This window comes from Kitasatospora sp. NPDC048545, from assembly GCF_040651155.1.
Taxonomy (GTDB): Bacteria; Actinomycetota; Actinomycetes; order Streptomycetales; family Streptomycetaceae; genus Kitasatospora.
Genome location: NZ_JBEZIQ010000040.1, coordinates 55,078 through 96,123, shown reverse-complemented (window position 1 = coordinate 96,123; position 41,046 = coordinate 55,078). Strand labels below are relative to the sequence as shown.

Annotated in this window: 38 protein-coding genes and 1 pseudogene (1 of these 39 only partly in view); 13 read left to right on the top strand and 26 right to left on the bottom strand. The window is 73.7% G+C overall.

The genetic code is table 11. From position 1 onward, the window contains the following. Positions 1-471: pseudogene (locus AB0D10_RS31455) on the top strand (Na+/H+ antiporter); the annotation flags it as partial. A gap of 73 nt (positions 472-544) precedes the next feature. Here the strand turns inward: AB0D10_RS31455 and AB0D10_RS31450 are convergent. Continuing rightward, positions 545-1,099 carry a hypothetical protein gene (locus tag AB0D10_RS31450; protein ID WP_360262353.1) on the bottom strand — a complete coding sequence of 185 codons (555 nt, stop codon included), beginning with the start codon at positions 1,097-1,099 and terminating at the stop codon, positions 545-547. Positions 1,100-1,185: 86 nt separating this feature from the next. On the opposite strand from AB0D10_RS31450, the gene AB0D10_RS31445 reads away from it, so the two are divergent. After that, positions 1,186-2,190, top strand: coding sequence for a magnesium and cobalt transport protein CorA (locus AB0D10_RS31445; protein ID WP_360262352.1), 1,005 nt, complete (start codon positions 1,186-1,188; stop codon positions 2,188-2,190). Between the two features lie 42 nt (positions 2,191-2,232). Here the strand turns inward: AB0D10_RS31445 and AB0D10_RS31440 are convergent, their stop codons facing one another. From AB0D10_RS31440 to AB0D10_RS31420, 5 genes are all read right to left on the bottom strand, one after another. Continuing rightward, a complete protein-coding gene (locus tag AB0D10_RS31440) occupies positions 2,233-2,454 on the bottom strand; it encodes a response regulator (RefSeq protein ID WP_360262351.1) in 222 nt (73 codons plus the stop codon). Positions 2,455-2,525: 71 nt separating this feature from the next. Next, complete coding sequence (gene pflA, locus AB0D10_RS31435) at positions 2,526-3,275, bottom strand: pyruvate formate-lyase-activating protein (protein ID WP_360262350.1); 750 nt, start codon at positions 3,273-3,275, stop codon at positions 2,526-2,528. An 84-nt stretch (positions 3,276-3,359) separates the two neighbouring features. Continuing rightward, positions 3,360-5,624 carry a formate C-acetyltransferase gene (gene pflB / locus AB0D10_RS31430; protein WP_360262349.1) on the bottom strand — a complete coding sequence of 755 codons (2,265 nt, stop codon included), beginning with the start codon at positions 5,622-5,624 and terminating at the stop codon, positions 3,360-3,362. 12 nt (positions 5,625-5,636) lie between these two features. Beyond that, the gene (gene adhE / locus AB0D10_RS31425) at positions 5,637-8,303 is read right to left on the bottom strand and encodes a bifunctional acetaldehyde-CoA/alcohol dehydrogenase (RefSeq protein WP_360262348.1); all 2,667 of its coding nucleotides are present in this window, start codon (positions 8,301-8,303) and stop codon (positions 5,637-5,639) included. 180 nt (positions 8,304-8,483) lie between these two features. After that, positions 8,484-9,362 (bottom strand): universal stress protein, encoded by an 879-nt coding sequence (locus AB0D10_RS31420; RefSeq protein ID WP_360262347.1) that lies wholly within the window; start codon positions 9,360-9,362, stop codon positions 8,484-8,486. Positions 9,363-9,563: 201 nt separating this feature from the next. Here AB0D10_RS31420 and AB0D10_RS31415 point away from each other — a divergent pair, with 201 nt between their 5' ends. Further along, positions 9,564-11,261, top strand: a complete 1,698-nt coding sequence (locus AB0D10_RS31415; RefSeq protein ID WP_360262355.1) for a GAF domain-containing protein — start codon at positions 9,564-9,566, stop codon at positions 11,259-11,261. A gap of 57 nt (positions 11,262-11,318) precedes the next feature. Here AB0D10_RS31415 and AB0D10_RS31410 read toward each other — a convergent pair whose 3' ends face one another. From AB0D10_RS31410 to AB0D10_RS31395, 4 genes are all read right to left on the bottom strand, one after another. After that, a complete protein-coding gene (locus tag AB0D10_RS31410; RefSeq protein ID WP_360262346.1) occupies positions 11,319-11,702 on the bottom strand; it encodes a pyridoxamine 5'-phosphate oxidase family protein in 384 nt (127 codons plus the stop codon). 100 nt (positions 11,703-11,802) lie between these two features. Beyond that, positions 11,803-12,504 (bottom strand): response regulator transcription factor, encoded by a 702-nt coding sequence (locus AB0D10_RS31405; protein ID WP_360262345.1) that lies wholly within the window; start codon positions 12,502-12,504, stop codon positions 11,803-11,805. A gap of 419 nt (positions 12,505-12,923) precedes the next feature. Beyond that, positions 12,924-13,571: a DUF3592 domain-containing protein gene (locus tag AB0D10_RS31400; protein ID WP_360262344.1), complete on the bottom strand. Its 648-nt coding sequence runs from the start codon at positions 13,569-13,571 to the stop codon at positions 12,924-12,926. Positions 13,572-13,624: 53 nt separating this feature from the next. Further along, positions 13,625-14,503: a universal stress protein gene (locus tag AB0D10_RS31395; RefSeq protein WP_360262343.1), complete on the bottom strand. Its 879-nt coding sequence runs from the start codon at positions 14,501-14,503 to the stop codon at positions 13,625-13,627. A 379-nt stretch (positions 14,504-14,882) separates the two neighbouring features. Between AB0D10_RS31395 and AB0D10_RS31390 the strand changes: the two genes are divergently transcribed. From AB0D10_RS31390 to AB0D10_RS31370, 5 genes are read left to right on the top strand one after another with little or no spacing between them, the layout of a single operon-like run. Next, the gene (locus AB0D10_RS31390; protein ID WP_360262342.1) at positions 14,883-16,406 is read left to right on the top strand and encodes an amino acid permease; all 1,524 of its coding nucleotides are present in this window, start codon (positions 14,883-14,885) and stop codon (positions 16,404-16,406) included. Between the two features lie 18 nt (positions 16,407-16,424). Then, positions 16,425-17,648 carry an arginine deiminase gene (locus tag AB0D10_RS31385; RefSeq protein ID WP_360262341.1) on the top strand — a complete coding sequence of 408 codons (1,224 nt, stop codon included), beginning with the start codon at positions 16,425-16,427 and terminating at the stop codon, positions 17,646-17,648. Between the two features lie 24 nt (positions 17,649-17,672). Next, positions 17,673-18,677: an ornithine carbamoyltransferase gene (argF, locus tag AB0D10_RS31380; protein WP_360262340.1), complete on the top strand. Its 1,005-nt coding sequence runs from the start codon at positions 17,673-17,675 to the stop codon at positions 18,675-18,677. 2 nt (positions 18,678-18,679) lie between these two features. Beyond that, a complete protein-coding gene (locus AB0D10_RS31375) occupies positions 18,680-19,675 on the top strand; it encodes a carbamate kinase (RefSeq protein WP_360262339.1) in 996 nt (331 codons plus the stop codon). Positions 19,676-19,702: 27 nt separating this feature from the next. After that, positions 19,703-20,044 (top strand): sigma 54 modulation/S30EA ribosomal C-terminal domain-containing protein, encoded by a 342-nt coding sequence (locus AB0D10_RS31370; protein ID WP_360262338.1) that lies wholly within the window; start codon positions 19,703-19,705, stop codon positions 20,042-20,044. A 277-nt stretch (positions 20,045-20,321) separates the two neighbouring features. Here the strand turns inward: AB0D10_RS31370 and AB0D10_RS31365 are convergent, their stop codons facing one another. The 4 genes from AB0D10_RS31365 to AB0D10_RS31350 form a co-directional block, all read right to left on the bottom strand. Then, entirely contained in the window at positions 20,322-22,313 is a 1,992-nt protein-coding gene (locus AB0D10_RS31365) for a beta-N-acetylglucosaminidase domain-containing protein (RefSeq protein WP_360262337.1), read from the bottom strand. After that, complete coding sequence (locus AB0D10_RS31360; protein WP_360262336.1) at positions 22,310-22,735, bottom strand: hypothetical protein; 426 nt, start codon at positions 22,733-22,735, stop codon at positions 22,310-22,312. The genes AB0D10_RS31365 and AB0D10_RS31360 overlap by 4 nt, the downstream gene beginning before the upstream one ends. Positions 22,736-23,163: 428 nt before the next feature. After that, a complete protein-coding gene (locus tag AB0D10_RS31355) occupies positions 23,164-23,601 on the bottom strand; it encodes a hypothetical protein (protein WP_360262335.1) in 438 nt (145 codons plus the stop codon). 269 nt (positions 23,602-23,870) lie between these two features. Continuing rightward, positions 23,871-24,248, bottom strand: a complete 378-nt coding sequence (locus AB0D10_RS31350) for a helix-turn-helix domain-containing protein (RefSeq protein WP_360262334.1) — start codon at positions 24,246-24,248, stop codon at positions 23,871-23,873. A gap of 129 nt (positions 24,249-24,377) precedes the next feature. Between AB0D10_RS31350 and AB0D10_RS31345 the strand changes: the two genes are divergently transcribed. Beyond that, on the top strand, positions 24,378-25,166 hold the full coding sequence (locus AB0D10_RS31345; protein WP_360262333.1) for a glycine betaine ABC transporter substrate-binding protein: 789 nt from the start codon (positions 24,378-24,380) through the stop codon (positions 25,164-25,166). Positions 25,167-25,210: 44 nt separating this feature from the next. Continuing rightward, complete coding sequence (locus AB0D10_RS31340) at positions 25,211-26,242, top strand: zinc-binding alcohol dehydrogenase family protein (protein WP_360262332.1); 1,032 nt, start codon at positions 25,211-25,213, stop codon at positions 26,240-26,242. Positions 26,243-26,757: 515 nt separating this feature from the next. Here the strand turns inward: AB0D10_RS31340 and AB0D10_RS31335 are convergent. Genes AB0D10_RS31335 through AB0D10_RS31325 form a run of 3 tightly spaced genes read right to left on the bottom strand, consistent with a single transcriptional unit; the run spans position 26,758 to position 30,109 of the window. Further along, entirely contained in the window at positions 26,758-27,945 is a 1,188-nt protein-coding gene (locus AB0D10_RS31335; RefSeq protein WP_360262331.1) for an ABC transporter permease, read from the bottom strand. Continuing rightward, entirely contained in the window at positions 27,942-29,111 is a 1,170-nt protein-coding gene (locus AB0D10_RS31330) for an ABC transporter permease (RefSeq protein ID WP_360262330.1), read from the bottom strand. The genes AB0D10_RS31335 and AB0D10_RS31330 overlap by 4 nt, the downstream gene beginning before the upstream one ends. 5 nt (positions 29,112-29,116) lie before the next feature. Further along, on the bottom strand, positions 29,117-30,109 hold the full coding sequence (locus AB0D10_RS31325) for an ABC transporter ATP-binding protein (RefSeq protein ID WP_360262329.1): 993 nt from the start codon (positions 30,107-30,109) through the stop codon (positions 29,117-29,119). 381 nt (positions 30,110-30,490) lie between these two features. On the opposite strand from AB0D10_RS31325, the gene AB0D10_RS31320 reads away from it, so the two are divergent. Beyond that, positions 30,491-30,928 (top strand): DoxX family protein, encoded by a 438-nt coding sequence (locus AB0D10_RS31320; RefSeq protein ID WP_360262328.1) that lies wholly within the window; start codon positions 30,491-30,493, stop codon positions 30,926-30,928. A gap of 167 nt (positions 30,929-31,095) precedes the next feature. Here the strand turns inward: AB0D10_RS31320 and AB0D10_RS31315 are convergent, their stop codons facing one another. The 8 genes from AB0D10_RS31315 to AB0D10_RS31280 form a co-directional block, all read right to left on the bottom strand. Then, positions 31,096-31,830, bottom strand: a complete 735-nt coding sequence (locus AB0D10_RS31315) for a hypothetical protein (RefSeq protein WP_360262327.1) — start codon at positions 31,828-31,830, stop codon at positions 31,096-31,098. Between the two features lie 113 nt (positions 31,831-31,943). Continuing rightward, complete coding sequence (locus AB0D10_RS31310) at positions 31,944-32,177, bottom strand: ferredoxin (protein WP_360262326.1); 234 nt, start codon at positions 32,175-32,177, stop codon at positions 31,944-31,946. Next, positions 32,168-33,508 carry an NADH-ubiquinone oxidoreductase-F iron-sulfur binding region domain-containing protein gene (locus AB0D10_RS31305; protein WP_360262325.1) on the bottom strand — a complete coding sequence of 447 codons (1,341 nt, stop codon included), beginning with the start codon at positions 33,506-33,508 and terminating at the stop codon, positions 32,168-32,170. Before AB0D10_RS31305 ends, AB0D10_RS31310 begins: the two co-directional genes overlap by 10 nt. Beyond that, positions 33,505-34,275 (bottom strand): ferric reductase, encoded by a 771-nt coding sequence (locus AB0D10_RS31300; RefSeq protein ID WP_360262324.1) that lies wholly within the window; start codon positions 34,273-34,275, stop codon positions 33,505-33,507. Before AB0D10_RS31300 ends, AB0D10_RS31305 begins: the two co-directional genes overlap by 4 nt. Beyond that, complete coding sequence (locus AB0D10_RS31295) at positions 34,272-35,240, bottom strand: FAD:protein FMN transferase (RefSeq protein WP_360262323.1); 969 nt, start codon at positions 35,238-35,240, stop codon at positions 34,272-34,274. The genes AB0D10_RS31300 and AB0D10_RS31295 overlap by 4 nt, the downstream gene beginning before the upstream one ends. After that, positions 35,237-35,527: a hypothetical protein gene (locus AB0D10_RS31290; protein WP_360262322.1), complete on the bottom strand. Its 291-nt coding sequence runs from the start codon at positions 35,525-35,527 to the stop codon at positions 35,237-35,239. Before AB0D10_RS31290 ends, AB0D10_RS31295 begins: the two co-directional genes overlap by 4 nt. 245 nt (positions 35,528-35,772) lie before the next feature. Continuing rightward, the gene (locus tag AB0D10_RS31285; RefSeq protein ID WP_360262321.1) at positions 35,773-37,164 is read right to left on the bottom strand and encodes a HAMP domain-containing sensor histidine kinase; all 1,392 of its coding nucleotides are present in this window, start codon (positions 37,162-37,164) and stop codon (positions 35,773-35,775) included. Positions 37,165-37,170: 6 nt separating this feature from the next. After that, entirely contained in the window at positions 37,171-37,845 is a 675-nt protein-coding gene (locus AB0D10_RS31280) for a response regulator transcription factor (RefSeq protein WP_360262320.1), read from the bottom strand. Between the two features lie 471 nt (positions 37,846-38,316). On the opposite strand from AB0D10_RS31280, the gene AB0D10_RS31275 reads away from it, so the two are divergent. Together AB0D10_RS31275 and AB0D10_RS31270 are read left to right on the top strand one after the other, a co-directional pair. Next, a complete protein-coding gene (locus AB0D10_RS31275; RefSeq protein ID WP_360262319.1) occupies positions 38,317-39,141 on the top strand; it encodes a hypothetical protein in 825 nt (274 codons plus the stop codon). Next, a complete protein-coding gene (locus AB0D10_RS31270) occupies positions 39,138-40,622 on the top strand; it encodes an NADH-ubiquinone oxidoreductase-F iron-sulfur binding region domain-containing protein (RefSeq protein ID WP_360262318.1) in 1,485 nt (494 codons plus the stop codon). Before AB0D10_RS31275 ends, AB0D10_RS31270 begins: the two co-directional genes overlap by 4 nt. Positions 40,623-40,775: 153 nt before the next feature. On the opposite strand, the gene AB0D10_RS31265 is transcribed toward AB0D10_RS31270, so the two are convergent. After that, a protein-coding gene (locus AB0D10_RS31265; RefSeq protein ID WP_360262317.1) for a dsRBD fold-containing protein crosses the window boundary here: on the bottom strand, positions 40,776-41,046 show its 3' portion. Its footprint extends 8 nt past the window's final position; the window shows 271 of its 279 coding nt (coding positions 9-279); its start codon lies off the right edge, out of view; the stop codon is at positions 40,776-40,778.

Here is a 41,046-nt window from a genome sequence, read left to right as displayed (position 1 = left end):
CTGCTCGCCGACGACGGAACCAAGCTCACCGGACGGCCCCTGGTCCTGGTGCTCACCACCGCCGTCGTCGTGTTCACCCTCGTCGTCCAGGGCCTGACCCTCGCCGCCGTCGTCAACCGCTCCGGCCTCGCCCTCGAACCCGAGCACACCGCCCGCGAGGAGGACGACGCCCGCGACACCCTCAACCGCGCCGCCCTCGACCACGTCGACCACCTCACCGAACTGGAGGCCGTACCGGACACCGCCCTCGACCGGGTGCGTCGCGCCCTCACCGCCCGCCTCGACCGCACCCCGGAGGCCCCAGACGGCACCACCGCCGACGCCGCCTACCGCCAGCTGCGCCGCGAGGTCATCGCCGTCCAGAGCACCGAACTGCACCGCCTCTACGACGAGCACCGCATCAGCGACACCACCCGCCGCCGCCTCCAGCACGACCTCGACCGGGAGGAAGCCGCCCTCGGCACATCCTGAAGGCCGGCCCGGCCACTCGATGAGGTCGGCGGCCCGGGGAGGCGGCGGAGCCACCTCGCACCGAGCCGGAAGCTCAGCGGCCGGGGCGGGCACGGGGACGAGGTGCGCGAGCGCACCGGAGCACGAGGAGGTCGATCACCACGTTGCAGCCGACGAAGGTCAGCAGCCCAGCGGGGGAGTCGGCTTCGCCGCGGAGCTTGGGGGCGACCCACCCGGCCGGGTCCACCCGGACGGTGATCACGTCGTTGACCGTGAACCGGTGGGAGTCCGGCTCGAAGGCTCCGCCGGGAAGGGGAGCGCCGGTCTCCGCCGAGAGGACGGTGTACGTCCAGGTCTTGGAACCGTGGCTCGACCGTTCGACCTTCACGTCGACCACCTTGGCGGTCACGTTCCGGCCCGAACTCAGCACCAGATTGTCCCAGGCGTCGACCCCCGCCAGGTAGGCGATGAGCCCGACGAGGGCGATCAGAAATTCCCAACCGCCCAGTTCCTTCTCGAACCTGGGATTGCTGTCGGCATCGTGGAGCCGCACGAGCCCGCCGATCACCAGCACGGGATACAGGATCCCCAGGCAGACCGCGAGGACCGTGCTGACGTACACGTCCACCGCGATGACGCCGACGATCACGCCCGTCGAGACGCGCGTGCGTCTCGCCGTGCGGCACCCGGTAGGTTGGCGGGTCGTCGACGGTGGGTTCCGGAGGGTGGTGGGTGATGGTCTCGCGAGCGGTGGTGGACTGCGCGCTGTACGAGGACGGTCGGCGGCTGCCGGGGCCGGTCGATCCGTCGGACGTGCTGGAGCGGATCGGTGCGAAGGACGGCCGGTTCGTGTGGATCGGTTTGTTCGAGCCGACCGCGGAGCAGTTCGCCGAGATAGCGGCGGCGTTCGGGTTGCACCCGCTGGCGGAGGAGGACGCGGTTCGCGCGCACCAGCGGCCGAAGCTGGAGCGGTACGGGGACACGCTGTTCCTGGTGCTGAAGACGATCACCTACGTCGAGCACGAGAAGGTGACGGCGACGAGTGAGATCGTGGACACCGGGGAGATCATGGTGTTCGCGGGCCCGGGGTTCGCGATCGTGGTGCGGCACGGCAGTGCCAAGGCGTTGGCCGGGGTGCGCCGCGACCTGGAGGCCACACCGGAGCTGCTGGCGCTGGGGCCAGGGGCGGTGCTGCACGCGGTGGCGGACCACGTGGTGGACGGCTACCTGGAGGCGGCGGACTCCTTCGAGCGGGACGTGGAGGAGCTGGAGGCCGCGGTGTTCTCGGCCGAGCGGACCGACGACTCCGCGCGGATATACCAGCTCAAGCGCGAGCTGCTGGAGTTCAAGCGGGCGGTCTCGCCGCTGACGCTCCCGCTGCAGCGGTTGTCGGAGGGGCCGCTGCCGCAGGTGCCGGCCGAGATGGCCGCCTACCTGCGGGACGCGGCGGACCACCACACACAGGCGAAGGAGCGGATCCTGGCCCTGGACGAACTGGTGTCCAGCATCCTGGACGCGAGCATGGCCAGGTTGTCCATGCAGCAGAACACGGACATGCGCCGGATCAGCGCCTGGGCGGCGCTGGCGGCAGTGCCCACCATGGTGGCGGGTGTCTACGGCATGAACTTCGACTACATGCCGGAGCTGCACTGGAGGTTCGGCTACCCGGTGGCGGTGGCTTTCACCGTCGTCGTCTGCGTGTTCATCTTCCGGGCGTTCCGCCGCAACGACTGGCTGTGAGCCGTCGAGGACCCGAACCGTGACGCTCCGCGGCCGGCACACCTACACCTCGACTACTCGGCGGCACACCTCGACCCCGTCCGGATCGGGCAGGCCCAGGTCGAGCAGGACCACGTCCGGCTGCGGCGTGACGGCGAGGGCCGCCCGGCCCGTTTCCACGGTCTGCGCCGCGTACCCGGCCCGCTGCAGGCCCCTGACCGGCAGCCGGGCGATCCCCGCGTCGTCCTCGACCACCAGGACCCGTACTGCCGCCGTGTTGTGCATGGCCCCGAGCCTGGAAGGGCGTGCACAGGTCCGACCGCGATCCGGGACCTGCCGGGGTGCCCATCCGGGTTTCAGACGGTGTGCAGGCCCTGTGCGGTGAAGATCGCCCGGGCCTCCGTGATCTGCTCCGGCGAGGGCACCGGGGTGTCGGCGAGGGGGAAGTCGAGCCCGAGGGCGCGCCACTTGGCGGCGCCGAGTCTGTGGAAGGGCAGGACGTCGACCCGGGTGACGTTGCCGAGTGAGGCGGCGAAGGTGGCGATGCCCCCGATGTTCGAGGTGGGGTCGGTCAGGTTCGGCACGAGGACGAACCGCAGCCAGACCTCCTTGCCCAGGTCGGCCAGGCGGCGGGCGAAGTCGAGCGTGGGGCCGAGCCGCTGTCCCGTCAGGTGCCGGTAGAGGGCGCGGTCCCAGGACTTGATGTCGAGCAGGACGAGGTCGGTGTCGGCGAGCAGGGCGCCGTCGGCGCGGGCGCCGAGGAAGCCTGAGGTGTCCAACGCGGTGTGCAGTCCGAGTTCGTGCCTGAACCGGTGCAGCAGCTCGCCGGTGAGGGCGGGTTGGAGGAGCGGCTCGCCGCCGCTGACGGTGGCGCCGCCGCCGGAGGCACGGATGAAGTCGGTGTACTTGGCGGCCTCGCGCACGATCTCCTCGGCCGAGCGGGGGCGGCCGTGGCGCATGGAGCGGGTGTCGGGGTTGTGACAGTACAGGCAGCGCAGCGGGCAGCCGGCCAGGAAGGTGACGAAGCGGGTGCCGGGGCCGTCCACTCCGGTGGACAGGTCCCAGGAGTGCAGCATGCCGGTGACCGGTTGCGGGGCGGCGGCCATGGAGGTGTGCTCCTTCTGCGGGGCGGCGCGGTGCCGGCGCCGGTGGTCGGGGAGGGCGTCGGCACCGCGTGCGGGTGGGCGCTGCTACAGGGCGTCGTGGAAGGTACGGCCGATCACGTCGAGCTGCTGTTCGCGGGTGAGGCGGACGAAGTTGACCGCGTAGCCGCTGACCCGGATGGTCAGCTGGGGGTACTTCTCCGGGTGGTCCATGGCGTCGAGGAGGGTGTCCCGGTCGAGGACGTTGACGTTCATGTGGAAGCCGTGGCAGCTGGTGTAGCCGTCCAGCACCCCGACCAGGTTGCGCACCCGTTCCTCGGGGGTGCGGCCGAGCGCGTCCGGGGTGACGGTGTTGGTGAGTGAGATGCCGTCCTCGGCGTGCTCGTACGGGAGCTTCGCGACCGACAGCGCCGCGGCCACGTAGCCGTGGACGTCGCGCCCGTTCATCGGGTTGGCACCGGGTGAGAACGGCTCGCCCGCTCGCCGTCCGTCCGGGGTGTTGCCGGTCTTCTTGCCGTAGACCACGTTGGAGGTGATGGTCAGGACGGACTGGGTGTGCTCGGCGCCCCGATAGGCGGGGTGCTTGCGCACCTTCGCCATGAACTCCTCGACCAGCCGGACCGCGATCGCGTCCGCCCGGTCGTCGTTGTTGCCGTACGCCGGGTAGTCGCCGTCGACCAGGTAGTCGGTGACCAGGCCGGTCTCGTCCCGCACCGGGGTGACCTCGGCGTACTTGATGGCCGACAGCGAGTCGGCGGCGACCGCGAGGCCGGCGATCCCGCAGGCCATGGTGCGCCGGACGTCCCGGTCGTGCAGGGCCATTTCGAGCCGCTCGTAGGCGTACTTGTCGTGCATGTAGTGGATGACGTCGAGTGCGTGGACGTACGTCCCGGCGAGCCAGTCCAACTGCTCGTCGAAGCGGGCCGTCACCTCGTCGTAGTCGAGGACGTCCCCGCCGACGGGGGCTGTGGCCGGGCCGACCTGGAGGCCGGACCGCTCGTCCCGGCCGCCGTTGATCGCGTAGAGCAGGGTCTTGGCGAGGTTGACCCGGGCGCCGAAGAACTGCATCTGCTTTCCGACCTCCATCGCGGAGACGCAGCAGGCGATGGCGGTGTCGTCGCCGAAGCGGGGACGCGTCAGCTCGTCGGACTCGTACTGGACCGAGGAGGTGTCGATGGACACCCGGGCGCAGAACTCCTTGAAACCCCGCGGGAGCTGAGGGGACCAGAGGACCGTCATGTTCGGTTCGGGGGCCGGGCCCAGGTTGTAGAGGGTCTGCAGGTAGCGGAAGGAGGTGCGGGTGACGAGGGTGCGGCCGTCGGTGCCCATGCCGCCGATGGACTCGGTGACCCAGGTCGGGTCCCCGGAGAACAACTCGTCGTACTCGGGGGTGCGCAGGAAGCGGACGATCCGCAGCTTGATGACGAAGTCGTCCACCAGTTCCTGGGCCTGCTGTTCGTCGAGGAGCCCGGCCGCGAGGTCGCGCTGGAGGTAGACATCGAGGAAGGTCGAGGTGCGGCCGAGCGACATGGCCGCGCCGTTCTGCTCCTTGACCGCGGCCAGGTAGGCGAAGTAGAGCCACTGGACCGCCTCACGGGCGGTGGCGGCCGGGCCCGAGATGTCCTGCCCGTAGGCCGAGGCCATCTCCTTGAGCTCCTCCAGGGCCCGTACCTGTTCGGCGAGTTCCTCGCGCTGCCGGATGGTCTCCTCCAGCCGCGCCGGATCGGTGGGTGCGGCGTCCAGCCCGGCCTTCTCGGCTCGCTTGGCCGCGACCAGCCGGTCCACGCCGTAGAGGGGGACCCGGCGGTAGTCGCCGATGATCCGGCCGCGCCCGTAGGCGTCCGGAAGGCCGGTGATGACGCCGGCCTTGCGGGCCGCGAGGATCTCGGGCGTGTAGGCGTCGAACACGCCGTCGTTGTGGGTCCTGCGGTACCGGGTGAAGACCTTCTCCAGCTCCGGATCGACCGGGTAGCCGTAGGTCCGCAGCGCGCCCGCCACCATGCGCCAGCCGCCGTACGGCATGATCGCCCGCTTCAGCGGGGCGTCGGTCTGCAGGCCGACGATCAGCTCCCTCTCCCGGTCGATGTATCCGGGTGCGTGCGCGGTGATGCCGGCCGGGATGTCGTACGCGACGTCGTACACGCCTCTGGCGCGCTCCTCGGGGAAGAGGGCGGTGATCTGCCGCCACACCTCGGTGGTCCGCTCGGTCGGGCCGGCCAGGAAGGCGGCGTCGCCCTCGTACGGGGTGTAGTTGTGCTGGATGAAGTCGCGGACGTCGACGGTGTCCCGCCATGGTCCGTTCCGGAAGCCGTTCCAGGCGATGGCGGTCCGCTCGTGCTGCGAGGCGGTCATCTCCGTGTCCTCTCAGGCCTGGTCGCCGTAGTAGGCCCGGCGCATCAGCTGCTGCATGTCGGCGAGCATCGGCATCCGGGGGTTGGCGGGGGCGCACTGGTCCTCGTAGGCGTTCATGGCCTGCTGGGGGAGGGCCGCCAGGAAGGCGGCCTCGTCGACTCCGGCCGCCTTGAAGGAGCGCGGGATGCCGGCCCGGTCCCGCAGGTCCTCGACCGCCGCGGCGAGGGACTCGACGCCCTGTTCGGGGGTGTCGGCCGGCAGGCCGAGCATCCGGGCGATCGCCTGGTAGCGCTCGGGGGCGGTGTAGCTCCCGTACTTGGGCCAGCCGGTGACCTTGGCCGGGGCGGAGCCGTTCCAGCGGATCACGTGCGGCAGCAGCAGGGCGTTGGTGCGGCCGTGGGCGACGTGGAAGGTCGCACCGAGGGTGTGGGCCATGGCGTGGACGGCGCCGAGGAAGGCGGAGCCGAAGGCCATTCCGGCGATCGTGCCGGCGTTGTGCATCCGCTCGCGGGCGACGGGGTCGGCCGGCCCGTTCAGCACCGCGCGCTCCAGGTTGTCGAAGATCAGCCGGATGCCCTGGAGCGCGAGTCCGTCGGTGAAGTCGTTGGCGTAGACGGACACGTAGGTCTCGATGCAGTGGGTGAGCGCGTCGAAGCCGGTGTCCGCGGTCACGTGCTTCGGCAGGCCGGTGGTCAGCGCCGGGTCCACGATGGCCACGCTCGGGGTGAGCGCGTAGTCCGCGAGCGGGTACTTCTGGCCGGTGGCGGTGTCGGTGATCACCGCGAAGGGCGTGACCTCGCTCCCGGTGCCCGAGGTGGTCGGGATGCACACCAGCTTCGCCTTCTCACCGAGGTCGGGGAAGGTGAAGGCGCGCTTGCGGATGTCGAAGAACTTCTCCTTCAGGTCCGCGAACTCGACCTCCGGGTGCTCGTACATCAGCCACATCACCTTGGCCGCGTCCATCGGCGAGCCGCCGCCCAGTGCGACGATGGTGTCCGGCTCGAACTCGCGCATCAGGGCGGCGCCCTTGCGTACGGTGTCGATGCTCGGATTGGGCTCGACGTCGTCGACCACCCTCACCTCGACCGGGTCGTGGCGGCGGTCGAGCACGCCCCGGATCCGCTCCAGATGGCCGATGTCCACCATGGTCCGGTCGGTCACGACGACGATGCGGTGCGCACGGGGCATACTCGCCAGGTACTTGACCGAGTTGCGCTCGAAGAAGATCTTCGGCGGAACCTTGAACCACTGCATGTTGGTGTTGCGCCGCCCGATCCGCTTGATGTTGACGAGGTTCAGCGCCGAGACGTTCCCGGACACCGAGTTGTGCCCGTAGCTGCCGCAGCCCAGGGTCAGCGAGGGCGTGAAGGCGTTGTAGACGTCGCCGATGCCGCCCTGCGAGCTGGGCGCGTTCCAGATGATCCGGCAGGCCTTCACCGCGTGCCCGAACTCCTCGACGAACGCCGCGTCCTCGGTGTGCACCGCCGCCGAGTGCCCGAGACCGTCGAACTCCACCATCGCGGCGGCCAGTTCGACGCCCTCCGCGCGGGAGCGGGCGGTGAGTACGGCCAGGACCGGGCAGAGCTTCTCCCGGGTCAGCGGCTCCGAGGGCCCGACCCGCTCGCAGTCGACGAGGATCACCGAGGTGTCGGCCGGCACCTCGAAGCCCGCCGCCTGCGCGACCTGCGTCGCCGAGCGGCCCACCACCTCGGCGTTCAACCGGTCGCCGGCGCACGCCGTCCCCTCCCCGGCCCCGAACAGGTACCGCTCCAGCAGCACCTTCTCGTCGGCGCTCGCGTGGTGCGCCTTGAGCGTCCGGAACTCGGCGAGTGCCGCCTCCCGGATCTCCGCGTCCAGGACGACGGCCTGCTCGGAGGCGCAGATCATGCCGTTGTCGAAGGACTTCGACAGCACGATGTCGTTCACCGCCCGCTTCAGGTCCGCGCTCCTCTCCACGTACGCGGGGACGTTGCCCGCGCCGACGCCCAGCGCCGGCTTGCCGCAGGAGTACGCCGCCCGCACCATCGCGTTGCCGCCGGTGGCCAGGACGGTGGCGACGTCCGGATGGTTCATCAGGGCGTGGGTGGCATCCATCGACGGTTCCGCGATCCACTGGATGCAGTGCTCCGGGGCGCCGGCCGCGACCGCCGCGTCCCGTACGATCCGGGCCGCCTCGGCCGAGCAGCGCTGGGCCGACGGGTGGAAGGCGAACACGATCGGGTTGCGGGTCTTGAGCGCGAGCAGGCACTTGAAGATCGTGGTGGAGGTCGGATTGGTCACCGGGGTGACGCCGGCGACCACCCCGACCGGCTCGGCGATCTCCACGATGCCGTCGATCTCGTCGCGGCGCACCACCCCGACCGTCCTGGTCCGGGCCATCACGTGGGTGACGTTCTCGCACGCGAAGACGTTCTTCACCGCCTTGTCCTCGAAGACCCCGCGCCCGGTCTCCTCCACGGCCAGCACGGCGAGCCCGGTGTGCTCGGCCAGCGCTGCCAGCGAGGCCTTCCTGACGATGTGATCGACCTGTTCCTGGGTGAACGAGGCGTACTCCTGCAGGGCCTCCAGGGCGGAGGCGACCAGTGCGTCGACGGCGGTGGGCGGCTGGGGCGTGAGGCTGGGAAGGCTGTTGCTCGCGGGGGGAGCCGCCTTCGACTCGTGTTGCGGGCGACGTGCCATGGTGGACCACTCTCTCCGGATCTCGTCCGAGCTCGGGGCGCCGGGCGGGTGCCGTGCGCCTTCTCCTCAAGGGTTCCTCGCGCGGCGCGCCCGGGGGATCCGACCAATGGGACCCGCTTGCGGCCGAAGGTCCCGGGCCCGGCGCGCGGTTGGTCCCGAGGCCGGGGCCCGGCGGACGGTTCAGTCGTGCGGTACGACGGCGACCGGGCCGTGGGCGTGGTGGAGCACCGACTGGGCCACCGGCCCCAGCCGCGGTCCGACCACCGGATGCCTGGGAGCGCGCCGGCCGAGGACGACCAGCGAGGCGGTGCGGGACGCCTCCACGAGCATCCTGCTCGCGCTCCAGGCGCACACCTCGACCTCGGTGCGGACCTTGGGGAACGTGTCCTGCCAGCGCGTCAGGGCGTCCTGCAACCGCACCTGTTCGGCGACGGCCAGGGACTCCCCGATCTCCCGCTGCTCCACCGGCGCCGCCGTCGTGTACGGGCCTCGGAAGGTGTCCCGGCTCTCCATCACCTTCAGGGCGGCGCCGGTGCCGGCCGCGTGCCGGAACGCGAAGGCGAGCACCGCGTCGCACGGCCGGTCGCCCTCGACGCCCACGACGACGGGTCCGGGCTCCGCAGCCGGTCCGGCGGTCCCGGTTCCTGCGTCCGATCCGGCGCGGACCAGCACCACCGGGCAGTGCGCGTGGGCGGCGGCGCGCAACCCGACCGAACCGACCAGGAGGTCGGCGAATCCGCCCAGTCCGCGCGAGCCCAGTACCAGAACCGCGGCCCGCCGGGCGGTGGCGGCCAGCGCGTAGGCCGGGTTCCCGGGGATGGTCTCGCAGGAGACCGTCAGGCCGGGCAGTTCGGCCGCGATCCGGTCCCGGATCGCGGCCACCGGGCCCGGCAGCGCACTGCCGCCGCCGAGGTCGCGGTCGAGCGCGTCCACCTCGCCGCCGGCGACGAGGACCATCCGCAGCGCGAGCCCGTTCCGGCGGGCCTCCCGGGCGGCCCACTCGGCCGCCGCCGCGCTTTCTGCCGAGCCGTCGATCCCCACCACCACGCTGTGCGACATCGTTCTGACCTCCCCGGTCGGTGGAGGACCGCGACACCCGTAGGCGCGGTCCCGTTCGACGACCAGAATCCCGTTGTGCCGGTGGCCGGCCACAGGGGTCGAGCAGCCCCACCTCGGTGCCGAAGGTCCCGGGATCCGGCGGCCTCTGCGAGAATCGGCCGCGACTTCGGCGATGAGGAGGGGCCCTTGAGCGGCGAGACGATGCGGTCACGGATGCCGCAACTGCGGCTGGACGAGCTGTTGGAGGAGCTCCAGTCGCGGATCGACGCGGCCCGGGGCACCCGGGACCGGGTGCACAGCCTGCTGGAGGCGGTGCTGTCGGTCGGCCGGGAGCTGGACCTGACACAGGTGCTGCGGCGGATCGTGGAGGCCGCCGCCGTCCTGGTCGACGCGCGGTACGCGGCGCTCGGCGTGATCGGGCCGGACGGGGAGACGCTGTCGCAGTTCCTCACGGTGGGCCTGTCGGAGGAGGAGATCGCCCGGATCGGCCCCTACCCGACCGGCCGGGGCTTGCTGGGGGAACTGATCCACCGTCCGGCGCCGCTGCAACTGGCCGATCTCTCCTCGCATCCGTCGTCGGTGGGCTGCCCGGCGCACCACCCGGTGATGCGGACCTTCCTGGGCGTGCCGGTGCGCGTGCGCGAGGAGGTCTTCGGCAACCTCTACCTGACCGACAAACGGGGCGGCGAGGAGTTCGACGCCGAGGACGAGGCGGTGATCTCCACCCTGGCCGTGGCCGCAGGGGTGGCGATCGACAACGCCCGGCTGTACGAGGAGGCCCAGCGCCAGCAGCGCTGGCTGAGCGCGAGCGCCGAGATCACCCGCGCCCTGCTGTCCGGCGGATCCCGGTCCGAGGTGATCGGGCTGATCGCGCAGCGGGCGAGGGAGATCACCGGCGCCGAGCTGGCCGACGTCTCCGTGCCGGTGGCCGGTACCGACACGGTCCGCGTGGAGCTGGCGCTGGGCGGGGACGTGGACGGCCGGGCGGGCCTGGTGGTTCCTCTGGAAGGGTCGCTGTCGGGGACGGCCTGCGCCTCCGGGGTGTCGGTGACCACCGCGGATCTGGCCGGTGATCCTCGGCTGTCCGCCGAGCCGCGCCGGTTCGCCGGGCTCGGACCGGCGGTCGCGGTCCCACTGGGCCGGGCGGAGGGACAGATCGACGGTGTGCTGCTGCTGGCCAGGGAGGTCGGCCGGCCCGAGTTCACCGACCGGGAGATCGGCCCGCTGCTGGGCTTCGCCGACCAGGCCGCGCTGGCCCTGGAGCTGGCGGAACGCCGCCGCGACGTCGAGCAGTTGGCGATGCTGGAGGACCGTGACCGGATCGCGCGAGACCTGCACGACCTGGCCATCCAGCGACTGTTCGCGACGGGGATGACGCTGCAGAGCGCGGCCCGGGTCATCGACCATCCCGGCGCCTCCGACCGGGTGCTGCGCGCGGTGGGGGACCTGGACGAGACCATCAAGATCATCAGGTCGACGATCTTCGGTCTGAGGGCGCGGGAGGAGAAGGGCGGCCACGGCCTGCGGTCGCGCGTGGTGCGGGTGGCCGAGGAGGCGCAGGCGGCGCTCGGGTTCCCGCCCAGGCTGAGCATGGAGGGCCTGCTCGACACGGACGTGCCCGCGGAGGTGGCCGACCACGTGGTGGCGGTCCTGGGAGAGGCGCTGAGCAACGCGGCCCGGCACGCGCGGGCCGGGCGGGTCGAGGTGGTACTGCAGGCGACCGGGTCGCGGGTGGTGCTCACGGTGCAGGACGACGGGGTGGGCATCCCGGAACAGGGGCGGCGCAGCGGGCTGCGCAATCTCGCGGAGCGGGCCGAGACCCTGGGGGGCGCCTTCGAGCTGGTCTCTCCGGAGGCCGGCGGCACCAGGTTGTTTTGGTCGGCGCCCCTGGGACACTGACCCGGCCTCGCACACCGCGTCCGTCGTGCCGGCCGGATGCCGGAGGCGGCGCTCGGGTCAGCGTCGGACCACGTGGTTCGGAGCGAACAGGCGGCCGCTCACCAGTTCCGGAAGGATGCGGACGGTGACCGTCTCGGCCGGCCCGGTCGGCGTCCGGTCGGGCGTGACGTCGGCGCGGCCGAGGACCGTCACGCTCCAGCCGGCGCCGTCCGCCGCGTCGAGTTCTCCGGCCTCGAAGGCCACCAGTGCGCCGGAGACCGCCCGGACCAGCTCGGACTCGGCGGCGGTGCTCAGCAGTACGCTTCCGTCGGCCCCGAGCCGGTAGCGGGCGGGACGGACGGCGGGCAGGGCGCCGACGGTGTAGACGACCCGGCCGACCGAGAGGCCGGCGAGGAGCCGTCGGCACTCTCGCCCGTCCAGCGGCGTGGTGTCAGGTGTCATGGCATCGATGGTGTCGCCGCATCGGGCGCTGGGGGAGGGGCCGTTGGTCCCCGGCGAGGATGCCGACCGGACCTGGTCGGGGTCTCCCGGGGCGGCCGGTTCAGCGGCCGGGCCGGCCGGTCGGCTGCCCGTGGGGGGCCAGGGTCTGGGTGGCGATCAGGGCGGCCTGGACGCGCCGTTCCACGCCGAGTTTGGCCAGCAGACGGGAGATGTGGTTCTTGACGGTCTTCTCGGCGAGATAGAGCCGCTGACCGATCTGGCGGTTGGTGAGCCCCTCGCCGACCAGGGCGAGGACCTCCCGCTCCCGTTCGGTGAGCTGGGGCAGGTCGGAGCGCTGCTCGGTGACGGCGTCGCCACGCAGGCGGGCCATCAGTCGGGTGGCGGCGCCGGGGTCGAGCATCGACTGGCCGGAGGCGACCGTGCGCACGGCGGAGACCAGGTCGGTTCCGCTGATCTGCTTGAGGACGTAGCCGGCGGCCCCGGCCATGATGGCGTCCAGGAGGGCCTCCTCGTCGTCGAACGAGGTGAGGATCAGACAGGCCAGTTCGGGCATGCGGGAGCGCAGTTCGCGGCAGACCGTCACGCCGTCGCCGTCCGGCAGCCGCATGTCGAGGACGGCGACGTCGGGGCGGAGCGCGGGGACCCGGGTGAGGGCCTGCTCGACCGTGGCGGCCTCGCCGATCACCTGGAGGTCCGGCTCGGCATCCAGCAGGTCGTGCACGCCACGGCGGACCACCTCGTGGTCGTCCAGCAGGAACACCTTCACCGAGCCGTTCGTCCCAGCCGCCGGACTCTCCGTCATCACCGCTCCAACCCCGTTGGCCCGCCCCGGTGGCAGGCTGTGTGAAACCTACGCGAAGTCTGGCGTGACCGGGGGCGGTTTCGACAGGGCCGTCCGGCCCTGTTTCGTCCGGGACTCCCGAGACGGGGCGAGGGCGGGCGAGCGGGCGAGCGGGCGAAGCGAGGAGCGCGGGACTCGGTGCGTCACACGGCGGTCTCCTCGGGCACCGAGGGGGTCAGGGCGCTCCGCGGGGTGACCGGCGGAACCGGCAGACGCCGCGGCGTGGGGAAGCCGGCCGGCCCGTGGCCGACACGCAGCAGCATCCGCGGCGCACGCGGCGACGACCGCTCGCGCGATGTCACCGGTGGTACCGGGTTGGTCTGGCACGGTCTTCCTTTCGGGGGCGGAACCGGTTGGGGGAGCCGTGGTGTCCGGTCCGGTCAGCCGTGGTGGTGGCCGCGCGAGGCACGGCCGCTCCACACGGGCTCCAACCGGGCCCAGGACCGAGTCCACGCCCGGTCGGCCCGACGGTCGAGGGCGCTCAGCCGTACGCAGAGCCCGGCGGAGGCGAGAACGCTGAGCAGGCCGAAGAGGAGCAGGCCCAGGCACACGGCGTCGAACACGAGGTCTGCGGTGCTCCGGGGTGCGGCGGCCGGGCGGCCGTTCCGGTCGACCCGGATCGCGACGGTGGCGCCGGGCCCGGCGGTCCGCGGGACGTCGATGCTGCCGGTGTTGCGCTGGTCGCCGGGGTAGGTCCAGGCCGCGTCGGCGCGGTAGACGGTCTTCCCTCCGACGACGGTGGCCTCCGCCTTCCGGACGGAGCCCTGCACCGAGGCTTCGACGCGGTGCAGGCGGGCGGCCGTGGCCGCGGCCTGCCGCTGGCCGGCGGTGACATGGCTGACGGCGGCCCCGGCGACGAGGAGTGCCGCGAGCGCGATCCCGAGGGCGGTGAGCACCACCGCCCGGCTCCGGGCCCGGTCGAGAGCGCGGCCGAGCGGGTTGCGCTCCCGGCCGAGAGCCCGGCGCAGATGGCCGCACGGAGGTGCGGGCGGGCTGTCGGGCCGGGCGGGGCGGTGGGTGCTGGACACGGTGGTGCTCCTTGTCGCTGCTCAGGTGGGCGATGGTGAGGGGTGCGCACGGCTCACGGGTGGGGGACCACGACGACCGGGGCGGCGCAGTGGTGCAGAACGGCGTGGGCCACCGGGCCGAGGCGTGGCCCCAGGTGGTGACGGGTTTCCCGCCGGCCGACGACGACGAGCTCGGCACGGGTGGAGGCCTCCAGCAGGGCCCGGGCTCCGCCGCCGAGGCGGATGTCCTCGACGGTGTCGACACCGGGGTGCTTCGCCCTCAGGTCGGCGAGGACCGGGGAGACCAGGGCCGCTTCGGTGGCCTCCTGCTCCACCGGGTCCACCAGGGGCGGCACCAGACCCCCGTAGGCCCAGGTGGGCACCAGGTCCCACCCGTGCACGACGCGCAGCCGGCAGCCGCGCAGCTCCGCCTCGGCGGCGGCGAACTCGACGACGGCGTCGCCGGGTTCACGGCCGTCGAGACCGACCAGCACCTCCCGGGTCGCCTCGACGGCCGCGGGCCGCTCGGCGGGTGCCTGTCCGAATCGGACCAGCACCGTCGGGACGGTCGCGCCCGCTGCCACCGCGAGCCCCACCGAACCGACCAGGAGGCCGGCGAACCCGCCGAGCCCGCGGGACCCGAGGACCAGCAGCTCCTGCCCCTTCGCCGCGGCGATCAGCCCGTCGACCGGATCGTCCGAGGCCACCGCGGCCTCCACCGGCAGATCCGGGTGGTCGTGCCGGATCCGGTCGCCGATCCCGCGAAGCGCGTCCAAGGCCCTCGGCCGCAGGTCACCGGGCCGTGCGACGTCCTCGTTCCCGGCGTCGAGCCACGGCCAGGCGTGCAGCAGCCGGAGCGTGCAGCCCCGGCGGCGGGCCTCCGCGGCCGCCCACAGGGCCGCGGCCTCGCTCTGCGGCGATCCGTCGATTCCGGTCAGGACACAGCGCGTCATGGTGGTTTCCCCCTCGTGGGATCACGGCATCGGCCCGGACGCCTGGCGCCCGGCATGCCGTCGAATCTCCCGTCCGGGCACCGGGCGGGAGAAGGGACCGAAGGGACCGGCCGCTGGGCCGGTGGTCCCGGTCGCGAGAGCGGCGGGCCGTGCGCCTGGGTGCGGTACCTCCTGGTGTCGACCGCGGCGGGTCGGGGCCGGGCCCCGCTGGTCCCGGTCCGGGCCGGGACCACCGGGCGGGCGGACCGGGACCACGGGCACGGGGGACAGGGACCGTCGGCCCCTGGGACGGAGCCGCCCGGCGGACCGAGGATCTTCCTCGGCGAGCGGTGGGCAGGACCCCCGCCCCGGACTTCCACTCTGACCGAGGAGCACCCTCATGTCCGCACCCGACCACCCGGATCCGCCGGCCGCCGCGGCCCGGGGGCAACGGAGAACCGACACACGTTTCGGGCTGCCCGCCGCGACCGCGCTGGTCGTCGGCAGCATCATCGGGACCGGGGTGTTCGCCCTGCCGTCCGCGCTCGCTCCCTACGGGCCGATCGCCCTGGTGGCGTTCGTCGCCGTGACCGTCGGCGCCCTCGCACTGGCGGTGGTGTTCGGGCGGCTGTCCGAGCGGGTACCGGGCAGCGGCGGTCCGTACGTCTACGCCCGGGAGGCCTTCGGCGAGTTCGCCGGATTCTTGACCGCCTGGTCCTACTGGATCACCGCCTGGGCGGGCAACGCGGCCATCGCGGTGGCCTGGGTCGGCTACGTCGAGGTGTTCGTGAACAAGGGCCACCACACCTGGGCGTCGATCACGATCGCGCTGGCCGGGCTCTGGCTGCCCGCGGCCGTCAACCTGACGGGCGTGCGGAACATCGGCGCGTTCCAGGTGGTCACCACCGTTCTCAAGTTCCTGCCGTTGGGTTTCATGGCGACCGCCGGACTGCTGTTCGTCAAGTCCGGCAACTTCGGGGCGTTCAACGCGAGCGGGGGGTCGGCCATCGGCGCGATCTCGGCGGCGGGCGCCATCGCTCTCTTCAGCTACATCGGCCTGGAGACCGCCTCGGTCGCCGCCGGCCGGGTCCGGGACCCGAAGCGCAACGTGCCCCGGGCGACCGTCTACGGCACGCTGGCCTGCGCCGTGATCTACCTGCTCGGCACCCTGGCCGTCTTCGGCACCGTCCCGCACGGCCGACTCGTCGGCTCCACCGCACCGTTCACCGACGCCTTCAACACCATCGCCGGCGGCACCTGGGCCGGGAACCTGGTCGCCGCAGCCGCGATCGTCTCCGGCCTCGGGGCACTCAACGGCTGGACGCTGATCTGCGCCGAGATGCCGCTCGCGGCGGCCCGGGACGGACTGTTCCCGTCCGCCTTCGCCAAGGTCCGGGGACACGGCCGGGTGCCCGTCTTCGGCATCGTGTCGGCCACCCTGCTCGCGTCGCTGCTCACCGTGGTCAGCTACACGCAGTTCACCAAGGTCTTCACCGAGATCGTGCTGCTGAGCGTGCTGACCGCCGTCATCCCCTACCTGGTGTCCGCGGCCGCCCAGCTGCTCTGGCTGGTGCAGCGCGGCCGCGCCGAACTCGACCGGCGACGGCTGGCCCGGGGCGTCACCGTGACCGTCCTCGCCCTGGTGTTCTCCTACTGGTCGATCCAGGGCAGCGGCTACCAGACCGTCTACTACGGCCTGTTCACCATCCTGCTCGGCGTCCCGGTCTACATCTGGCTCAAGCGGGAGCCCAGCGGGAACGCCACGGCCCCGGCAGCGCCCTCCGGCCCCGGCACGGCCGACCCCGCGCGGCCGCCGGCCGACACGTCCGCCCCCGCACCGGTGGCCCACCCTGCCCGCACGGCCCACTCCGTCGGCCTGCCGACGATCATCCTCCGCGCGCTGCGCCCGCGGCACCAGCACTGAGAACAAGGAGCACCATCGATGAGCACCCTGCGTGTCGATTCCGAAGCCGGCCGCCTGCGCCAGGTCATCCTGCACCGCCCCGGCCTCGAACTCGCCCGGCTCACCCCCCGCAACGTCGACGATCTGCTGTTCGACGACATCCTGTGGGCCAAGCGGGCCCGCGAGGAGCACGACGCCTTCGCCCAGGTGCTGCGCGACCACGGAGTCCGCGTCCACCACTACGCCGACCTGCTCGGCGAGACCCTCGCCCTGCCACCGGCCCGGGCCTGGCTGCTCGGACAGATCGTCACCGAGGCCACCGTCGGGCCCGCCCTGGTCGACCCGGTCCGGGCACTGTGCGAGGACCTCGACGGCCCGACCCTCGCCGAGTACCTGATCGGCGGCGTCCTCAAGGACGACCTGCCGCTGAAGAGCCCGCACAGCCTGGTCTGGAGCGCGCTGGGGGAGCAGGACTTCGCCCTGCCGCCGCTTCCCAACCACCTCTTCCCGCGCGACAACTCCGCCTGGATCGGCGGGCGTTACAGCCTCAATCCGATGGCTCGCCCGGCCCGTCGCCGGGAGACCCTGCACACCGCGGCGATCTACCGCTTCCACCCGCTGTTCGCCGAGACGGCGCCCCCGCTGCTGGACGGCACCGTCCAGACCCCGGGCACCACCCTGGAAGGCGGCGACGTCCACGTCCTCGCCGAGGGCGTCGTGATGGTCGGGATGGGTGAGCGCACCACCGCGCAGGCCGTGGAACAGCTGGCCCAGCAGCTGTTCCTGACCGGCACCGCGCACCGGTTGATCGCCGTCCGGCTGCCGGAGAGCCGGGCGTTCATGCACCTGGACACCGTCCTGACGATGATCGACCGGGACGCCTTCGCCGTGTACCCGGGCCTCGCCGACCGGCTGCGCTCCTGGACCCTGACGCCGGCCCCCGAGCGCCCGGCCGGCTTCGACGTCCGCCCCGACACCGACCTCGCCGCCTCACTCGCCGAGGCCCTCGGCCTGGACAAGGTGCGCTTCCTCTCCGCTGCGCAGGACATGCGCGCCGCCGAGCGCGAACAGTGGGACGACGGCAGCAACTTCCTCGCCCTCGAACCCGGCGTCGTCGTCGGCTACGAGCGCAACACCACCACCAACACCCACCTGCGCAAGCAGGGCATCGAGATCGTCACCATCGCCGGATCCGAGCTCGGCCGGGGCCGCGGCGGCCCGCGCTGCATGAGCTGCCCCATCCAGCGCGACCCCGCCAACTGACCGCCCCCACAAGGAGAAGCCGCCATGACCATGGACCTGCACGGCCGCCACTACCTGAACGAGCTCGACTTCACCGCCGCCGAGATCCACCACCTGCTCGACCTCGCCGCCGAGCTGAAGGCCGCGAAGCGGGCCGGCACCGAGACGCCCCGGCTCACCGGCCGCCGCCTCGCCCTGATCTTCGAGAAGAACTCCACCCGCACCCGCTGCGCCTTCGAGGTTGCCGCCGCCGACCAGGGCGCCACCACCACCTTCCTCGGCCCGGACAGCTCCCACATCGGCCACAAGGAGAGTGTCGCCGACACCGCCCGCGTCCTCGGCCGGATGTACGACGCCATCCAGTACCGCGGCTTCGACCAGGGGACCGTCACCGAACTCGCCCGCCGCGCCGGAGTGCCGGTCTACAACGGTCTCACCGACGCCTGCCACCCCACCCAGAGCCTGTGCGACGTCTTCACGATGCGCGAGCACAGCGGCCGGCCGCTGGAGGAGATCTCCTTCTGCTACCTCGGCGACGCCCGCAACAACACCGCCAACTCGCTGATGGCGATGGGAAGCCTGCTCGGCATGGACGTCCGGATCGCCGCGCCGCGCGCACTGTGGCCCGAGCCGGAGCGCGTCGCCGCGTGCCGGGCGCTTGCGCCGGACACCGGGGCCCGGCTGACCGTCACCGAGGACGTGACCGAGGCCGTGCGCGGCGCCGACTACCTCTACACCGACGTGTGGGTGTCGATGGGCGAGGACCACGACCACTGGCCCGACCGGATCGCGCAGCTGCTGCCGTACCAGGTCAACGCCAAGATCCTCGCCGCCACCGGCAACCCGGACACGGCCTTCCTGCACTGCCTGCCGGCCCTGCACGACACCCGCACCGACCTCGGCGCCGAACTCGCCGCCCGGCACGGACTGGAGGGGCTCGAAGTCACCGACGAGGTCTTCGAGTCGCCGGCCTCGCTGGTGTTCGACCAGGCCGAGAACCGCATGCACACCATCAAGGCGATCCTGGTCGCCACCCTGGGGAGGGACTGACCGTGCGCATCGTCGCCGCCCTCGGCGGGAACGCCCTGCTCCAGCGGGGCGAACACCCGGACGCCGAGGTCCAGTTGCACCACGTCCACCAGGCGGCGCGCTCGCTCGCCGAACTCGTCGACGCCGGGCACGAGGTGGTGATCACCCACGGCAACGGCCCGCAGATCGGCCTGCTCGCCGTCGAGAGCGAGACCGACCCGGCCCTCACCGCGCCGTACCCGCTGGACGTGCTCGGCGCCCAGACCCAGGGCATGATCGGCACCCTGCTCGCCCGGGAGCTGATGAACCGGCTCCCCGGACGGGAGGTCGCCGCTCTCGTCACCCACACCGAGGTCGACCCGCACGACCCGGCGTTCACCCACCCCACCAAGTTCATCGGCCGGCAACTCGGTGTACAGCAGGCGGCGACCCTGGAGCGCGAGCGCGGCTGGACCACTGCGCAGGACGGTGCGCTCCGCCGCCGCGTCGTCCCCTCGCCCGAACCACGGGCGGTGCTCGAAGTACCCGTCGTCCGCCGCCTGCTGGCCGGCGGAACAGTGGTGGTCTGCGGAGGCGGCGGGGGCGTCCCGGTCGCCCGCGACCGCGACACCGGCCTGCTCCGGGGCGTCGAGGCCGTCGTCGACAAGGACCTCACCGCCGCCCTCCTCGCCGAGCACCTCGACGCCGACGCCCTGCTGATCCTCACCGACGTCACGCACGTGTTCACCCGCTACGGCACCGCCCACCCCGGCCCGCTGGTGACCACCACCCCCGAGCACCTGCGCGCACTGGACCTGCCCGAAGGCTCGATGCGGCCCAAGGCCGAGGCCGCCGCCGCATTCGTCGAACGGACCGGAGGACTGGCCGCCATCGGGCCGCTCGACAACGCCCTCGGCACCGTCCTGGGCACCACCGGGACCACCGTCCGCCCCGCCCTCGGCGGCGGAGAGAAGGGCCCCGGGGTCCTGCCGGCGGGACGTCCGGCCGACGACGGTGCCGCCCGGCACCCGGCAGTCTGAAACCACATCCGAAAGGCAGGACTTCCGATGAACCGTCCGCACACGCCGATCGCCCACGACATCCGGGTCCGGACCCGGGGCGAGGTGTCCCTCGCCGCGCCGGACTACGCCAGGGCGAAGCTGCTGGCCGTGGTCGAGCGGTTGCACGAGCCGGTGCTCGCGACCCGGGTGAAGCTCACCCGCGAACCGGCACCGGGGCTCACCGTCAGCACCACCGGGGTGCCGGACCTGGCAATGGCCGAGGCGGTGTCGAGGCTCGACCTCACCGGATTGCCGTTCGTCTTCTTCACCGACACCGCCACCGGGCGGGGCAACGTCATCTACCACCGCTACGACGGCCACTACGGCCTCATCACCCCCGCGCAGTAGCGGGCGCGGAAGGCGGGAGGACCGGGCCGGGGACGGAATGCCGTCCCCGGCCCGGTCCTCCCACGCTCCACGGCACGGCCACGGCGCCAGGCCCTGCCCGAGTGGCTCACCCCGGGAGGCCGGTGGCCGGCCGCCGCAGTCGGCCCAGTGGCCCGCGAGGTGGCGGCGGGCGGTCAGGAGGTCGGGGTGGATCGGTGTCGAGAGGCCGGCACGGCCGGAGCCGCGCGTTCCCGCTGCGCGGCCGGTGGGGACGGCCGTCACCCGCCCGTGTGGCGGGTCAGGTGAGGGCTTGTTCGAGGAAGGTGTCGAGCACGCCGTCGGCGATTTTGACGGGGCCTTGGGGGCGGGTGGCGCCTGGCACGGTGTGCCGGCCGGCGGCTTGTCCGGCGTGGTCGCGGGAGCGGGAGAAGAGCTGTTCGGCGCGGACCGTGTCACCGTCGAGGCGGGCCAGCAGGGCGTCGCTGGTGTCGGTCAGGGCCTGTCCCCACAGGGCCAGGGCGTCCAGCCAGGGTTTCGCCTCGGCCGCCAGGCCCGCATCGGGCACATGGGCGCGGATCTGCTCGGGGGCGGCGGCCATGGAGCGGGCGTAGCGGCCCAGTTCCTGTGCGGCGTTCCGTTGGCGGCCGGCCTTCCAGTCGGCCTGGAAGCGGTTGATGCGGGCCTGCAGTTCGGGGGCCTGGGGCTGCCAGGGGGTGCCGTCCCAGCTGGGGGCGAGGTGCTGGGTGTCGAAGAAGAGGGCCAGGGCGTCGGTGGTGGAGGGATCGCCTGCGGCGAGGTAGCGGGCAGCGGCCCGGAGGCTGGACTCGGGGGTGTAGGCGCGGGTGTTCCAGGCGTAGTCGGCGCCGGTGAACAGGACCGGCTTGCTGGCCGAGGCCTGGTTCATGGGGTTGAGGACGATGCCGGTGAGGTGTTCGTCCAGGGTGGGGGCGCGGCGTGCGTAGGGGGCGAGCAGCAGGCGTCCGGCCGCGTGGTCGTAGTCGTTGGTGGGGTAGTTGTCCCACAGGGTCACCTCACGGCCCCACACGTCCGTGGCGTCGTCGGCCTGCTGGGCGGTGACGCTGGTGGGCACGACGTCCGCGCCGGTCCACATCATCGCGATCCGGCCGTCCAGTGTGCGGCGCAGTGTCTTCTTGTACGGAGTGTCCTTCAGGTCGCTGTACTGGGTGGGGACCATCTGCAGCGGTCGCACGTCGGGGTGCTGGTCCACGACGTCGTGCTGGACGCGGTTGAGGAGTTCGCTCTGGGCCGCGGCCATGGCCTGTTCGTTCAGCGGTCCCCAGCGGGCCAGGTCCGCGGCGCAGCTCCACACCGGCAGCGGGTGGATGTCGTCGAAGGCCATCACGAAGTCGCGTATCCCCAGCCGGTACAGGGACCGCAGTTTGCCGGTGACGGCGGTGCGGTCGGCGGCCGAGCTGTAGCACATCGACTTGCCGGGAGAGAGAGCGTAGGTGAAGTCCACGTGGTTCTCGCGGGCGGCCCGGGCGAGTTCGGCCAGCTCCGCGGCCTGGGCGGCGGGGTAGTCCTCGCGCCACCGGTCGCGCCCGTAGGGGTCGTCCTTGGGCGCATACAGATACGTGTTGAGCTTCATCCGGCCGTAGAAGGCCAGTTGGTCCAGCCGCTGGGCCTGCGTCCAGGGAGTGCCGTAGAAGCCCTCGACCACGCCACGCCGGGGGATGGAGGGGTAGTCCACGACCGTCGCTCCGCTGAGGGTCCTGTCACGGATCAGCTGGGTGAAGGTCTGCGCCGCGTAGTAGACGCCGGCCGTGTCCTGCCCGGCCAGCACCATGCCGCTGCGGCCGTCCACCGTGCCGGAGGTGATCTGGTAGCCCTCGGTGGGAAGGCCGCCAGGGCCGAAGGCTCCGCTGCGAGCCAGCAGTTCCCTGACGCGCGGAGCGTCGCGCCGGCCCAGAACCAGCGTCAACTCGGCTTGCCGGGAAGGTCGTTCCTCGATACCCGCGGTGCGCACCTCGGCCCCTGCCGCACGCAGCGCCTGGGTGACCACCGTGACCGCCTGGTCGTCCGCCCCGTCGTCACGGAGCACGTCGACCCGGCGGGGAACGGGCAGGTCCGCACCGGTGCGGCGGATCTCGTGCGGCGTGGGCGACACCTCGGGCAGGGCGGGCCCGTCGACCGGGCCGGCCGTGATCGACGGGGCCGATGTCGCGGGCCTGGCGGCCGGCCGGCCCGGGTCCCGGGGTGCGCATGCGGCGGCGGCACCCAAGGCCATCGCCACCACCGTCGCGGTGGCGGCCCGCTTGACCCGCCTCACCGGCCGCTCCCGTGCGCGCGGTCGGTTCCTGCCTTCAGCAGGGACCAGGCGGCGACCACCAGCACCAGGAACCAGCTGCTGGGAACGAGCAGGAAGAGCGAGGTGATCACGGAGGAGACGGGGTCACCGAGCGGAAGGACCAGCCAGTACGCGGCAGCGCTGGTGACCACCAGGCCGAGGGTGCACAGCGGCCACACGAGCATCCCTGCGATCTTCGACGCCCTCGTCCACCCCGGGACGAGCAGCCACACGATGGCCCCGATCAGCCAGCCCACGACGGGCAGGAGGTACCCACCGAAGACCACCAGCAGGACAGCGACCACCTGGCGTCGGCTCCACTGCGGGAACGGCTGCTGCCGGCTCCCCCCGGATGACGCCTGGTCGGCGGCGGACGGTGGGAGGGACACGAGGGGGTGTGTCACGGGCACTCCTTCTGCATCGGGCTGCGGCGGCCTCCCCCGGGCTGACCCTGAAAAAGAGGCATCTGTTCAGTTTGTGACGGAATAGGCCGGTCGGCCGGTTCCCCCCAGCCGCAGCGGCCCCCGGCACGGGGCCGGCGTCCTACGTGGTCACGCGCATCGGACGCGGGCGCAGACCCGCCGATGTCGCCCCCCTGATGCCCATTCGCCCTTCCCGTCGGCGGCCTCGGCGTCCAGGTGCCCGTACCGATCGTGCCGCGCAGGGTCTCGGCTTGCCACAGTTCGCCGGGGAGTCTCGCTGCCGCCCGCTGGGCCGCCGACGAGGCCCTCCGACGTGGTCTGACGCTGCGACGGGTGCACGCCTGGCCCTGGCCGCAACACGCGACAGATGCACATCGAGGGCATGTTTCGAACCCGCCTCAGGCGAGCGGTCAGTCGGCGGCGAGGATGTCGGTGAGACTCGCAGTGGGGCGGCCAAGCATGACGGTCAGCGTGCGCTGCTGGCGCCGGGTCAAGGTGGCAACGAAGATCACAGCGTCAGCGTTGGCCTGGTCGCATGCCTGAGCTACCTCGCGGACCTTTCCATGGCTCAGCAGGGTTCGCGAGGAGTAGGGCAAGCTCATCTTCTGGACCCCGCCGTCCGAGACACCCCGTCGCTGCACAATCTGCACGACGACCCGAGCGCCACGCGCACCCAATTTTGCAGCTGCCGATGCCATGAGCACTTCGAAGTCCTTCTGCTTCGCAGAGAAGTAGCCGACCAGGACTACATCAGCGCCCGCTGCCGTAAGCCGGAACGCCTGGCGTTGGGCCGGCTCGGACGGCACGCGGCGAGCCGTGCGCCGGTCGCGCCTTCGAGGCTGATGCATGCGGCACAGGCTAAATGCCTCACTCCATGCAGCGATACTGCGTTTCTTGCTGACCGAGCCTGGCCGGCAAGGTCGGAGCCCGCTCGCGCGGATGCTCGCCGCCGTCGCCTTCGGCGCCCTCCTGGGCCGGTTCCCCGACCCGGTGGTCGGGGAACCGGCCCAGGAGGTGAGGTGGCGCCAGATCATGCGGCGGAGTACGCGATGTCGTCCGGGCCCGGGAGATCACCCCAACGTTCCCACGCCCCGGTGTCCCGGACCTTCGAAGACCTTCAGCCGAGGGTCCCGGGGAAGCGGTCGATGTTGAGTTCGACCCAGTCGCGCAGGTGGGAGAGGGGTGCGCAGGCGTCGGCGCCGAGGGGGGTGAGGCTGTACTCGACGCGGGGCGGGACCTCGGCGTGGATCTCGCGGTCGACCAGGCCGTGCTCCTCCAGACGGCGCAGGGTCTGGGTGAGGACTTTGGGGCTGACGCCCTGCAGACGGGTGCGCAGCCGGCTGAAGCGCTGGGGGCCGTCCTCCAGGGCTCCGAGTGCGAGGGCGCTCCACTTGTTGGCGAGCAGGTCGAGCATGTCGCGGCAGGGGCAGGCGGCGAGGTAGACGCTCCTGGGGTCGTCGCAGGCGCCGGCGGTGGTGGCGGGATTCGTCGTCATGCTGCAACAGTACCCAATGGGTACCAATGGTCCTTGCGGGTAACCACTACCTGTTGCATACCGTATCTGACGTGCCCGGACGTCACGGGCCGACCTGATAGTCACGTCAGCGAAGCAGGACCCATTCCCATGAGATCCCCGACTCCCCTCACCCTGGGCACCATCGCCCTGTCCTTCCACCGCGCCGCGGCGGCCGTCACCCAGCGCGTCCTGGAGGCCCACGGCCACCGGGTGCGCGTCATGGAGGCCCCGCACGAGGAACTGTTCCACCGGCAAGCGGCCGGCGAGATCGATGTGCTGGTCTGCGCCTGGCTGCCCTCCAGCCACGCCACGTACCTGTCGTCCTACCGCGATCAGGTCCGCGTCCTGTCGCCGTACTACAGGCCGTACTGCGTCTGGGCCGTGCCCCCGTACGTCCCCGCAACGGTCGCCGGCGTCGCCGACCTCGCCCGGCCCGAGGTGGCCGCACGGATGACCCGGACAGTCGACGGCATCAACGCGGGGGCGGGCATCAGCCGCTTCTCCGCCGACATGATCGGCACCTACGGGCTGGACCGAGCCGGCTACCGCTTCACCCCCGGCACCGAGGCCGGCTTCCTCACCCGCGTCGAACGCGGCATCGCCCGGCAGGAGTGGTTCGTCATCCCGCTGTGGCGCCCCCAGTACCTCAACCGCCTCCACGGACTGCGCCCCCTGGCCGAACCCAAGGGCCTGCTGGGCACCGTGGACGCGGCCTGCCCCGTCGTCCGCCTGGACGCCCTCGAACGCATCCACCCCGAGGCCGTCACCCGGATGAACTCGCTGCGCCTTGGCAACGAGGGCATCGAGGAGCTCGACACTCTCATCAACGCCGACGGCCTCACCCCCCTCCAGGCCGCCGACCACTACCTCGCCACCCGCCCCGAGCTGCTGCCGTGACCGCACGTAACCACCGCCCGCACGACCGAACCGAGGACGTTCCCATGAACCGGATCCCGAGCACGATGCCCGCCGTCGCCTACCGCAGGAGCCTGCCGATCGACCACCCCGAGAGCCTGACCGACATCGAGCTGCCCGTCCCGACCCCCGGCCCGCGCGACCTGCTGGTCCGCATCGAGGCCGTCGCCCTCAACCCGGTGGACCACAAGATCCGCCAGAACGCCGACCCGGCCGGGGAGCCCAGGGTGCTCGGCTGGGACGCGGCCGGCACCGTCGTCGCCGTCGGCACGGAGGTGGAGCTGTTCGCGGTCGGCGACGAGGTCTACTATGCCGGAGCCCTGGATCGGCCGGGAGTCAACTCCCGCTTCCACGCCGTGGACGAGCGCCTGGCAGCACGCAAGCCCACGACCCTCTCCTTCACCGAGGCGGCCGCGTTCCCGTTGACCGCGCTCACCGCCTGGGAGGGCCTCTTCGAGCGGCTCGGCCTGCGCAGCGGTGCACTGGAGCAGACCGGCACCCTGCTGGTCACCGCCGCCGCAGGCGGCGTCGGCTCCATGGTCGCCCAGATGGCGCGCGCTCTGACCAGCCTGACCGTGATCGGCACCGCCTCCCGTCCGGAGTCGGCGGAGTTCGCCCGCCGGATGGGTGCCCGGCACATCGTCGACCACACCAAGCCGCTCGGCCCCCAGCTCACCGAGGTCGCGCCGGGCGGCCTGGACTACGTCTTCAGCACCGCCGGCACCGACCGCAACCTCGAAGCCTACGCCGAGGCTCTCAACCCGTTCGGACAGATCGTCGCCATCGACGACTTCGACTCACTGCCGATCGGCGTACTCAAGGCGAAGAGCATCTCCTTCCACTGGGAGTTCATGTTCACCCGCTCGATGTTCCGGACCACCGACCAGGCCATGCAGCACCACATCCTCACCCAGGTCGCCCGCCTGGTGGACGCCGGCATCCTCACCACCACCGCTACCCAGGACCTCGGACCCGTCAACGCCGCCAACCTCCGCGAAGCCCACGGCATCCAGGAGAGCGGCACCGCCATCGGCAAGACCACCCTCACCGGCTTCTGACCCCCGACACACTGGCCTTGTGCCTGTTCAGCAGCTCGGACAGTGCGGGGCCGCCGGGATACCGGTCGGTGTTGCGCACGCCGACCGAGAGGCTTCGGTATCCGCCGGGCGCGTGCGTCCAGCGCCTGCCCACGAGTTCGGCGTTGACGAAGGCCCGCACGTGTCCGGGTGAGAAGCCGCTGCAGGCGCTGTTCGAGCGTCGGCGCGGCACGCTGGCCGCATCCGCGACGCACGGCGGGCGGGGGCCGGAGGCGGGACCGTTCCTGTCATGACCTGTGCCGTGGATTTCGTCACCGTGTCGACCGTCGGTCTGGAGTCCTCGCCGGTCGCGGACGCGCTCGCCGGTCTGCGGGCGAACGAGGCCCGCTACTTCAAGAACAAGTAGGTCGACCAAGCCGGTGATCAGCTCGTACAGACCTGGGAGCGTCGTGAGAAGCCGGGAAGACCTGGCGTCCGGCTGGCCGTTCACGCGAGGCCCTCTCGTCCGGGAGTCGGATCGCTGTGTCCGGCGGAGTTCAGGCCGAGTCCGCCGTCAGGCGGCGGCGCAGCACCAGGGTGGCGAGGAGGAGGAGCCCGGCCGCGTAGGCGCTCAGCACGGCGAGGTTGCCCAGGATGTCGGTCAACCCGCCGTGGTGCGAGAGTAGTTGTGTCCAGGAGTCCACGGCCCAGGACTGCGGGACGACGTGCCCGGCGGCGCGCAGCCAGCCCGGGACCAGGGCGAGTGGCCACATGCAGCCGCCGAGCATGCCGAGCGTGATGCCGAGCGCCGGGCCGACAGAGTGCACCTGCTCGGGGGTGCGGAAGAGTGCGCCGGCCAGCAGTCCCGCCCCGGTGCCGACGAGCGCCCAGACGGTGACCAGTGCCATCGCCGCTCCGGGCGAGCCCCAGGAGACCCCGAACGCGAGCCCGCCGATGCCGACGATCAGGGCCGACTGTCCCAGGGCGAGCGCCAGGTAGGCGGTGGCCTCCCCGACGACCAGGGTGCCGGCGCCGATCGGGGCGGCCAGCGCTCGACCGTAGACGCCGGACCGGCGGTTCTGCACGATCACGGCCCCGGCCGAGACCGCGTTGATGAACACGAACAGCACCAGCATGGTCGGTGTGCTGTAGCTGTAGCCGAGCGGCAGGTAGGAACTCTGGCCGTTCACGGTCCGGTGGGTGATGTCGACGGTGGGGGTGGTGCTCTGGGTGCCGGCGGCGAGGCCCAGGAGGCTGTCCGTGGCTCCGCCGGTCTCGGTGGCGGCGAAGCGGGCTGCTTGGAGCCGGCCGGCGTGGGCGTTCACAGTGGACCCCACGGCGGCGACCGCGGCCTGTCCGTTGGTGGCGGCCGGCGCGACCAGGACGGGCACGGTCACCGTGCCCGGGCCGGCGCCCGGCCGGTCGAGACCGGCCGGCACGACGACGACGGCGTCCAGTTCGCTGCGCCGCAGGGCGGTGCGGGCGGCGGATTCGTCGGGGTACTGGTGGGTGCGCAGCGCGGGGTCGTGGGTGAGGGCCGTGACGAGGTCGTGGGAGACCGGTCCGGTGTCGGCGGTCGCCACGATGCCGACCCGGAACTGGTCGAAGCCGCGCACGGTGACGCCGATGACCACGATGATCGCGACCGGCAGCAGGACCATGAAGAACAGTGCGCCGCGGTCGCGCAGGATGCGCCGCACGGTCGCCCGGGTGACGGCCAGGACTCCGGTGGCGGCGGTGTTCACGGGGTCCTCCTCCGGCGCACGAGCAGGACGGTGGCTGCTGCGGCGGCGCCCGAGCAGGCGGCGATGCCGAGCAGCGGCGGGCCGACGGCCGTGAGGCCGTGGACGCCCGTGCCGAGGTCGGTGAAGCCGCGCAGGGCCCAGCCGTTGGGGGTGAAGAGGGCGAGGCGCCGCAGGATCGGCGGCCCGGCGGAGGCGAAGACGAAGTTGCCGCCGAGCAGGACCAGGACGAAGACGACGACGGAGGAGAGCTGTTCGGCCTGGCGCTCGGTCCGGGCGACCGCGATGACGAGCGCGGTCAGGCACACCACCGCGACGGCCATGGCCACGCACAGGGCGGCGACGCCGAGTGGGTCGGCGTAGTCGGCACCGAAGACGAAGCGGGCGGCGACGAGGGTGGTGGCGAGGCCGGCCAGGCTGTAGGCGAAGGTGGACAGCGACTTGCCGAGCAGCAGCGCGCCGCGGCCGACCGGTGCTGCGGCGATCCGGTCGAGGGTCCCCTGGCGCTGTTCGGCGAAGTAGCCGCGGGCGGCGAAGCCGACGGTGAACAGGACGAAGAACATGCCCATGCTGGGGGCGAAGTAGCTCACGGCCTTGAGTGCGGTGCCGGGCAGGCCGTCGGCGCGTACCTGCTCGGGCAGTTGCAGTGCGGAGGCCTTGGCGGCCAGGCGCGGCAGGTCCTGCGGGACGCTGCCGGCGGCGAGCGCGGTGGCCACCGAGAGCCGGTCGGCGTTGACCTGGGCGACGTAGGATCCGCTCACCGCGTCGGCCACCCGGGCCTGGAGCGGGTAGTCGACGCTGTCCAGGACGGTCACCGGCTCGGGGGCGCCGCCGGTGAGGGCGGCGGTGAATCCGGCCGGGACGACGATCGCCGCCTGCTGCGTGCCGTGGCGGAGGGCCTCGGCGGCAGCGGCGCCGTCCGGGTACGGGTGGACGGTGACGGTGCCGGCCAGCTGCGGGCTGCGCAGGGTGTCGAGCAGTCCTGCGGCGGCGGCACCGTGGTCGAGGTCGACGACGGCGAGCTTGGCGTGGAAGGTCGCGGAGCCGCTGAACGCGAGCGACATCAGCCCGGTGATCAGCAGCGGTGCCAGGAAGACGATCACCCAGGCCGAGCGGTCCCGCAGCCGTTGCCGCAGGTCCTTGAGCGCGATGGCGAGAACGGCAGTCATGACGGTCACTCGCGCAGCGCGGTTCCGGTCAGGTGGAGGAAGACCGTCTCCAGGTCGGGCTCGACGACCTGGACGCTCCGGACCTGGACGCCGCAGGTGCGGGTGAGGTCGAGCAGCCGCGGCAGGAGGCTGCGTGCGTCGCGGACCACGGCGTGCACCGTGCCGCCGGCCTCACCGCCCACGTCGGCCCCCTCGACGCCCGGAAGGTTGCGGCACTGCTCGACGAAGCGGCCGAGATCGCCGGCGGCGACCAGCTCCACCCGGTCCTTCTCCGCCACCAGGGCGACGAGCTCGCGGGGCGTGCCCTCGGCGATCAGTCGGCCGTGGTCGATGATGCCGACGCGGTCGCAGAGCCGTTCGGCCTCTTCCATGTAGTGGGTGGTGTAGAGGACGGCCATGCCTTCGTTCCCGAACCGGCGCACACTGGTCATGATCGCGTGGCGGCTCTGCGGGTCGACCCCGACGGTCGGCTCGTCCAGGACCAGCAGGGTGGGGGAGTGGACCAGGCCCGCCCCGATGTTGAGCCTGCGGCGCATGCCGCCGGACAGCGAGTCCACCCGGTCGTCGGCCCGTGCCGCCAGGTCGATCAGGTCCAGCACCTCGTCGACGCGTCGGTCGAGCCGCCGGCGGGGCAGCCGGTACAGCCGGCCGAAGAAGCGCAGGTTCTCCCGCGCGGTGAGGTCCGGGTAGAGGGCGATCTCCTGCGGGACGTAGCCGATCAACCGCTTGGCGGCGCCCGCCGCGGAGTGCATGGTCCGTCCGGCGACGCGGACCGTGCCGCTGCCGGGTTCGAGCAGCCCGCACACCATCCTGATCGTGGTGGTCTTCCCCGCCCCGTTGGGCCCCAGGAGCCCGTACGTCTCCCCGAGCCGGATGGTCAGGCCGATGCCGTCGACGGCGGTGCGCGACCCGAACCGGCGGACCAGGTCCGAGCAGTCCAGCACCGACCCGGCCCGCTGTCCGGGCTTCGTCGTCGGCGCTGTGCCTGTGCTGCTCATGCGCCCAGCCTTCCCGGCCGTGCCGCCCGGTCGGAAGGGCCGGGAGGGTCTCTCCGGCCGGGCCCAACGGCCCCGGCACGGCGTGGACCGTCACGTCGCCGGACGTGGCGGGCCCTGGTGGGTCGTGTACGACGCCCGCCGCGCGGGTGGACCGTCCCCGGGTCTCGTCGCGAGGCGGGCCGTGGCCGGGCCGGGCGGGAGGACTCAGAGGAAGTTGAGAGGTTCACGGATCTGGTCGGGGACATGACGGGGCGTCAGTCTTGATGCGCGGACGTCAGGTTCGGCCGGAAGCCCTGCGGAGCCCGTTCGCGACGATCACGCGCCCGCACCCGGTCCGGGAACGCCGGGCCGGTCTCCTCGTACCCCACTCAAGGAGCTGTCGTGTCCGTACGTTTCTCAACGCTCGCCGACCGTATCCGCCCCACGGTGCTGGGGCTGTTCCGCATCGTCGTCTCCCTGCTGTTCGCGTGCCACGGCGCTGCGACTCTCTTCGGTGTCTTCGGAGGGGCGCACGGCAGGACGCCTGCGGTCGGGCAGTGGCCCGGTTGGTGGGCGGCCCTCATCCAGCTGGCCGCAGGGGCCCTGGTTCTGCTGGGGATGACGGTCCGCCCGGCCGCCCTGCTGTGCTCGGGCTCGATGGCGTACGCCTACTTCGACGTGCACCAGGAGCACGCGCTGTGGCCGATCCAGAACGGCGGCGAGCCGGCCGCGATGTTCTGCTGGGCCTTCCTCCTGATCGCGGTCACGGGACCGGGCCGGCTCGCGATCGGACCCGCGGTCCGGCGCCGAGTGCCGGGGCCGGTTGCGGCCGGCGCCTGAGTGCCACGTCCGGGCCGGGCCGACCCGGCAGGAACGTCGTGAGGCCGGGCCGACCCGGCAGGAACGTCGTGAGGCCGGGCCGACCCGGTGGATCGTGGGAGGCGGCGCTGTGGGAGCCGGCTCGCCGCCCCGGTCGGGTCTGCGGGCCGGTCGTGCGGGACGCGGGGTCAGACGACTCCGGCGTCGGTGCTCTGATCGGGGGCCCGGCCGGTGGCGGTGGCGGTGGCACGTGCGTGCCGGTGCTCGGTGTGGTGGCTGGTGGCGTGCCACCGGGCGGCCAGCGGTGTGCCGGCCAGTGCCAGGGCGAGGCCGGCGCCGAGCGCGGCCAGCAGCAGGGACCAGCGCAGCGCGGCGCCGCGGACGCGGGCGGTGCCGTGGCGGGCGGCCCGCAGTCGGAGGTCGGCGCCGATCAGGGCGGGCAGACGCCACACGTGGGCCAGGACGTGGACACCGGTTGCCGCTGCCCAGCAGACGAAGGCGGCCTTATGGAGGAACAGGACGGGGACCGTTCCGGTGTCGCGGCCGGCCAGGGCGAGGGCGCCGCCGGTGACCAGGACGGCGAGGGTGGTGGCGACGACGGCCGGGCCGAGGAGGCGCAGCAGCGGATGGGGCGGCCCCTGCCGACGGTAGGCGGGGGCGCCGGTGTAGTAGCGCACGATGCGGTAGCCGGTGCTGCCGAGCTTGAGGGCCACCGGGCCGGCCAGCAGCATGCCCAGGAAGAAGTGCCAGGTGAGGAGTCGGTCGAGGAACAGGACGGTCACGCCCTGGGCGCTGAGGAGCACCAGCAGGAGAGCGCCGGTGACGGCGGTCAGCCGCCGGTTGCCTTCGGGTCCGCCGAAGCGCGCCGCGGGGAGCGGCGCGGTGGTGCCCGTCGGTGCCGTGGTGCTGCCTGTCGAGCGCATGGGTGGCCCGCCTTCCGCTGGTGCAGGACCGCGCAGGGTGCGCGGGGACGGCGGCCCCGCTGGTGCGGGGCCGCGAGCAGTGTGCCGGGCCGGGCACTAAGAAGTGGTTCAGGTCACGTCCGGGTGGGACCGGCGGGGGTGCGTACCAGCCGCAGGGCCAGGACGGGGCAGGCCGCGACCGCGCGTCGGGCGTCGGCCAGGAGTTCACCGGGCACGTCGGACCGGGGCACGATCGGGTAGCCCCACTCGTCGAGGGCGACCAGTTCGGGCAGCAGTTCGGCGCAGAGCCCGCGGCCGTCGCAGGCGATTCGGTCGACGGCGAGCCGGTGGTGTCGGGTCACCGCCATCCCCCGCTCTCCGGCGCCACGGGGTCGGGTACCGCGAGGACCGTCCGGCGCCCGGCAGGGCCGCACGGTCCGTGCAGCACGTGGTGGTGCACGTCGTCGGCGAACACGTCCAGGGCGGTGGCGGCGAGCCGGGAGGCGCCGTCGGGATGACGGCAGGCGCCGCGGCCGGCCAGCAGCCCGGTCCGGTGCCGGAGCCGTTCGAGCAGGTGCGGGTCGGCGCGGCCGCCGGCCAGCCGGGCGAAGTCGTCCGCGACGGCGGGCAGCCCGAACCGGCACGGCCCGCACTGGCGCGCGCTCTGGGCACCGAGGTAGCCGAGCACCCGTGCCGTCTCGGCCAGGCCGCAGGTGTTCGCGGGCAGCGCGGCGAGCACGCCCGCGCCCGGTCCGGCACCGGCCCCGGCGAGCCCGGCGGGGCTGAACGCCAGGTCCGTCGCCGCGAGCGGCAGCCAGCTGCCGAAGTACCCGCCGACGAGGACCGCCCGCAGCGGCTCCGAGGCCCCGCCGGCCGCGTCGAGGACGGCCCGGACGGGGGTGCCGAGGGGGATCTCGCGGACGCCGGGGGCGCGCACCGCACCGCAGACGGTGACCAGGGTGGTCCCGGGCGCGTCCGGGGTGCCCGCGGCGCGGAACCACTGCGGCCCGTAGCGGGCGATGAGGGCGAGGTGGGCGAGGGTCTCCACGTTGTCGACGAGGGTGGGGCGCCCGCCCACGCCCTTTTCGAACGCCCTCGGCGGTGCGGCCGAGGGACGGGCGTCGCCGCCGTTCAGCCAGCGCACCAGCGAGGTCGCCTCGCTGGAGACGTAGTGGTGCGGCAGGGTGTGCACTCGGACGGGGAGCCGGTCGAGGCCGGCCCTGCGGCGTTCCTCGACGGCCGCGGTCAGCCGCTCCACCTGCCCGGGCCGGGTGCGGGCGAGGCAGAGGTGGACGGCGCGGGCGCCGACCGCGGTGGCGGCCAGAGCGGCGCCGTCGAGCACGAGGTGCGGTGCGAGGTCGAGCAGGGCCGCGTCCTTGCCGCTGGCGGGCTCGCTCTCCATGCCGTTGGCCACCACCACGGCCCGGCCGCGCCGTTCGGCGACCGACCGGAGCTTGCGGCCGGTGGGGAAAGCTGCTCCACCCCGACCGGTCAGTCCGGCCTCCTCGACGGCCCCGATCAGCCACGCCGCGGCCCGGCGGCCGGACGCCGTCGGCGCAGGCCCGTACCGCTGCAGGTGCTCGGCCAGGCCGGCCGGTGCGCCGGTGGCGTACCAGCCGTGCAGCAGTCGGGCGCCGTCCGGCCCGTCCGGGGTGTGCGGGGGCTGCGCGGCCGGAACGGCGGCGGGCTGCGGCCTCACCGGTCGGCTCCCGTGCCGGTGCCGGCCCGGCTGTCGCCGCCGTTGTCGCCGCCTCTGTCGTCGGTGGCGACCGCGTCCGACCGCGCGGCGCTGCCGTGGTGCGTCCAGCCGGTCCCGGCCGGACCGGCCGCCAGCAGCGCCAGCACCAGGACGGGCACGGCGGCCGCGGACAGGGCGGCCCACAGCCGGGCGGTCCGGTGGCCGGGGCCGGCCCGCAGCAGGCGCCACCACACCGCCGCCACCACGGAGACCAGACAGCCGGCCGTGAGGGCGAGTTGCAGGGTCAGCCGGGTGTCCGTCCCGGTGCCCGCGCCGTGGAGCAACGCCAGCGGCCACAACGCGTAGGCCGCCCAGTGGACCGCCTTCCACGCCCTGCGCCCGATCCGCAGCCGCAGCGCACTGGTCAGCAGGACGGCCAGCAGCAGGTCCACGGCCAGGGCTCCCAGACCCAGCCAGAACGGCCGGTAGGAGGAGGCGAACGGCACGAGGGCGTCCAGCCACGTCAGATGGACGAACGGGTCGGCGATCGCGGTCGCGATGTGGAGTCCGAGGAAGACCGTGGTGAGCAGCGAGAGGTTGCGGTGCAGTGCTCCGACCTCGAACCGGGCGATCCGCCCGGGCACGTACCGGCCACCGGCCGCGATCCCCAGGACGACGGTCGCCGTGAGCAGCAGCAGGGCGACGGTGCCGCCGGCCCTGGTCGCGTACCAGAGCGGGCTCGGTGCGGCGGCGAGTCGGACGGTGGCGAGTTGGACGGTGGCGCTCATCGGGGACCTCCCCGCGGGTCGGCGGGTGGCCGGGCGGGGGAGGGGTCCGCGGGCCAGCCGCCGACGACCACCACGGAGCCGTCGGTGCGCACCAGCCGGGCCGGCAGGCCGAGCCCGCGCAACCAGCCGAGGGCGCGCGCGCCGCGGACGATCGCCGCGGTGGCCGCGGTGTTCGCGTCCACGCAGCTCGCGGCGGCGACGCTGACCGTCCGCCAGAACGGGGCCGGGACGTCGCCGGTGGCGGGGTCCACGATGTGGTGGAGCGTACGGCCCCCGCGGCGCCAGCTCCGCACGGCGGTGCCCGAGGTGGCCAGGCCTCCGCCGGTGACGGACACCACCGGGCCGACCCCGTTCGGCGGGGCCGCGTGGTCGTCGGCGATCGCCACCTGCCAGCCGCCCGCCGGGGCGGGGCCGGCAGCCGCCAGGTCACCGCCGAGACAGACCAGCACACCGCACCCCGCCGCCCGCGCGGCGCGTTCGGCCGCGCGGTCCGCGGCCAGCGCCTTCGCCGTCGCCCCGAGGTCGAGGCCGGTGCCCGTGGGCAGGCGCAGTCGGCGCGTCGCGGGATCCCACGCGACGGTCCGCCAGCCGGCCGGTCGTACCGGGGTCACCGGGCCGACGTCGGCGGGGCGGACGGAGGCGAAGTTCCGGTCGTAGCCGAGCGCCGCCACCGAGGGGCCGACCGTGGGGTCGACCGCGCCGTCGGTGGCCCGCGCGGCCCGCAGGGCCGCGTCGATCGCCTCGGCGAACAGCGGCCCGGCCGTGACCAGGGCGGTGCCGCGGTTGGCCCGGGAGAGTTCGGAGTCGGGCCGGAACCTGCTGCAGGCGAGGTCGATCGCCGCGAGTTCCGCCCTCAGCACCCGTAGGGCCTCCGCGGTGCCGTCGGGGTCGGCCACCAGCAGCACCGCCGTCGTCCCCAGCGCGGGGAACGTCGTCGTCGAGTGCCGGACGGCCGGGGCGGTCATGACGCCCCCGAGGTGGCGGACGGCGCCTGGGAGGGCGGGGCGACCGGTGCCGGGGCCTGAGCCGGGGGCCGCAGGGTGCCCGACTGCGGGGTTTGCGCCCCGGACGTGGGCGCCGTGGCCGGTGACGAGGCCGTACCCGGCAGCTGGCTGCGGTACGCCGCGCCCAGGATGGCCGTGCCTGCGGCGGCCGTGGTCAGGACGGCGGCGGTGACCACGCCGACGCGCCGCAGTCCCCGGTCGCGCCGGCGGACGGCGGGGTCGTCGTGCAGGGGGTCGGAGTCCGGCATCGTGCACCTCCCGGCGGCGGCGCCCCGGCACCCGGCGTCGAGGGTGCGGGGTCGGCGGGGTCGCCTGCGTGTCATCCGGTTTCCAGCCTCCGCCACGGGAGGTCGGAATCCCGTTCAGAAATCCTTCGGATCCGGTAAAGACCGGCGCAGCGCCCGGGACGGCGGGCCGGAAGTGCCGTGGCACCGCCGGCACGGGCAGGCGCGGCCAGGCGCCCGGACTGACGAGAGGCCCGGAGGTCAGCCGGTCAGCCGGTCTGCTGGGCGGGGCGGCCGGGCTCCTGCCCGCGCGGCACGGTGGGAAGCTCCAGCACGACGGTCAGTCCGCCGCCCGGGGTCTCCTCCAGCCGGGCCGTGCCGCCGTTGGCGGTCGCCAGCCTGTGCACGATGGCCAGGCCCAGGCCGGTGCCGCGCGCCTGAGCGTTGCCGAAGCGCCGGAACGCGGCCGCCCGGGCTTCGGGGCTCATCCCCGGTCCGTCGTCGGCGACCCGCAGTTCCGTCCCGGGCCCGAAGGAGGAGGCCGCGGGTGCCGTCTCCAACCGGACGCGGCCCCCCGCGGGTACCGCGTCCAGGGCGTTGGCCAGCAGGTTGTCGAGCAGCTGTTCGAGATGGCCGCCGCCCAGGTACACGACGGGTCGGCCCGGGCAGTGTGCGCCGAGCCCGACCTGTCGTTCGGCGGCCACCGGCTCCCAGGCGGCGATCCGCTCCGCGACGACGTCGTCCAGCCGCACGGGGACGGGCGTCGGCACGGCGTTCTCCGCCCGGGCTGCGGCCAGCAGGCCGTCCACCAGGCGGGACAGCCGGGCGATCTCCTCCTGGGCGCCGGCGAGCTCGGCCGCGTCCTCGCCCTCGGCGTCCGCGGCCAGCAGGTCCAGCCGCAGGCGCAGCGCCGTCAGCGGGGTTCGCAGCTGGTGGGACACCTCGGCGGTCACCGCGCGGTGCCCGTGCACCAGGGCCTCGGTCCGGGCGGCCATGGTGTTGAAGGTGGCGGCGAGCCGGCGCACCTCCTCGGGCCCGGAGTCCGCCGGGGCACGGACGTCCAGCGCTCCCTCGCCCAGGCGGCGGGCGGCGGCGTCCACCTCCTGGAGCGGGCGCCCCACCCAGCGGGCCAGCCGCACCGACACCAGCGTCCCCAGGCCGAACCCGACGACGCCGATGAGCGCGAGCCAGCCCCAGACCGCGGCGATCCGGTCGTCCAGTGGGTCGGTGGACCGCACCAGGACGGCCACACCGACCGGGGCGGCCTCGTCGCCGATCGGCGTGGCCACCGTCAGCGTGTCGTCGGACCGCTGGGTGACGGTGCCCGGGTGGGCGAGGGCCGAGGCCGCCAGGCGGTAGGCGGTTCCGGAGGTTGCCGTGGTGCACGACGTGCGGGCGATCACTCGGCCGGCCGCGTCGTGGACGGCCGCGCATCCGCCCTCGTCCTGCGTGTCGTCGAGCAGTTCGCGCATGTCCGTGTCGGGCTTGTGATCGGAGAGGTGCTCCTCCGCAGCGGAGGCCAGGGTGCGCGCCGCGGCCTGTGCGGCGCCCCGGAACGACGTCTCCTCCCGCTGGGTCAGCAGCACGCCCAGCGGGACGACCGCGAGCACCAGCAGGACGGTGACCAGGGCCAGGACGGTCAGGGCGATCCGCCGGGTCATCGCTGATCAGCCCGGTTCGCCGAGCCGGAAGCCCCGGCCGTAGACGGTCTCCACCAGGCCGGCCACGCCGAGCTTGCGCCGCAGCGCGGCCACGTGGACGTCCAGGACCTTGGTGGGCCCGTACCAGTGCTCGTCCCAGGCCCGCTCCAGGATCTCCTGCCGGGAGACGACCCGGCCGGGGTCGGCGGCCAGGCACTCCAGGATGTCGAACTCCTTGGGGGTCAGGGCCACCTCCGTCCCCTCGACGGTCACCCGGCGCGTACGCGGGTCGACGACCAGCACGCCGTGCCGCAGCAGCTCCGGTTCGGCCGGGCGCGTGCGGCGGAGCACCGCGCGGATCCGGGCCAGCAGCTCGGCCAGGCCGAACGGTTTGACCAGGTAGTCGTCCGCGCCCTCGTCCAGGGCCGAGACCCGGTCGCTCTCCTCCCCCCGCGCGGTCACCACGATGATCGCCGCGTCGCCGCGCTGCCGAAGTCGGCGGCACACCTCGACCCCGTCCAGATCGGGCAGGCCCAGGTCGAGCAGGACCACGTCCGGCTGCGGCGTGACGGCGAGGGCCGCCCGGCCCGTTTCCACGGTCTGCGCCGCGTACCCGGCCCGCTGCAGGCCCCTGACCAGCAGCCGGGCGATCCCCGCGTCGTCCTCGACCACCAGGACCCGTACTGCCGCCGTGTTGTGCATGGCCCCAAGCCTAGAAGGGCGTCCCGGGGACCGGCCGCGCCCGGGCCGCCGTCGCCGCGGCCGCCGCCCTGGCCCCGGAGGCGGCCCGGACGATGACGCCGGGCCCGGACGGCCCGGACGGCCCGCCGGTTCGTCGGCCGCTCCGATGCGTACCGGCCGGTAGCCGGGAGGTCGGACCCCTCCGGCGCGTGAGGCCGGTAACACCGGCCGGACCGTCTCCTACGGCTGATCGTAGGCACGACGCCGCTGGTCGGGGCGGTGTCGGGACGCTTCCGCGGCGGCCGCCTACGGTGCGTGGTCGTACTGCGGGGCCTTGGGAGCCGGAGCGTGCCCCGCTAAGAATGGGCCGGTCATGCCTTGCCGCCCGCGCCACCAGCGGGCGGCACCCCCGTGCGGGCCCGGCTGATGCCCTGCGCGGTACCGGTTCCGCAAGGAGCCGCGCGACCCGGGCCCGCGAAAGAAGGTGCCCCGATGTCCGGCTACGTCCTGTCCGCCGTGCCCGCGCTCCACCCGCTGCTTCCGGCAGTCGGCCGCGTCCAGGCCTTCCTGGACTACTTCGCGGGCGTCTTCACCCTGCTGTCGCTCACCGCGGTGGTGGTGTGCGGCCTGGTCGCCACGGACCGGCTGCTGCTGACACCCCGGATGCGGGTGGCCGTGCAGTCGGCACACCGGGCGACGGCCGTCGCAGCCCTCGGATTCCTGGGCGCCCACATCGTGGTCAAGGTCGCCGAAGGGCACGCCGGCCCCTGGGCCGTGGCGGTTCCGTTCACCGGCGGTACCAGCGTCGAGGTCGCCCTGGGGACGGTGGCCGCCGACCTGATGGTGCTGGTGGCGGCCACCGGCGTGGTGCGCGCACGGTTCGCGGGCAGTCGCCACGCCTGGCTGTGGCGGGTCCTGCACTCCACCGCGTACGCCTGCTGGCCGGTCGCCCTGGCCCACGGACTGACCGCGGGCAGACCGGCACACGCCTGGGTGTGGTGGGGCTACGGGCTGTGCGCGGCAGCGGTGGCCCTCGCCCTGCTGGTGCGCACCCTCGCCGGCGCGGGCCGACGACGGGCCGCGGGCCTGCACCGGCGCGGGGCGCGCGCCCGCCGCCCCGCCACCGCGCGCGCCGTCACGTTCGCCGATCTCGCAGCCCGGGCCTCCCGGACGGACACCGGTGCCCGCCCCCTGGCCCGACCGGCCCCGTCCGCGGCCGGTTCCGCCACCGCGGTCCGACTGCCGCGCCGGCCCCGGCACGCCGGGCCGCCCACGGCCGGCCCGTTGCGCCTGGCCCGGCCGGGCGGTGGCCGATGAGCCGGGCGCCCGCGCTGCCCGAGGTGCGCTGGCTGGCACCCGCACGGCTGACGGCCGGCCTGGACCGCAGACGCCGGTTGGACCTCGCGGCGCACCGGTCCGTCCACCCGCTGCCGCCGCAGCCGTCCCGGGACGACCTGCTCGCGCTCGCCGAGCGCGTAGACCTGCGGGGCCGCGGCGGCGCCGGGTTCCCGTTCGCCCGCAAGGCCCGCGCCACCCTCGCGGCGTCCGACCGCTCGGATGCGCGCCCCGTCGTCGTGGTCAACGGCGCCGAGGGCGAGCCGCCCAGCGCCAAGGACACGATGCTGCTCGCCCGGGCGCCGCACCTCGTCCTGGACGGGGCGTGCGCGGCGGCGGCCGCGTTCGGTGCGGAGGAGATCGTGATCGGCGTCGCGACGGGCGGCCCCGGCGAGGAATCCGTCACCGCGGCGCTCGCCGAGCGCGAGAACGACCTGCCGTGCCCGGCCCGCCTGGTGTGCCTGCCCGAGCGGTTCGTCTCCGGCGAGTCCAGCGCCCTGATCCGCGGCGTGAACGGCCTCGCGGTCGCGCCGGGCACGGTGCGGGCCCGCGCTGCCGACGGCGGGCCGGGCGGTGTCCGGCGGCGCCCCACCCTGCTGTCCAACGCCGAGACGTGGGCCCAGCTCGCGCTGGCCGTGCGGCTCGGCGCCGCCGGGTACGCGGCGGTCGGCACCGCCGCGGAACCCGGCACCGTGCTGCTCACTGTCAACCGGCCCGAGGCCGGCTCCCTGGTGGTCGAGGTCCCGGCCGGGACGGCGATGGGACCGGTGCTGGAGGCCTGTGGCACCCCCGCGGACGAGGGCGTGCTCGTCGGCGGTTACCACGGAGCGTGGCTGCCCGGGCGGGACGCCGTCGGCGCTCCGCTGTCCCGGGCCGGCCTGGCGGGGCTCGGCGGCACCCTCGGCGCCGGAGCGATCGTCGCCCTCCCGGGGGACACCTGCCCGCTCGGCGAGATCGCCCGGGTCACGGCCTGGCTGGCGGGCGAGTCCGCCGGACAGTGCGGACCCTGCCGGCGGGGACTGCCCGACGCCGCCGACGCACTGGCGGCCCTGGCCGCCGGCGCCGCCGGGCCCGCGGTCCTGGAACAGGTCCGCGGCGCCCTCGGGGCGGCGCAGGGCGGCGGCGCCTGCTCGCACCCGGACGGCACGGCCCGCTTCGTCCTGACCGCGCTCGACGTCTTCGCGGAGGACGTGGCGGCCCACGTCTCCGGGCCGGGGTGCCGACGGCCGACGCTCGGGGTGCTGCCGCTGCCCGCAGCGAGCGGCCCGCGACTGGAAGTGGACTGGTCCCGGTGCGCAGGGCACGGCCTGTGCGCGGTCGTGGCGCCCGGGCTGGTCCGCCTCGGCCCGCACGGCTACCCCGCGTCGACCTCGATCCCCGTCGCGCCGTGGCAGCGGCACGCCGCGCGACAGGCGGTGAGCCAGTGCCCGGCCCTGGCTCTGCGACTGGACCGGCGGGGTTGACGGCCGTGCCCGGCGGCGCCGACCGCCGGCGGCCCGGCCCATGGGATCCCGGGACTCGGTGGACAGGAACGCAGCGTGCCGCCCATCCTCGGGCGGTGCCGAAGACCTGCCCGAGGACAGCCCGGTGGACACCGCCGCCGCACCCCTCGCGCTTCAGTCGGCTTCGAGGCGGTCGTTCGCTGCGGAATCCGACAGGCCCGCGCGGAGGAGCTTGTGGCCGAGGTCGATCAGGGCACGGGCGGCGGCGAACTCGTCGCCGATCTCGGGGACAGGCGGATCGTGAGGGTTGCGGTGGGCGGTGGTGCGTGTCTCCAGGGTGTTGTCGCCGGTGTCGAGGACGGCGTGGACCTTGGTGGTGTCGCCTTCCTCGAAGAGATCGAGGCGCAGACTCCAGCGTTTCGTGCGCATCGGTGTTGCCGTTCGT

Excerpts from the sequence above, each read along its gene's own strand:
- AB0D10_RS31445 (WP_360262352.1), top strand. The coding sequence starts at position 1,186 with ATGGTCTCGCGAGCGGTGGTGGACTGCGCGCTGTACGAGGACGGTCGG.
- AB0D10_RS31440 (WP_360262351.1), bottom strand. The coding sequence starts at position 2,454 with ATGCACAACACGGCGGCAGTACGGGTCCTGGTGGTCGAGGACGACGCG.
- pflA (WP_360262350.1), bottom strand. The coding sequence starts at position 3,275 with ATGGCCGCCGCCCCGCAACCGGTCACCGGCATGCTGCACTCCTGGGAC.
- pflB (WP_360262349.1), bottom strand. The coding sequence starts at position 5,624 with ATGACCGCCTCGCAGCACGAGCGGACCGCCATCGCCTGGAACGGCTTC.
- adhE (WP_360262348.1), bottom strand. The coding sequence starts at position 8,303 with ATGGCACGTCGCCCGCAACACGAGTCGAAGGCGGCTCCCCCCGCGAGC.
- AB0D10_RS31420 (WP_360262347.1), bottom strand. The coding sequence starts at position 9,362 with ATGTCGCACAGCGTGGTGGTGGGGATCGACGGCTCGGCAGAAAGCGCG.
- AB0D10_RS31415 (WP_360262355.1), top strand. The coding sequence starts at position 9,564 with ATGCGGTCACGGATGCCGCAACTGCGGCTGGACGAGCTGTTGGAGGAG.
- AB0D10_RS31410 (WP_360262346.1), bottom strand. The coding sequence starts at position 11,702 with ATGACACCTGACACCACGCCGCTGGACGGGCGAGAGTGCCGACGGCTC.
- AB0D10_RS31405 (WP_360262345.1), bottom strand. The coding sequence starts at position 12,504 with ATGACGGAGAGTCCGGCGGCTGGGACGAACGGCTCGGTGAAGGTGTTC.
- AB0D10_RS31395 (WP_360262343.1), bottom strand. The coding sequence starts at position 14,503 with ATGACGCGCTGTGTCCTGACCGGAATCGACGGATCGCCGCAGAGCGAG.
- AB0D10_RS31390 (WP_360262342.1), top strand. The coding sequence starts at position 14,883 with ATGTCCGCACCCGACCACCCGGATCCGCCGGCCGCCGCGGCCCGGGGG.
- AB0D10_RS31385 (WP_360262341.1), top strand. The coding sequence starts at position 16,425 with ATGAGCACCCTGCGTGTCGATTCCGAAGCCGGCCGCCTGCGCCAGGTC.
- argF (WP_360262340.1), top strand. The coding sequence starts at position 17,673 with ATGACCATGGACCTGCACGGCCGCCACTACCTGAACGAGCTCGACTTC.
- AB0D10_RS31370 (WP_360262338.1), top strand. The coding sequence starts at position 19,703 with ATGAACCGTCCGCACACGCCGATCGCCCACGACATCCGGGTCCGGACC.
- AB0D10_RS31355 (WP_360262335.1), bottom strand. The coding sequence starts at position 23,601 with ATGCATCAGCCTCGAAGGCGCGACCGGCGCACGGCTCGCCGCGTGCCG.
- AB0D10_RS31350 (WP_360262334.1), bottom strand. The coding sequence starts at position 24,248 with ATGACGACGAATCCCGCCACCACCGCCGGCGCCTGCGACGACCCCAGG.
- AB0D10_RS31345 (WP_360262333.1), top strand. The coding sequence starts at position 24,378 with ATGAGATCCCCGACTCCCCTCACCCTGGGCACCATCGCCCTGTCCTTC.
- AB0D10_RS31340 (WP_360262332.1), top strand. The coding sequence starts at position 25,211 with ATGAACCGGATCCCGAGCACGATGCCCGCCGTCGCCTACCGCAGGAGC.
- AB0D10_RS31330 (WP_360262330.1), bottom strand. The coding sequence starts at position 29,111 with ATGACTGCCGTTCTCGCCATCGCGCTCAAGGACCTGCGGCAACGGCTG.
- AB0D10_RS31325 (WP_360262329.1), bottom strand. The coding sequence starts at position 30,109 with ATGAGCAGCACAGGCACAGCGCCGACGACGAAGCCCGGACAGCGGGCC.
- AB0D10_RS31315 (WP_360262327.1), bottom strand. The coding sequence starts at position 31,830 with ATGCGCTCGACAGGCAGCACCACGGCACCGACGGGCACCACCGCGCCG.
- AB0D10_RS31310 (WP_360262326.1), bottom strand. The coding sequence starts at position 32,177 with ATGGCGGTGACCCGACACCACCGGCTCGCCGTCGACCGAATCGCCTGC.
- AB0D10_RS31300 (WP_360262324.1), bottom strand. The coding sequence starts at position 34,275 with ATGAGCGCCACCGTCCAACTCGCCACCGTCCGACTCGCCGCCGCACCG.
- AB0D10_RS31295 (WP_360262323.1), bottom strand. The coding sequence starts at position 35,240 with ATGACCGCCCCGGCCGTCCGGCACTCGACGACGACGTTCCCCGCGCTG.
- AB0D10_RS31290 (WP_360262322.1), bottom strand. The coding sequence starts at position 35,527 with ATGCCGGACTCCGACCCCCTGCACGACGACCCCGCCGTCCGCCGGCGC.
- AB0D10_RS31285 (WP_360262321.1), bottom strand. The coding sequence starts at position 37,164 with ATGACCCGGCGGATCGCCCTGACCGTCCTGGCCCTGGTCACCGTCCTG.
- AB0D10_RS31280 (WP_360262320.1), bottom strand. The coding sequence starts at position 37,845 with ATGCACAACACGGCGGCAGTACGGGTCCTGGTGGTCGAGGACGACGCG.
- AB0D10_RS31275 (WP_360262319.1), top strand. The coding sequence starts at position 38,317 with ATGTCCGGCTACGTCCTGTCCGCCGTGCCCGCGCTCCACCCGCTGCTT.
- AB0D10_RS31270 (WP_360262318.1), top strand. The coding sequence starts at position 39,138 with ATGAGCCGGGCGCCCGCGCTGCCCGAGGTGCGCTGGCTGGCACCCGCA.